This window comes from Streptomyces sp. NPDC037273, assembly GCF_055603625.1.
Genome location: NZ_JBVJVO010000007.1, coordinates 285,025 through 342,695 on the forward strand (window position 1 = coordinate 285,025; position 57,671 = coordinate 342,695).

44 protein-coding genes, 2 tRNA genes and 1 pseudogene (2 of these 47 only partly in view) are annotated in these 57,671 nt (G+C 73.1%); 32 read left to right on the plus strand and 15 right to left on the minus strand.

Going from position 1 to position 57,671, the window contains the following annotated elements; genetic code table 11:
• The 6 genes in view from ACZ7G1_RS20940 to ACZ7G1_RS20965 are tightly spaced (at most 54 nt apart) and all read left to right on the plus strand, a layout consistent with a single transcriptional unit that may run on beyond the window.
• Positions 1-677, plus strand: the 3' portion of a protein-coding gene (locus tag ACZ7G1_RS20940) for a glutamate ABC transporter substrate-binding protein (RefSeq protein ID WP_470872890.1). The gene continues 355 nt to the left of window position 1, outside the view; only the last 677 of its 1,032 coding nucleotides appear in the window; the start codon falls outside the window, past its left edge; the stop codon is at positions 675-677.
• A gap of 53 nt (positions 678-730) precedes the next feature.
• Positions 731-2,008 carry a coiled-coil domain-containing protein gene (locus ACZ7G1_RS20945; protein WP_470872889.1) on the plus strand — a complete coding sequence of 426 codons (1,278 nt, stop codon included), beginning with the start codon at positions 731-733 and terminating at the stop codon, positions 2,006-2,008.
• A complete protein-coding gene (locus tag ACZ7G1_RS20950; protein WP_470872887.1) occupies positions 2,005-4,521 on the plus strand; it encodes a tetratricopeptide repeat protein in 2,517 nt (838 codons plus the stop codon). The genes ACZ7G1_RS20945 and ACZ7G1_RS20950 overlap by 4 nt, the downstream gene beginning before the upstream one ends.
• Before the next feature lie 2 nt (positions 4,522-4,523).
• Positions 4,524-5,918, plus strand: coding sequence for a PP2C family serine/threonine-protein phosphatase (locus ACZ7G1_RS20955; RefSeq protein ID WP_470872886.1), 1,395 nt, complete (start codon positions 4,524-4,526; stop codon positions 5,916-5,918).
• 54 nt (positions 5,919-5,972) lie between these two features.
• A complete protein-coding gene (locus ACZ7G1_RS20960) occupies positions 5,973-7,307 on the plus strand; it encodes a vWA domain-containing protein (protein WP_470872885.1) in 1,335 nt (444 codons plus the stop codon).
• A 41-nt stretch (positions 7,308-7,348) separates the two neighbouring features.
• Positions 7,349-8,683: an FHA domain-containing protein gene (locus ACZ7G1_RS20965; RefSeq protein WP_470872883.1), complete on the plus strand. Its 1,335-nt coding sequence runs from the start codon at positions 7,349-7,351 to the stop codon at positions 8,681-8,683.
• Here ACZ7G1_RS20965 and ACZ7G1_RS20970 read toward each other — a convergent pair.
• Positions 8,664-9,656: pseudogene (locus ACZ7G1_RS20970) on the minus strand (methyltransferase domain-containing protein). The gene ACZ7G1_RS20965 and the pseudogene ACZ7G1_RS20970 overlap by 20 nt on opposite strands.
• Positions 9,657-9,788: 132 nt before the next feature.
• Here ACZ7G1_RS20970 and ACZ7G1_RS20975 point away from each other — a divergent pair.
• The 5 genes from ACZ7G1_RS20975 (at position 9,789) to ACZ7G1_RS20995 (ending at position 18,357) form a co-directional block, all read left to right on the plus strand.
• Positions 9,789-10,193, plus strand: coding sequence for a globin (locus ACZ7G1_RS20975; RefSeq protein WP_470872881.1), 405 nt, complete (start codon positions 9,789-9,791; stop codon positions 10,191-10,193).
• A 205-nt stretch (positions 10,194-10,398) separates the two neighbouring features.
• Positions 10,399-13,767: an FtsX-like permease family protein gene (locus ACZ7G1_RS20980; protein WP_470872879.1), complete on the plus strand. Its 3,369-nt coding sequence runs from the start codon at positions 10,399-10,401 to the stop codon at positions 13,765-13,767.
• A gap of 134 nt (positions 13,768-13,901) precedes the next feature.
• Positions 13,902-16,709 carry an FtsX-like permease family protein gene (locus tag ACZ7G1_RS20985; RefSeq protein ID WP_470873352.1) on the plus strand — a complete coding sequence of 936 codons (2,808 nt, stop codon included), beginning with the start codon at positions 13,902-13,904 and terminating at the stop codon, positions 16,707-16,709.
• Positions 16,706-17,677 (plus strand): ABC transporter ATP-binding protein, encoded by a 972-nt coding sequence (locus ACZ7G1_RS20990; protein WP_470872877.1) that lies wholly within the window; start codon positions 16,706-16,708, stop codon positions 17,675-17,677. The genes ACZ7G1_RS20985 and ACZ7G1_RS20990 overlap by 4 nt, the downstream gene beginning before the upstream one ends.
• An 80-nt stretch (positions 17,678-17,757) precedes the next feature.
• On the plus strand, positions 17,758-18,357 hold the full coding sequence (locus ACZ7G1_RS20995) for a hypothetical protein (protein WP_470872875.1): 600 nt from the start codon (positions 17,758-17,760) through the stop codon (positions 18,355-18,357).
• Positions 18,358-18,362: 5 nt separating this feature from the next.
• Here the strand turns inward: ACZ7G1_RS20995 and ACZ7G1_RS21000 are convergent, their stop codons facing one another.
• From ACZ7G1_RS21000 to ACZ7G1_RS21030, 7 genes are all read right to left on the minus strand, one after another.
• Positions 18,363-19,037: a DUF8010 domain-containing protein gene (locus ACZ7G1_RS21000; RefSeq protein ID WP_470872873.1), complete on the minus strand. Its 675-nt coding sequence runs from the start codon at positions 19,035-19,037 to the stop codon at positions 18,363-18,365.
• Positions 19,034-19,468 carry an acyl-CoA thioesterase gene (locus tag ACZ7G1_RS21005; protein WP_470872871.1) on the minus strand — a complete coding sequence of 145 codons (435 nt, stop codon included), beginning with the start codon at positions 19,466-19,468 and terminating at the stop codon, positions 19,034-19,036. Before ACZ7G1_RS21005 ends, ACZ7G1_RS21000 begins: the two co-directional genes overlap by 4 nt.
• 5 nt (positions 19,469-19,473) lie before the next feature.
• A complete protein-coding gene (gene ettA, locus ACZ7G1_RS21010; RefSeq protein ID WP_470872869.1) occupies positions 19,474-21,138 on the minus strand; it encodes an energy-dependent translational throttle protein EttA in 1,665 nt (554 codons plus the stop codon).
• Positions 21,139-21,459: 321 nt separating this feature from the next.
• The gene (locus tag ACZ7G1_RS21015; protein WP_470872867.1) at positions 21,460-22,893 is read right to left on the minus strand and encodes a Cys-Gln thioester bond-forming surface protein; all 1,434 of its coding nucleotides are present in this window, start codon (positions 22,891-22,893) and stop codon (positions 21,460-21,462) included.
• Positions 22,894-23,116: 223 nt separating this feature from the next.
• On the minus strand, positions 23,117-23,635 hold the full coding sequence (locus tag ACZ7G1_RS21020) for a single-stranded DNA-binding protein (RefSeq protein WP_470872865.1): 519 nt from the start codon (positions 23,633-23,635) through the stop codon (positions 23,117-23,119).
• Positions 23,636-23,809: 174 nt separating this feature from the next.
• Positions 23,810-25,609, minus strand: a complete 1,800-nt coding sequence (locus ACZ7G1_RS21025) for a YfjP family GTPase (protein ID WP_470872863.1) — start codon at positions 25,607-25,609, stop codon at positions 23,810-23,812.
• Between the two features lies 1 nt (position 25,610).
• Positions 25,611-27,230: a dynamin family protein gene (locus ACZ7G1_RS21030; RefSeq protein WP_470873351.1), complete on the minus strand. Its 1,620-nt coding sequence runs from the start codon at positions 27,228-27,230 to the stop codon at positions 25,611-25,613.
• A 301-nt stretch (positions 27,231-27,531) separates the two neighbouring features.
• Here ACZ7G1_RS21030 and ACZ7G1_RS21035 point away from each other — a divergent pair.
• Positions 27,532-27,604, plus strand: a tRNA-Arg gene (locus ACZ7G1_RS21035).
• A 445-nt stretch (positions 27,605-28,049) separates the two neighbouring features.
• On the opposite strand, the gene ACZ7G1_RS21040 is transcribed toward ACZ7G1_RS21035, so the two are convergent.
• The 3 genes from ACZ7G1_RS21040 to ACZ7G1_RS21050 form a co-directional block, all read right to left on the minus strand.
• On the minus strand, positions 28,050-28,463 hold the full coding sequence (locus ACZ7G1_RS21040) for a hypothetical protein (RefSeq protein WP_470872862.1): 414 nt from the start codon (positions 28,461-28,463) through the stop codon (positions 28,050-28,052).
• Between the two features lie 242 nt (positions 28,464-28,705).
• Positions 28,706-29,488 carry a ribonuclease BN gene (locus tag ACZ7G1_RS21045; protein WP_470872860.1) on the minus strand — a complete coding sequence of 261 codons (783 nt, stop codon included), beginning with the start codon at positions 29,486-29,488 and terminating at the stop codon, positions 28,706-28,708.
• 49 nt (positions 29,489-29,537) lie between these two features.
• Positions 29,538-30,500 (minus strand): DUF1206 domain-containing protein, encoded by a 963-nt coding sequence (locus ACZ7G1_RS21050; protein ID WP_470872859.1) that lies wholly within the window; start codon positions 30,498-30,500, stop codon positions 29,538-29,540.
• Positions 30,501-30,883: 383 nt separating this feature from the next.
• Between ACZ7G1_RS21050 and ACZ7G1_RS21055 the strand changes: the two genes are divergently transcribed.
• The 3 genes from ACZ7G1_RS21055 (at position 30,884) to ACZ7G1_RS21065 (ending at position 32,902) form a co-directional block, all read left to right on the plus strand.
• On the plus strand, positions 30,884-31,048 hold the full coding sequence (locus ACZ7G1_RS21055) for a hypothetical protein (protein WP_317595295.1): 165 nt from the start codon (positions 30,884-30,886) through the stop codon (positions 31,046-31,048).
• A 392-nt stretch (positions 31,049-31,440) separates the two neighbouring features.
• Positions 31,441-31,863 carry an STAS domain-containing protein gene (locus ACZ7G1_RS21060; protein WP_470872857.1) on the plus strand — a complete coding sequence of 141 codons (423 nt, stop codon included), beginning with the start codon at positions 31,441-31,443 and terminating at the stop codon, positions 31,861-31,863.
• 968 nt (positions 31,864-32,831) lie between these two features.
• A tRNA-OTHER gene (locus ACZ7G1_RS21065) sits at positions 32,832-32,902 on the plus strand.
• Positions 32,903-33,373: 471 nt separating this feature from the next.
• Here ACZ7G1_RS21065 and ACZ7G1_RS21070 read toward each other — a convergent pair.
• Positions 33,374-34,216, minus strand: a complete 843-nt coding sequence (locus tag ACZ7G1_RS21070) for a hypothetical protein (RefSeq protein ID WP_470872855.1) — start codon at positions 34,214-34,216, stop codon at positions 33,374-33,376.
• A 315-nt stretch (positions 34,217-34,531) separates the two neighbouring features.
• Between ACZ7G1_RS21070 and ACZ7G1_RS21075 the strand changes: the two genes are divergently transcribed.
• Together ACZ7G1_RS21075 and ACZ7G1_RS21080 are read left to right on the plus strand one after the other, a co-directional pair.
• Positions 34,532-35,203 carry a DUF4097 family beta strand repeat-containing protein gene (locus ACZ7G1_RS21075; RefSeq protein WP_470872854.1) on the plus strand — a complete coding sequence of 224 codons (672 nt, stop codon included), beginning with the start codon at positions 34,532-34,534 and terminating at the stop codon, positions 35,201-35,203.
• Between the two features lie 107 nt (positions 35,204-35,310).
• A complete protein-coding gene (locus ACZ7G1_RS21080) occupies positions 35,311-36,822 on the plus strand; it encodes a long-chain-fatty-acid--CoA ligase (RefSeq protein WP_470872852.1) in 1,512 nt (503 codons plus the stop codon).
• A gap of 93 nt (positions 36,823-36,915) precedes the next feature.
• On the opposite strand, the gene ACZ7G1_RS21085 is transcribed toward ACZ7G1_RS21080, so the two are convergent.
• Positions 36,916-37,800: an AfsR/SARP family transcriptional regulator gene (locus ACZ7G1_RS21085; protein WP_470872850.1), complete on the minus strand. Its 885-nt coding sequence runs from the start codon at positions 37,798-37,800 to the stop codon at positions 36,916-36,918.
• 341 nt (positions 37,801-38,141) lie between these two features.
• Here ACZ7G1_RS21085 and ACZ7G1_RS21090 point away from each other — a divergent pair, with 341 nt between their 5' ends.
• The 15 genes from ACZ7G1_RS21090 (at position 38,142) to ACZ7G1_RS21160 (ending at position 57,114) form a co-directional block, all read left to right on the plus strand.
• The gene (locus tag ACZ7G1_RS21090) at positions 38,142-40,346 is read left to right on the plus strand and encodes a TOMM precursor leader peptide-binding protein (RefSeq protein WP_470872848.1); all 2,205 of its coding nucleotides are present in this window, start codon (positions 38,142-38,144) and stop codon (positions 40,344-40,346) included.
• 213 nt (positions 40,347-40,559) lie between these two features.
• Entirely contained in the window at positions 40,560-42,533 is a 1,974-nt protein-coding gene (locus tag ACZ7G1_RS21095) for a sensor histidine kinase (RefSeq protein ID WP_470872847.1), read from the plus strand.
• A 71-nt stretch (positions 42,534-42,604) separates the two neighbouring features.
• Positions 42,605-43,213, plus strand: coding sequence for a response regulator transcription factor (locus ACZ7G1_RS21100; RefSeq protein WP_470872845.1), 609 nt, complete (start codon positions 42,605-42,607; stop codon positions 43,211-43,213).
• Between the two features lie 113 nt (positions 43,214-43,326).
• A complete protein-coding gene (locus ACZ7G1_RS21105) occupies positions 43,327-44,103 on the plus strand; it encodes an alpha/beta fold hydrolase (protein ID WP_470872843.1) in 777 nt (258 codons plus the stop codon).
• Positions 44,104-44,249: 146 nt separating this feature from the next.
• Positions 44,250-44,837 (plus strand): adenylyl-sulfate kinase, encoded by a 588-nt coding sequence (gene cysC / locus ACZ7G1_RS21110; RefSeq protein ID WP_470872841.1) that lies wholly within the window; start codon positions 44,250-44,252, stop codon positions 44,835-44,837.
• A complete protein-coding gene (gene cysD, locus ACZ7G1_RS21115; RefSeq protein ID WP_470872839.1) occupies positions 44,834-45,772 on the plus strand; it encodes a sulfate adenylyltransferase subunit CysD in 939 nt (312 codons plus the stop codon). The genes cysC and cysD overlap by 4 nt, the downstream gene beginning before the upstream one ends.
• Positions 45,773-45,774: 2 nt before the next feature.
• Positions 45,775-47,127: a sulfate adenylyltransferase subunit 1 gene (locus ACZ7G1_RS21120; RefSeq protein WP_471204216.1), complete on the plus strand. Its 1,353-nt coding sequence runs from the start codon at positions 45,775-45,777 to the stop codon at positions 47,125-47,127.
• On the plus strand, positions 47,127-48,257 hold the full coding sequence (locus ACZ7G1_RS21125) for an ABC transporter substrate-binding protein (RefSeq protein WP_470872837.1): 1,131 nt from the start codon (positions 47,127-47,129) through the stop codon (positions 48,255-48,257). The genes ACZ7G1_RS21120 and ACZ7G1_RS21125 overlap by 1 nt, the downstream gene beginning before the upstream one ends.
• A gap of 57 nt (positions 48,258-48,314) precedes the next feature.
• Complete coding sequence (locus ACZ7G1_RS21130; RefSeq protein ID WP_470872835.1) at positions 48,315-49,163, plus strand: ABC transporter ATP-binding protein; 849 nt, start codon at positions 48,315-48,317, stop codon at positions 49,161-49,163.
• Complete coding sequence (locus ACZ7G1_RS21135; protein ID WP_470872833.1) at positions 49,150-50,055, plus strand: ABC transporter permease; 906 nt, start codon at positions 49,150-49,152, stop codon at positions 50,053-50,055. The genes ACZ7G1_RS21130 and ACZ7G1_RS21135 overlap by 14 nt, the downstream gene beginning before the upstream one ends.
• Before the next feature lie 395 nt (positions 50,056-50,450).
• On the plus strand, positions 50,451-50,777 hold the full coding sequence (locus ACZ7G1_RS21140; RefSeq protein WP_470872831.1) for a TcmI family type II polyketide cyclase: 327 nt from the start codon (positions 50,451-50,453) through the stop codon (positions 50,775-50,777).
• Positions 50,774-52,048, plus strand: coding sequence for a beta-ketoacyl-[acyl-carrier-protein] synthase family protein (locus ACZ7G1_RS21145; RefSeq protein WP_470872829.1), 1,275 nt, complete (start codon positions 50,774-50,776; stop codon positions 52,046-52,048). Before ACZ7G1_RS21140 ends, ACZ7G1_RS21145 begins: the two co-directional genes overlap by 4 nt.
• Entirely contained in the window at positions 52,045-53,265 is a 1,221-nt protein-coding gene (locus ACZ7G1_RS21150) for a ketosynthase chain-length factor (RefSeq protein WP_470872827.1), read from the plus strand. Before ACZ7G1_RS21145 ends, ACZ7G1_RS21150 begins: the two co-directional genes overlap by 4 nt.
• Positions 53,266-53,289: 24 nt before the next feature.
• Entirely contained in the window at positions 53,290-55,074 is a 1,785-nt protein-coding gene (locus ACZ7G1_RS21155; protein WP_470872826.1) for an ABC transporter ATP-binding protein, read from the plus strand.
• A gap of 102 nt (positions 55,075-55,176) precedes the next feature.
• Positions 55,177-57,114 (plus strand): multicopper oxidase family protein, encoded by a 1,938-nt coding sequence (locus tag ACZ7G1_RS21160; RefSeq protein WP_470872825.1) that lies wholly within the window; start codon positions 55,177-55,179, stop codon positions 57,112-57,114.
• A 69-nt stretch (positions 57,115-57,183) separates the two neighbouring features.
• Here ACZ7G1_RS21160 and ACZ7G1_RS21165 read toward each other — a convergent pair whose 3' ends face one another.
• Positions 57,184-57,585, minus strand: a complete 402-nt coding sequence (locus tag ACZ7G1_RS21165; RefSeq protein WP_470872823.1) for a GNAT family N-acetyltransferase — start codon at positions 57,583-57,585, stop codon at positions 57,184-57,186.
• Positions 57,569-57,671, minus strand: partial view of an adenylosuccinate lyase gene (purB, locus tag ACZ7G1_RS21170; RefSeq protein ID WP_470872821.1) — the 3' end only. 1,169 nt of this gene lie beyond the right edge of the window; the window shows 103 of its 1,272 coding nt (coding positions 1,170-1,272); its start codon lies beyond the right edge, outside the window; the stop codon is at positions 57,569-57,571. The genes ACZ7G1_RS21165 and purB overlap by 17 nt, the downstream gene beginning before the upstream one ends.

Here is a 57,671-nt window from a genome sequence, read left to right on the forward strand (position 1 = left end):
TCGACATCACGCTCGCCCGGGCCATCGCCAAGGACCTCCTCGGCGACCCGGACGCGATCATCTTCCGCGCGATCCCGACCAACCAGCGGATCGCCGCGCTCGACAGCGGCAAGGTCGACCTCGTCGTGCGCACCATGACGATCAACTGCAAGCGGATCGAGCAGGTCGCCTTCTCCACCGCCTACTTCCAGGCCGGCCAGCAGGTCCTGGCGCCCAAGCTCGCCAAGGACATCACCGGCTACGACTCCTCGCTGCGCGGCAAGCGGGTCTGCACCGCCGAGGGCTCCACGGCCTACGACGCCCTGGAGGAGAAGTCCTTCGGCGCGCTCTTCAAGGACGAGGCCGACGGCACCAAGGACGACAAGGACCTGCTGACCGTCCCCAACCAGCTGGACTGTCTGGCCCGGCTCCAGATGGGCGAGGTCGACGCCGTCGTCACGGACAACGCGCTGGCGGCCGGCCAGGCCGCCCAGGACCCGGCGGTCGAGCTCAAGGGCGAGCCGTTCACCAAGGAGTACTACGGCGTGGCGGCCAAGCTGGGCAACGACGACCTGGTCCGCCGGGTCAACCAGGTCCTGGTCGGCTACCGGCAGGGCCCCTGGCAGGCCGCGTACAAGGAGTGGCTGGAGAAGGACCTGCCGGGGATAACGGGCCCGCCCCCTCCGCTGTACAAGTGACCCCGCACGCGACCCGTACGAACAGCCCGCACACGGAGACGGAGAGGTGACCGATGGGCGTCACGGGACCCGCTGAGCCGGTGATGGACCGGGACGAGGTGGACCGTGCGCTGGCGCGGCTCGGCGCCGAGCACAAGGCGGTCGAGGACTCGCTCCTCGCGCTCCAGGACCACGCGGGCCGCCGGCTGCTCGAAGGGGCCGAGCTGACCGGCACCACCCGGGACCGCTGGGCGGCGACCGAGCGGACCATCACCCTGCTCTGGACCTGCTTCGACGTGTACACGGCCGCCCTGCGGGAGGCCCGTGAGCTGCGCGCGCGGCGCCGCTGGCCGGCCCGCGAGGAGCTGGTGGAGCTGACCGAACGGCTGCGCGGCGAGAGCGTGCTCGTCGCCGGCGGCGCGGGCGAACAGGCGCTGCTCACCGAGCGTTTCACCCTGGAGGGCCTGGTCCGGCGGATGAACGAGCTGTACGCCGGCTCGCTCGACCTGATCGTCACCGCCGACGCCGTCTGGTCGGCGCTGCCGGCCCGGATAGACCTGCTCGCCGCCGAGCTGGGCCGGACGCGTTCGCTCGCGCACTCGGTGGGCGTGCGGCCCGGGGAGCACCCGGCCGGGGACGATCTTGAGGAGATCACGGCCGAGCTGGCCTCGCTGCGCTCTCAGGTGGTGACCGACCCGCTGGCCTTCTGGCGGCCGGCGGCCGGGAGTTCGGCGCCGGGCGGGGGCCGTCCGGACACGGAGCGGTACGACCGGGCGGCGCTGGCCCTGGAGGACATCCGGCGGGAGATCGAGGCCGTCCTGGCGGTGCGGCAGGACTCCGAGGACCGGCTGCTGCGGCTGCGCGACGTGCTCTCGCGGGCCGACCGGACGCTCGCCGAGGCGCGTTCGGCGCGCGGCGAGGTCCTCGCGAAGATCGCCGCGTCCGAGGTGCCGGCCGTCAGCGGACCGCCGACGGTGCTCCAGGAGCGCCTGGCGGTCGCCGCCGAGCACCGCAGGCACGCCCGGTGGCACCGGCTCTCACCGCTCCTGGACTCGCTGGAGCGGGAGGCGGAGGACGAGCTGCTGCGGGCCCGCGAGTCGCTGACGGCGGTCACGGCGCCGCTCGCGGTCCGGGCCGAACTGCGCGGCCGGCTCGACGCGTACAAGGCGAAGGTCGCCCGGCTCGGCGCGGCGGAGGACCCCCTGCTGATCGAGCGGTACGACGCGGCCCGCAGGATGCTGTGGAGCGCGCCCTGCGATCTGCGGGTCGCGGAACAGGCCGTCCTGCGCTACCAGCAGGCGGCGGCGGATGTACTGTCCGGCCCGAGAGACGCGGGAGGACGGCAGTGGTGAACGGGGAGAGCGGCGTGGGGAGCTGTCAGCGTCCTTCGTGCGAGGGTTCGTACGAGGACATGGGAGGCGGCGAGCTGTACTGCGACACCTGCGGGCTCGCGCCGGTCGTCGCGCCCGGGGGGCTGATCGGTTCGACGCCGACCGGCATGGCCGTGGCCGGGAAGGGCGCGGGCGGTGTCGGGGGGCCCGACTCGGGTTCCGCGCGGAGCGGTTCGCGCGCCTCCTCGCGCGCGTCCTCGCGTTCCTCGACGTCCCGCCGTTCGGTCTCCGGCCGTCTGTCGCGGGCGCTGTCGGGGGCCTCCGGCTCGTCGACGGCCCGTTCGGTGTCGGTGCGCAGCTCCGGTTCGTCGACCGGGCAGTCGGCGCGGAACCGTCTGGGGGCGGGTCTGGTGACCATCCCCGAGGTGCCGCGTCCCGACCCGCGGGCCGCGGTGATGGATAACGCCGAGGTTCCCGAGCGGAAGCGTTTCTGCTCCCGTTCCGACTGCGGCGCCCCGGTGGGCCGTTCGCGCGGCGACCGGCCGGGCCGCACCGAGGGCTTCTGCACCAAGTGCGGGCACCCGTACTCCTTCGTGCCGAAGCTGCGCGCCGGGGACATCGTCCACGGCCAGTACGAGGTCGCGGGCTGCCTCGCGCACGGCGGCCTCGGCTGGATCTACCTCGCCGTCGACCGGGCCGTCTCCGACCGCTGGGTCGTCCTCAAGGGCCTGCTCGACACCGGCGACCAGGACGCCATGGCCGCCGCGATCTCCGAGCGCCGCTTCCTCGCCGAGATCGAGCACTCCAACATCGTCCGCATCTACAACTTCGTCGAGCACCTCGACCAGCGCACCGGCTCCCTCGACGGCTACATCGTCATGGAGTACGTCGGCGGCAAGTCCCTCAAGGAGATCGCCAACGACCGGCGCACCCCCGACGGCCGCCGCGACCCGCTGCCGGTGGAACAGGCCTGCGCGTACGGGATCGAGGCCCTGGAGGCGCTCGGCCATCTGCACAGCCGGAACCTGCTCTACTGCGACTTCAAGGTCGACAACGCCATCCAGACCGAGGACCAGCTGAAGCTCATCGACATGGGCGCGGTCCGGCGGATGGACGACGACGAGTCCGCGATCTACGGCACGGTCGGCTACCAGGCGCCCGAGGTCGCCGAGGTCGGCCCGTCCGTGGCCAGCGACCTCTACACGGTGGCCCGCACGCTCGCCGTGATGACCTTCGACTTCCAGGGCTACACCAACGTCTTCGTCGACTCGCTGCCCGACCCGGAGCACATCGCGGTCTTCCGGACGTACGAGTCGTTCTACCGCTTCCTCGTCCGCGCCACCGACCCCGACCCGGCCCGCCGGTTCGCCTCCGCGCAGGAGATGGCCGAGCAGCTGACCGGCGTCCTGCGCGAGGTCGTGGCCCTGCAGTCCGGGCGCCCGCGCCCGGCGCTCTCGACCCTGTTCGGCACCGAGGTCCGGGTCACCGACACCGCGCTGTTCGCCGAACTCACGGAGGACGTCTCGCTGCTCGGCGCCCGCCGCGGCCGCCGCGCGCAGGCACCGCCGGCGACGGGAGCCCCCCAGGGGTACGGGCTCGGCGGGGCGCTCGCCCCGGTCGACACCCCCGCCACCGCGCTCGCGCTGCCCGTGCCGCGCGTCGACCCGGCCGACCCCCACGCCGGCTTCCTCGCCGGTCTCGCCGCCGCCGCCCCCGGCGAACTGCTCGGGGCGCTCCAGGCCGCGCCGGCGCCCTCCGTCGAACTCCGGCTGCGCACCCTGCGGGCCCACCTGGAACTGGGCGACCTGCCGGCCGCCGGCCGCACCCTCGCGGGCCTGGAGGAGCGGGACCCGGACGACTGGCGGGTGGTCTGGTACCGGGGCGTCGCCTCCCTGGTGACCGCCGACCACGAGCAGGCCGCGCTGGCCTTCGACGCGGTGTACGACGCCTTCCCCGGCGAACCGGCGCCGAAGCTGGCCCTCGGGATCTGCGCCGAGGTGCTCGGCCAGCTGGACAACGCCGCCGAGTACTACCACCTGGTGTGGGCCACCGACCCGAGCTTCGTCAGCGCGGCCTTCGGGCTCGCCCGGGTGCGGCTCGCGGCGGGCGACCGGGCCGGGGCCGTCCAGGCTCTGGAGTCCGTGCCCGAGGCGTCGATCCACTACACGGCGGCCCGGGTCGCGGCCGTACGGGCGCGGCTGCGGCGGCGCCCCGCGCACGAGCCGCTCGGCGCCGATCTGACGGCGTCCGCCGCGCAGGTCTCCGCGCTCCAGGGCTTCGGTCTCGACCCGGTGCGCCGCGAGCAGTTGTCGACGGAGGTCCTCGGAACGGCCCTCGACTGGGTACTCTCCGGGAGTCCCGGTGCGGCACCGGGCGGCGGCGCGCTGCTGCTCGGGAGCGAACTGGACGAGCGCGGACTGCGCTTCGGCCTCGAACGCTCGTACCGGGTGCTGGCCCGGCTCGCCCAGCAGGGCGACGAGAGGATCGAACTGGTGGAGCGGGCCAACCGCTTCCGTCCCCGGACGTGGGTGTGAGGATGTCCCAGAAGCCGAAGCCGTCGCACGGACTGACCGCCTGCCCGGGCTGCGCGGAGCCGCTGGAGTCGGGTGACCGGTTCTGCGGGGCCTGCGGCTACGACCTGTCGGCCGTCCTGGCCGCCGGGCCCGAGCCCGACCGCCCGACCGTGCCGATCGTCACCCCCGTCAGCTGGCCGGCCGCCCCGCCCCGCGACCCCGGTTCCCTCTCCACCGCGACCCAGCACCCGGGCGACCTCCCCGCCACCGACTCCGGCGGCCGCGACCTGCCCACGGTGGAGGTCCGCACCGACGGCCCGACGCCGCCGCCCTCGCCCTCGCCTGCGGCCGGGGCCGTGGCCGCTCCCGTGAGTGGGGACGGGGGCGGAGACGGGGGCGACTTCGAGCTGGCCGCCCCCGATCCCCGTACGGCCGTGCGAGCCGACCCGCTGCCGGCCGCCGCCCAGGCACCCGCACCCGCCGCCGAGGCACCGGCCGCCGCGCTCTGCGTGGCCTGCCGGGCCGGGCGGGTGGACACGGACGGGTACTGCGAGAACTGCGGGCACGCGCAGCCGCGCGAGCGCGACCACATGGAGCGGGAGGCCGGACCCGTCGCCGCCGTGAGCGACCGGGGCCTGCGCCACCACCGCAACGAGGACGCCTTCGCCGTCTCGACGACGACGCTGCCGGACGGCTCCCGCGCCTCCCTCGCGATCGTCTGCGACGGCGTGTCGTCGGCCACCCGCCCCGACGACGCCTCCGCCGCCGCGGCCGCGGCCGCGGACGCCTCGCTGCTCGCCGCGCTGCCCCGGGGCACCCACCCGCAGCAGGCCATGCACGAGGCGATCGTCGCCGCCGCCGAGGCCGTCAACTCCCTTGCGGACGAACCCGGTCAGGACGGCTCCGAGCACGATCCGCACCGCCACCGGAACGCCCCCGCCTGCACCATCGTCGGCTCGATCGTCACCGACGGCCTGCTCGTCGTCGGCTGGGTCGGCGACAGCCGCGCCTACTGGGTGCCCGACGACCGCGGCACCCAGTCCGTCCGGCTGACCGAGGACGACTCCTGGGCCGCCCAGATGGTCGCCGCGGGCCTGATGAACGAGGCCGAGGCGTACGCGGACGAGCGCGCCCACGCGATCACCGGCTGGCTCGGCGCCGACTCGTACGAACTGGAGCCGCACACCGCCTCGTTCAAGCCCGACCACTCCGGTGTCGTGGTGGTCTGCACGGACGGGCTGTGGAACTACGCCGAAGGCCCCGAGGACATGGCCCGGGTCGTCCCCGCCGACGCCTCGGACCGCCCGCTGCACGGCGCCCAGGTCCTGGTCGGCCACGCCCTGGACGGCGGGGGCCACGACAACATCACCGTCGCGCTCGTGCCCTTCACCGTCACGCCGGGGTCGGCCTCCGCCTGAGCGGACGCCGCTCCCCCCGCCCCTTCACCGCTGTTCCCCGAGGAGCTCCCCCAGATGGCCAACTTCGCCAAGTCGACCGTGCCGCGGTTCTCGGTGGACGTCTACCAGAACGAATTCCTGCCCGAGGGCGGCCGGGAGGTCAACGCGATCGTCACGGTCACCTCGACCGGCGGCGGCACCGGCGGCCTCGGCGGACCCGTGGGCCTCCCGGGCGGTGGCGGCGCCGGCGTCGTGATCATGGTCGACTGCTCCGGCTCGATGGACTACCCCTCCACCAAGATGCGCGGCGCCCGCGAGGCGACCGCCGCGGCCGTCGACACCCTGCGCGACGGCACCTCCTTCGCCGTCGTCGCCGGCACCCACCTGGCACAGGAGGTCTACCCGGGCAACGGCGGCCTCGCCGTCGCCGACGCCCGGACCCGCGCCGAGGCCAAGGACGCGCTGCGCCGCCTCTCCGCCGGCGGCGGCACCGCCATCGGCACCTGGCTGCGCCTCGCCGACCGGCTGCTCTCCTCCGCCGACCTGTCCATCCGCCACGGCATCCTCCTCACCGACGGCCGCAACGAACACGAGTCGCCGGAGGAGCTGCGGGCCGCGCTCGACGACTGCGCAGGCCGCTTCACCTGCGACGCGCGCGGGGTCGGCACCGACTGGGAGGTCAAGGAGGTCACCGGGATCGCCTCGGCGCTCCTCGGCACCGCCGACATCGTCGCCGACCCGGCCGGTCTCGCCGCCGACTTCACGTCGATGATGGAGACCGCCATGGGCAAGGGCGTGGCGGACGTCGCGCTCCGCGTGTGGACCCCGGTCGGCGTCGAGATCGTGTTCGTGAAGCAGGTGGCGCCCACCGTCGAGGACCTCACCGGCCGGCGCACCGAGGCCGGTCCGCGCGCCGGGGACTACCCGACGGGTTCCTGGGGCGACGAGTCCCGCGACTACCACCTCAGCGTGCGGGTCCCCCAGGCCGCCGTCGGCCAGGAGATGCTCGCCGCCCGCGTCTCGCTGCTCGCCCCCGACCCGGCGGGCGGCGATCCCCGCCCGCTGTCTCAAGGGCTGGTACGGGCGGTGTGGACGGACGACCTCGCGATGTCGACCTCGATCAACCCCCAGGTCGCGCACTACACGGGCCAGGCGGAGCTCGCGGACGTCATCCAGCAGGGTCTCGATGCCCGCAAATCGGGCGATCACGACGGCGCGACGGCCAAGCTGGGCCGCGCCGTGCAGCTCGCGGCGGCCTCCGGCAACGCGGATACGGCGAAACTGCTTTCGAAGGTGGTCGACGTCGTCGACGCGGCGACCGGTACTGTGCGTTTGAAGGCGAAGGTCGCGGAAGCGGACGAGATGACACTCGAGACCCGCTCCACCAAGACCGTTCGCGTCAAGAGGTAGCCCGGCCAGCGGGCCGGACGACGAGAGGGGGAAGCACCGACATGCCGACCTGCCCGAACGGACACCAGTCGGTCTCCGACGACTGGTGCGAGGTCTGCGGCCATCGCATGGCCGGGGCGGGTGCGCCTGCGGGTGCCGTACCGCCGCCTCCCCCGCCGCCGCCCCCCGCCTACGGCTACCCCGGCCCCCCGCCGAACCCGCCCGGCGCCTACGACGGGCCCGGTGCGCAGGGCGGGCCCGGTGCGCAGGGCGGCCCCGGTGCGCAGGGCGGCCCCGGTGCGCCGGGTGCTCACGGCGCGCCCCACAGCTTCGGCGGTCCGGGGGGCTTCGACGGCCCCGGTGCGCCCGGGGGCTTCGGGCCCGGGGGTGACCCGAACGCGACGGCGCAGGCGGAGCTCTGCCCGCAGTGCCGGACGCCGCGGGAGCACATGGCGCCGTTCTGCGAGGAGTGCCGCTGGAACTTCCTCACGAACACGGCGACCTCGTACACGCCACTGGCCCCGCACAACCCGCCGGCCGCGCAGCGGCCCGGGCCGCCGCCCGGTCTGAACCTGCCGCCGGGCTTCCAGTCGCCGCCGCCCCCGCCGCCGGCGCAGCAGCAGCCGGACCCGTTCGGCTACCAGGGTTCGCGGCCCTCGCAGGTGAACCGTCCGGCGGAGCCGCTGGGCGCCGAGCCCACGCACCACCAGGCACCGCCGCAGCGCCCGCCGATGCAGCAGCCCGGGACCCAGCAGCCGCCGGCCCCGCCGGCCTACCTCCAGGCCCCGGCCCAGGCGCCGGCACCGCCCGCACCGCCGCAGCCGCGCGCCGACGACGACTGGGTCCTGTCCCCGCCGTCGCAGCCGCCCGCCCCGCAGCACCAGCAGCCGCAGGCGCCGCAGCCCCCGCAGCACCAGGGACCGCCGCCGCACCAGGCGCATCAGGCGCCCCAGGGGCCGCCGCCGCAGCAGTTCCAGCCGCCGCGGCAGCCGCTGACGTGGACGGCGGTGATCGGTCCGGACCGCGAGTACTTCATGGCGATGATGCACCGGAGCGGGCCGGAGGCCTCGGGCCTCAACCTGCCCGCGTTCTCGCCGGACAAGCACCTGCCGCTCCAGGGCAACCAGGTCTCCATCGGGCGCCGCCGGCACTCGACCGGCGAGTCGCCCGACATCGACCTGTCGGTGCCGCCGGAGGACCCGGGCGTCTCGCACCAGCACGCCGTGCTCGTGCAGCAGCCGGACGGCTCGTGGGCGGTGGTGGACCAGAACTCCACCAACGGCACCACGATCAACGGCGGCGAGGAGCCGATCCAGCCGTACGTGCCCGTCCAGCTCCAGGACGGCGACCGGGTGCACGTCGGCGCCTGGACGACGATCACGCTCCGGCTGGGCTGACCCCGCCGGACCCGCCCCGGCCGTCGACCGGCAGGGGCCAGGCGTACGGCCCCGCCGGGTCGTCGAGCCAGGCCCACTGCCGGTCGCCGCTGACCGTCACCCCGAAGCGCTCCCGCTCAGGCCGCCGCTCGCGCAGCCAGAGCGAGAGCGCTTCGCGTCTGTCCAGGGCCTCGCCGGCCAGCCCCCAGAGGAAGCGGAAGCCCTCGTCCCCGGCCGGTCCCCGGCGCGGGAGGTGGGCGGCGACGCCCCGGAGGGCCACGAAGTACGCCGAGGTCGCCAGGAACCGGCCCTCGGCGTGGGTGCCGTCGCGCACCCGGAGCAGGACGAGCCCGGTGGACAGCGGGGCGAGGACCAGGGCGCCGGGGCGGCACTGGGCGAGCCAGGGGGACGGGAGCGACGGCACCGCGCAGGTGGCGACGATCCGGTCGTAGGGGGCGCGCTCCGGACAGCCGCGGGCGCCGTCGGCGGCGAGGACGGCCGGGCGGTGTCCGGCGGCGGCGAGGTGGGTGCGGGCGGACTCGGCGATCTCCTCGTCCAGGTCGACGGTGGTGACGTGCCGGTCGCCGAGCCGGTGGCAGAGCAGGGCGGCGTATTAGCCGGTGCCGGCGCCGATCTCCAGGACGTCGTGCCCTTCGCGTACGTCGAGGGCGCGGAGCATCAACGCCATCAGCGAGGGCTGGCTTGCGGAGGAGATCAGCTCCCCGTCCCGTACCCGGGTGGCGACGGCCGTGTCGTCGTAGGCCCCGCGCAGCCAGCGTTCCCGGCGCGCGGGGTCGGGGTCGCCGGACCAGAGCCGCTCGTAGCCGCCGGGGCCCGAGACGTAGTAGTAGGGGACGAAGAGATGGCGCGGGACCTCGTCGAAGGCGGCCCGCCAGGCCGGGTCGGCCAGCTCGCCCGCCGCCTCGAGCTCGTGGACGAGCGCCCGGCGGGCCCGCGCGCCGGGCTCGGCGAACTCGTCCCGCGGTTCACCCATGTCTCCACTCTCCCGCCGCGCGGCGGGCCCGGCGAGCGCTCCGCCGGGCGGCCGCCGCGGCCCCGGCCGGATCCGCCGGGGGCAGGTCCTAGACCTCCGGTCCTGGGCCGGGTCATCTGAGACGATGGAACGGTGAACGAGATTCCCGGGGAAACAGTGCAGGAGCAGACCTTCTACGAGCAGGTCGGCGGCGAGGAGACCTTCCGCCGCCTGGTCCGCCGCTTCTACGAGGGCGTCGCCGGGGACCCGCTGCTGCGCCCGATGTACCCCGAGGAGGACCTCGGCCCCGCCGAGGAGCGGCTCGCCCTCTTCCTGATCCAGTACTGGGGCGGCCCCCGCACCTACAGCGAGCACCGGGGCCACCCGCGCCTCCGGATGCGCCACGCTCCGTTCACCGTCGACCGGGCCGCCCACGACGCCTGGCTCCGGCACATGCGCGACGCCGTGGACACGCTCGGCCTCTCCCCCGCCCACGAGGCGGAGCTCTGGCACTACCTGACGTACGCCGCGGCGTCGATGGTGAACACGGCCGGCTGACACTTCGTCACCCCCCGCACCCGAGCCGGTCATGGACGGACACATTCCGGAGATCGGGCCCCGAATAACGGTCACAATCGCATCAAGGTCGGCCTGCAAGCGGTTTCCAGCAGGACGGGCACTCTGAAAGCATCCGAGAGAAGTTCCGGGGGCGTTCGGCGAATGTTCGGCGTGCGCGCCGTGATCAGGGTGGCCAGGGGGACGGGTGACGGGGTTCGTATTTCTGCGTGTCAGGGCGCACCGGCTGCTGCTGTCCGCGGCGCTCCTCGCGGTGCTCCTGACCACCGCCGTGCTCGCCACCCTCGCCGCGTTCTCCGGCGCGATCGGGGACGCGGCGCTCCAGGCCGGACTGCGGGGGCGTTCGGCGGCCGCCGCCTCGCTGCTCGTCACCGGACAGGTGACCGAGGCGAAGCGGGCGAGCGCCGAGGCGGCCGTGACCGACGGGATGCGACGGACCTTCGACGGACTGCCGGTCACCGTACGGCGCCTCGAACGCTCGGGGCCGTACGCGCTGCCCCGCGGCCTCCAGTCGGCCGCGGCCCGCGAGGGCGACCCGGACCTGACGCACTTCGCCGCCCTCGACCGCTCGCGGCTGACCCTCGTCAAGGGCGCCTGGCCCTCGGCGACCCGGGCGGCCGGCGTCGTCGAGTCGGCGCTGCCCGAGGAGGCGGCCCGGAGGCTGCGGGTCGCCCCCGGGACCGTACTCGACCTCGGTGACCGGCTCGCCGACGGGCGGCGGGTGAAGACCCGGATCACCGGCGTCTACCGGCCGGTCGACACCGCCGACCTGTACTGGCAGCTCGACCCGGCCGGCGGGCGCGGGGTGCGGACGGTCGCGTTCACCACGTACGGGCCGCTGCTCGTCGACCCGGCCGTGCTCGGCGCGGGCGCGCTGAGCGCCGGCACCACCTCCTGGCTCGGCTCCGCCGACTTCACCGGCTTCACCACCGACCGGATCGACGCCCTGCGGGCCTCGGCGACCTCGGGCCCCAAGGCGCTGGCCGAGGACACCGAGGCCTTCGGCACCACGATCTCCGCGTCCACCGCGCTGCCGACCGCCCTGGAGCAGACCCAGCGCGCGCTGCTCGTCTCCCGCTCCACGCTCCTGATCGTCGCCGTCCAGCTGGTGCTGCTCGCCACGTACGCGCTGCTGCTCGTCGCCCGGCTGCTCAGCACCGAGCGCTCCGGCGAGACGGCCCTGCTGCGGGCCCGCGGCGGCTCGCGGCGCCGGATCGCCGGGCTCGCCGGCATCGAGGCGCTGCTGCTCGCGCTGCCGGCCGCGATCGCCGCGCCGCTCCTGTCCGGACCGCTGACCCGGCTCTTCGCCGACCGCTCCGCGCTCTCCTCGCTCGGCGTCCGGCTCGACACGACCCCCTCGCTCCAGGTGTGGCTGGTCGCCGCCGCCGTGGCCCTGCTCTGCGCGGCGGCCGTCGTCGCGCCCGCGCTCGCCGCCGGTGACGGGGCCGGTGTCTCGCTGCGCAAGGCCCGCTCGGCGTCCCTGCCCGCTCCCGTACGGGCCGGGGCCGACCTCGCCCTGCTCGCCATCGCGGGCGTCGCCTACTGGCAGCTGCAGCGGCCCGGCGCCGCGGGCGGCACCCTCGGCACCGACGAACCCGGCGGCGGCTCCATCGACCCGGTGCTCGTCGCCGCGCCCGCGCTCGCCCTGCTCGCCGGCACCGTCCTGACCCTGCGCCTGCTGCCGCCCGCCGCCAAGCTGGCCGAGCGGCGCGCGGCCGGCGGGCGCGGTCTGTCCGCCGCCCTGGCCGGCTGGCAGTTCAGCCGCCGGCCGCTGCGCGGCGCGGGCCCCGTCCTGCTGCTCGTCCTCGCCGTGGCGATGGGGATGCTGGCCATCGCGCAGAGCGGCTCGTGGGAGCGCTCGCAGCGCGACCAGGCCGACTTCCGTACCGGCTCGGCCGTCCGCGTCCTGAGCGCCGGACCCGGGGAACCCACCCAGACCGAGCGGCTCGCCGCCGTGCCGGGCGTCACCGCCGTCGCCCCGGTCTACCGGGGCTCCACGGACGTGGCCGGGAAGTCCGCGACTGTCCTCGCCATGGACACCGGCAAGGCCGCCGCCGGCCTGCTCCTCCGCCCCGACCTCACCGGCGCCGCGGCCCCCGAGCTGCTCGCCCCGCTCACCCCGAAGGCCAGCCCCCGGCCCGGGCTCCGGCTGCCGGCGGGCACCCGCACCCTCGCCGTCGACCTGCGGGCCGTCGCCCCGGGCGGGACGCCCGAGAGCAAGGTGACGGCCATCATGGAGGACCCCAACGGCATCCCGTACCAGCAGCTCCTCGGGAGCCTGCCGTACGACGGCCGCACCCACCGGCTGACCCTCGACCTCGGCGCCCTGACCGCGGGCCCCGGCACCGACGGAAGCCGCGGCTCCGGCGGCGTGCTCACCCTCACCGGCATCGAGGCCACCGGCCAGATCCCCGACGGCTCGACGCACACCCAGACCCTCCACGTCGAGCGCTTCGCCACCGTGCGCCCGGACGGCACCGAGCGGGTGCACGCCCCCGGGCAGGTCCTGGCCTCCTGGACGTCCGCCTTCGAGCAGACCGAGTTCGGCGACCCGGGCGGCGGCGGCCCGGTGACCGGCAGGGCGGGGACCGCGGGACCCGGCGGGCGCCCGGCGCCGTACTCCGTCCCGTTCGTCGTCACCGGCGGCGGCACCGACGACAGCCACTGGGAGCCGGAGGAGTACACCCTCCGGCTGCACGCCCTGCGGCCCACGGCGCCCGAGAACCTGCCCGCCCTGGCCACCGAGGCCTTCATGAAGGCGACCGGCGCCAAGACCGGCGAGCCGATCGAGGTGTCCGTCGACGGCCGCCAGCTCGAAGTCGTCGTCCGCCGGGTCGTCGAGGAACTGCCGACCACCGGCCCCGGCGCCCGCACCGTGTCCGCCACCTCGCCCGTCGCCACCCCGGAGGACGGCGGCGCGCTCCTCGTGAACCTGGCGTCGGCCAACCGTTTCCTCGCCGCCGACTCCGAGCAGAGCTCGACCGTGCCGCCCACCGAGTGGTGGCTCACCGTCGCCCCCGGCCGCGCCGACGCCGTCGCCACGGCCCTGCGCGCCCGCCCCAACGCGGACCCCGCCCAGGTCCTGGTACGCGACGAGGCCGCCGCCGACCTCCTCGGCGACCCGCTCGGCGCCGGACCCAACGCCGCCCTCATGGCGGTCGCGGCCGCCGCCGCCGCGCTCGCCGCCGTCGGCTTCGCCGTCGGCTCGGCCGGCGCGATGCGGGAACGGTCCGCCGAGTTCGGCGTCCTCCAGGCCCTCGGCACCCCGCGCCGCAGGCTCGCCCGGCTCATCGCCGCCGAACAGGGCATCCTCATCGGCATCGGCCTGCTCGTCGGCATCGGACTCGGCACCGTCCTCGCCCGCGCCGTCGTCCCGCTCGTCGTCCTCACCGGCCAGGCCGCCCGCCCCGTCCCCGGGGTCCTGGTCGAACTGCCCCTCGGCCAGGTCGCCCTGCTCCTCGCCGGCGTCGCCGCCCTGCCGCTGGCCATCGTCGCCGCCATCGCCCTGCGCCGCACCGACCCCGTCGTGACCCTGCGCCACCAGGGGGACCACTGATGCCCGCCGCCGGCCCCTCCGGCCCCTCCGGCCCCTCCGGCCCCTCGACCGGAGCGCCGGGCGCCGCCACCGGACCCGCCGGCCCCTCCACCGGAGCGGGCGACACCCCCGCCGTACGCAGGAAGGCCCCCGACATGTCCCCGTCCCGGCCCGACAAGCCCGCCCGCGCCGTGGCGCCCTGGGTGCGGACCCGGCTGCGGACCGCGCCCTGGGCCGCCGTGTCGCTCGCCCTGCTCGTGCTCGTCACCGCGTACCTCGCGGCGGCGCTGCCCCGCGCCGAGGACGCGTACGAGACCGAGGGCCTGCGCCACGACATCCGGACCGCCGCACCCCGCAACAGCGTCATCGAACTGACCGCCGAGGCGCCCGGCCTCGAACGCAGCCAGGCCGAACGCGAGGCGGGCCTGGCACCCGACGAGCTCCGCAAGCAGCACGACGCCGTCCTCACCCTGCTCCCCGACCCGCTGCGCGTCGACGGCCGGCAGACCGTCCACGGCGTCCGCACGGTCACCCGCGTCAAGGGCCTCGACCCGTGGCTGCCCAAGCCCGACGGGGTTCCCCCCGAGCTCGTCCTCTCCTCCCCCTCCTCGCTGACCGCCCACGCGACCCTGCGCCAGGGCCGGCTGGCCGCCGGCACGGCACGCCGGCCCGAGGCCGTGGTGACGACGAAGACCGCCGAGTCCCTGCACCTGAAGCCCGGTTCCGTCGTGCACGTGCCGGGCCGGATCAGCGCCGAGCCGATCGCCGTGACCGTCACCGGGATCGTCGAACCGCGCGGCCCCGAGGACGCCTACTGGACCGTCGAGCCGCTCCTGCGCACCCCCGCGCTCGCCGCGCTCGTCGGCGACGAGGTGAAGTACTACTGGCAGGGGGCGCTGCTCGTCTCCCCCCAGTCGGCGCCCGCGCTGCTCGCCACCCTCGGCGACCCGGAGGTCTTCTTCCGGTTCACCCCGGCCCCCGACCACCTCACCACCCGCGACACCGACCGGCTCGCCGCCGCCCTCGACTCCGTCGGCAGCGGCCCCGACCTGGCCAAGCTGCGCCGCGTCGTCGGGCCCACCGGCTCCGTGCGCACCGAGCTCGACACGATCGTCGGCTCGTACCGCTCGATGCGCGACGCGATCAACCCGGTGGTGGCCGTCGCCGTCTTCGGCGTCGGCGCCGTCGCCGCGGTCGTCCTCGCCATGACCGGCGGCCTGTTCGTCACCCGCCGGGACAGCGAGCTCGCGCTGATCCGCTCCCGCGGCGCCTCGCTCACCGGCATCGGCCTGCGGCTGCTCGGCGAGACCTCGGCGGTCGCCGTACCGGCCGCCGCCCTCGCCCTCGGCCTCGCGGTGGTCACCGTACGCGGCCCGGACGGCGGCGCCGGCGGCATCCCGCTCGCCCCGTCCGTCCTCGCCGCCACCGGCGTCGCCCTGCTCGCGATGCTCGTGCTGCCCCTGCGGGCGGTCGTCGTGCACCGCACCCCGCGCCTGCACGGCGGACGGGACGACCTGCTCACCGCCCGCCCCTCCCGGCGCCGCACCGTCCTCGAACTCACCGCGCTCGTCCTCGCCGTCGGCGCCGTCGCCTCGCTGCGGCTGCGCGGCACCGCCGACACCGGCGACCACCTGGTGAGCGCCGCACCCGTGCTCGTCGGCCTGATCGCCGCCATGCTGCTCGTACGGATCTATCCGCTGCCGCTGCGCTGGGCGGCCAGGCCCGCCCGCCGGCTGCGCGGGGCCGTCGGACCGCTCGCGCTGGCCCGCGCCGGACGCTCCTCCTCGACCGGCACCCTCCCGCTGCTCGCCCTGGTCCTCGCGCTCACCACGGCGGCCTTCGGCGGCTCCGTGATCGCCGGCGTCGCCGACGCCCGCGACCGGGCCGCGCTCCTGGCCACCGGCGCCGACGCCCGCGTCGACGGCTCCGTCGAATGGACGCCGCTGCCCGAGGGCCTCACCGAGAAGGTGCGCTCCACGGCGGGCGTCCGGGACGTGGCCTCGGTCCAGGTCGAGTACGGGGTGTCGATGCCGTCCGTGCAGGGCACCTCGGCCCTGCCGATGACCGCGCAGCTCGTGGGCGTCGAGCCCGACTCGTACGCACGGCTCGCGCGGCGCACCGGCTTCGGCGCCTTCCCGGCCGGACTGCTCGCCTCCACCGGGCGCGGCGGGCCGGACGCCGTCGGGGACACCGAGCGGGTGCTGCCCGCCATCGCCTCGCCCTCGGTCGCCGAACGGCTCGGCCGCACGCCGCTGGAGATCGTGTCGGCGGCCGGCACCTTCCGCGTGAAGGCGGTCGCCGTCCGCTCCTCGACCCCGGCCGTCGACGGCGCCGACTTCCTCCTCGTCAACGGCGCCGACCTCACCCGCCGGGCCGCCACCACGCTCCTCGTCACCGGTTCCCCGGACGGCGCCGCCCTCCGGGCCGCCGTGAAGGCCTCCTCCGAGGCCACCGACTTCACCGTGACGACGCGCGCCGAGGAACGGTCCACCTATGTGGACTCCCCGCTCCAGTCGGGGGCCGAGGCCATCTACCTGGGCGCGATCGGCGCCGGCGCCGGCTTCGCGATGGTCGCCGTCCTGCTCTCCCTCATGCAGAGCGCGCCCGAACGCACCAAGCTCCTCGCCCGGCTCCGGACGATGGGGCTCACCCGCAAGCAGGGCCGGCGGCTGCTCGGCCTCGAAGCACTGCCGCAGGCCGTCCTCGCCGCCGTCGGCGGCATCCTGGTCGGCTGGGCCACGGTCCCGCTGCTCGCCCCGGGCATCGACCTCTTCCGGCTGGCGCTCGCGACGGCACCGGGGCTCGCCCCGCTGGACAGCGCCCCGCTGCGGGCCGACCCGTGGTCGCTGGTGCTGCCCGCGCTCGGCGTCATCCTCATGACGGGGCTTGCGGCGGCCGGACAGGCCTGGTGGGCGGGGCGCAGGGGCTCGATCAAGGAACTCAGGGCAGGAGACGCACGATGACGGACACCGGTACGACCCTTCCCGGTACGGGTGCTGACACCACCCTGGAGGAGCTGGAGCGCCGGGCCAACGCGCGGCGCGACCGGCCCTCGTACGGGCACGACGCGCTCATCGCCTGCGACCGGCTCGTCCGGATCTTCACCACGGACGGCGTCGAGGTGCAGGCGCTCCAGGGACTCGACCTCCTCGTGAAGGAGGGCGAGTTGATGGCGCTCGTCGGCGCCTCCGGCTCCGGCAAGTCGACCCTGATGAACATCCTCGCCGGCCTCGACGTGCCGACCGCCGGCGCCGCCCGGGTGGCCGGCTGCGACCTGCTCGCCATGGACGGCAAGGCCCGGCTGCGCTACCGCCGCGAGGTCGTCGGCTTCGTCTGGCAGCAGACCGCCCGCAACCTCCTCCCCTATCTGACGGCCGCCCAGAACGTCGCCCTGCCCATGCAGTTGCGCGGCCGGTCGAAGCAGAAGACGCAGCGCGCCGAGGAACTCCTCGCCATGCTCGGCATCTCCGAGGTCCGCGACCGCCGCCCCCACCAGCTCTCCGGCGGCCAGCAGCAGCGCGTGGCCATCGCCGTCGCCCTCGCCAACAACCCGTCCGTCCTCCTCGCCGACGAACCCACCGGCGAGCTCGACTCGGCCACCGGCGAACAGGTCTTCGCCGCCTTCCGCCGCGCCAACGAGGAACTCGGCACGACCATCGTCATCGTCACCCACGACCAGGCCGTCGCCTCCGAGGTCCGCCGCACCGTCGCCATCCGCGACGGCCGCACCTCCTCCGAGGTGCTGCGCCGCACCGAGGTCGACGAACTCGGCCAGGAATCCCTCGTCGCCCGCGAGTACGCCATGCTCGACCGCGCCGGCCGCCTCCAGCTCCCCGCCGAGTACACCCACGCCCTCGGCATGGAGCACCGCGTCGCCCTCGAACTCGAACAGGACCACATCGGGGTCTGGCCGGACGACGTGGAGCACTGAGACCGACCGCTCGGAGGTACGGGCGCCGGCGCAACCGCGTACCCGGTCGGGGGCGTCCCCGCCCACGGAGAGGGGGACCCATGGGCAAGGCCGTGTCGTACGCGGGGGCGCTCGCCGTGCCCGCCGCGGCGGGAGCGCTCCTCTGGCGGTGGACGGACTGGAACCTCCGCGGCCCGTACGGGCTCCCCACCGTGTTCGGCCTCGCGGGCGCCCTCGTGCTCACCGTCGCGGCCCTCTTCGCGCACAACGCGCTCTTCCGCGAGGGCGGCAGCATCGCCGCCGCCGTCCTGATCGTCGCGGGACTCGTCGCGGTCTGGGTGGAGGCCCGTGACTCCACGGTCCGCACCGCCGTCACCGACTGCGTCGTCGTCGGCGAGGTCCGGGTGACCCATCACCCCACCTTCGGCGAGGGCGCGCCGGAGGCCAAGACCCTCTTCCACCACACCCTCGACTGCGCCGGCGGCTACCCGGGCGACTTCTCAGCCGAGGAACGCATCGGCTCGTCGGGCACCCCGGTCCGCATCGCGTACGACCCCCGCCACCGCATGGACCCCGTCCTCGCGAGCCGCAACCAGGCCCACGGCTCCCCCGTCATCCCCGTCGGCCTGCTCGCCCTCGCCGCCGCCCTCTCGGTGATCGCCGTCGCGCGGGAGGGCCGGGTCGGCCCGTCGGGCCGGTGAGGCCGTCAGCGCGGGGCGACCGCCAGGGACATCGGGGCCGTACGCAGGGCGATGGAGCCGTACGGGGTGCGCAGGCGGAGCCAGGGGCCGGAGGCGTAGAGCGCGACGGCCCCGGGCTGTCCGGGCCGGTCCGCCGGCGGGAGGAAGCCCAGGGACTGCGCGGCGTGCACGGCGCGCAGGGGCAGGCCGGTGGCGCCGAGGGTGCGGGACCAGATGTCGTGGCCGATGCGGTCACGCTCGGCCCTGGTACGGAGCTCCTCGGGCAGCGCCTCGTCCCGCGCCCGGAACTCGGCGACGGCGGCCGCGACCGCGCCCCGCATCTCGGCGGCGCCCGGCAGCCCCTCGACGGGCCGCCAGCCGGTACGCGGGGGCAGGACGCCCGCCCAGGGCGGTCCCGTCACGGTGTCCGGGACGACCGCCTTGCCGGCCGACTCCTCGATGCCTTCGAGGAGTTCGCCGGCGGAGACGGTGACGTCGAGGTCCACGGCGTCGACGAGGCGGGCCGTGCGGATCGCGAGCACCTCGAAGGACGCCGGCCGTCCGAAGACGGCCAGCGCCCCGCCGCCGGCCTGCAGGCGGACGGCGGCGGCCCGGTCGTAGTGGACGAGCCGGGTCAGGAAGGCGGCGAGGGCCGCCGCCTCCCTCGCGTCGTCGAAGTGGAGCGGTGCGAGGACGGTCATGCGGCGGCGGACATCCCGTCGTCCACGAACTCCTCGAGGAAGCTCCGCTCCTCGGCGCTGATCCGCCGCGGACGCTGGGCCTCCAGGTCGAAGGGCACGACGACCGTGGACGCGCGGACGTAGGTCACGTCTGAGCCTACGGCGTCCTTCACCTCGTACGCGATCGTCAGCGACGCCGCGCCTATCTTCGTGACCCACGACTCGATGGTCACCGGCTCGTGCCGGTGGACCAGCGGCCGCACGTAGTCGATCTCGTGCCGGGCCACGACGGACCCGCCCGAGAACGAGGGGGAACCGTCCCCCGGCGCCAGCCGGAACATGAAGTCGATCCGCGCCTCTTCCAGGTACCGCAGGAAGACGACGTTGTTGACGTGCCCGAAGGCGTCCATGTCCGACCAGCGGAGGGGACAGCTGTAGATGTGCCTCGTCACGGACCTCAGCCTCGGGTCAGCTTCTTGTACGTGGCACGGTGCGGACGGGCGGCGTCCGCGCCGAGGCGCTCGATCTTGTTCTTCTCGTACGACTCGAAGTTGCCCTCGAACCAGAACCACTTCGACTCGCCCTCGTACGCGAGGATGTGCGTGGCGACCCGGTCCAGGAACCAGCGGTCGTGGGAGATGACCACGGCCGCACCCGGGAACTCCAGGAGCGCGTTCTCGAGCGAGGACAGGGTCTCGACGTCGAGGTCGTTGGTGGGCTCGTCGAGGAGCAGCAGGTTGCCGCCCTGCTTCAGGGTGAGCGCCAGGTTCAGACGGTTGCGCTCACCGCCGGAGAGCACGCCGGCCGGCTTCTGCTGGTCCGGGCCCTTGAAGCCGAACGCGGAGACGTAGGCGCGGGAGGGCATCTCGACGTGGCCGACGTTGATGTAGTCGAGCTCGTCGGAGACGACGGCCCACAGCGTCTTCTTCGGGTCGATGTTGGCGCGGCTCTGGTCGACGTACGAGATCTTGACGGTCTCGCCGACCTTGACGGAGCCGGAGTCCGGGGTCTCCAGACCCTGGAGCATCTTGAAGAGCGTGGTCTTGCCGGCGCCGTTCGGGCCGATGACGCCGACGATGCCGTTACGGGGCAGGGTGAAGCTCAGGTCGTCGATGAGGACCTTGTCGCCGAAGGCCTTCGAGAGGTTCTCGACCTCGACGACGATGGAGCCCAGGCGCGGGCCCGGCGGGATCTGGATCTCCTCGAAGTCCAGCTTCCGCATCTTGTCGGCCTCGGCCGCCATCTCCTCGTAGCGGGCGAGACGGGCCTTCGACTTGGCCTGACGGCCCTTGGCGTTGGACCGCACCCACTCGAGCTCTTCCCTGAGCCGCTTGGCGCGCTTGGCGTCCTTCTGGCCCTCGACCTTGAGCCGCTCGGACTTCTTGGTCAGGTAGGTGGAGTAGTTGCCCTCGTACGGGTGGGCGCGACCGCGGTCGAGCTCCAGGATCCACTCGGCCACGTTGTCGAGGAAGTACCGGTCGTGGGTGATGGCCACGACGGTGCCCTTGTACTGCGCGAGGTGCTGCTCCAGCCAGTTCACCGACTCGGCGTCGAGGTGGTTGGTGGGCTCGTCGAGGAGCAGCAGGTCGGGGGCCTCCAGGAGCAGCTTGCAGAGCGCCACGCGGCGCTTCTCGCCACCGGAGAGGTTGGTGACGGGCCAGTCGCCGGGCGGGCAGCCCAGGGCGTCCATGGCCTGCTCCAGCTGCGTGTCGAGGTCCCAGGCGTTGGCGTGGTCCAGGTCCTCCTGGAGCTTGCCCATCTCGTCCAGGAGCGCGTCGGAGTAGTCCGTCGCCATGAGCTCCGCGACCTCGTTGAAGCGCCGCAGCTTCTCCATGGTCTCGGCGGCGCCCATCTGGACGTTCTCCAGGACGGTCTTCGTCTCGTCGAGCTTCGGCTCCTGCATCAGGATGCCGACGGAGAAGCCAGGCGACAGGAACGCGTCACCGTTCGACGGCTGCTCCAGGCCCGCCATGATCTTCAGAACGGTGGACTTACCGGCACCGTTCGGGCCGACCACACCGATCTTCGCGCCCGGCAGGAAGCTCAGCGTCACGTCATCCAGGATGACCTTGTCGCCGTGCGCCTTGCGCGCCTTGCGCATCGTGTAGATGTACTCAGCCAAGAGAAACCGTCCGGCAAAGAGTGAGTGGGCAGATACACCCCATCTTGCCTGACCGCCACCCCCGGGCGGAAACCGGTGACCCGGGAGCCGGGCCGCGAACCGGGTCGCGCGGGGCGCGTACCGGGCGGTAGGGGGCGGAATCGGGGCGTGGGCGGGCGCGGGGCGGACGGCGTGGGTGCGGACGGCGTGGGCGGACGGCGTGGGCGGACGGCGTGGGGCGGACAAGGGGCGACCCCGGCGCGCGCGGGGCGGGCCGGGGTCGGGTGGGGTGCGGGGCACCCCGGGGTGCCGGGCGCAGGGCCCGGCACCGAGGGGCCGGGATTACTGGCCGGCGGCCTTCTTCTTGCGGAGGAAGAAGACGGCGCCGCCGCCGACGACGACGAGCGCGGCGGCGATGCCGGCGATCATCGGGGTGGCGTTGGAGCTACCGGTCTCGGCGAGGTCGCCGCCGCCGGTGGTGGAGCCGGTGGTGCCACCCGTGGTGCCGGGGGTGGACGGGGAGGGCTCGACCGAGGGGGAGGTGGAGGGGGTCTCGGACGGCGTCGGGCCGGGGGTGGCCGTCTTGCAGTCGAGAACGCCCTCGAAGGTCTCCGAGAACTTGTTCGGGCCGGTGATCGTGAAGTTGTAGGCCTCGTCCTCGGCGACCGGGAGCGTGATGGTCTTGGTCTCGCCCGCGGCGATCGTGTACGAGCTGCCCTTCAGGTCGAAGGTCCAGGGCTCGTCACCGGTGTTGGAGGCGATGATCTCCAGGCCGCCCTTGGCGCAGTCCTTGGCGACCGTGACGGCCGGGACGGCACCCTTCTTGGCCCAGGAGGCGCTGGCCGTCGCGGTGACGGTGGAGTCGCTGGAGCCGGCCAGGATCATGGTCTGGCTCTTCTTCTCGGCGCTGACGAACGCGCGGCCGAGCGGGACCTTCGTGGTGGCCTCGGCCTTGATGTCGGCCGTGCCGTCGGGGGTGCCGGCCGGGACGTCGACGAAGACCTCGTCGCCGTTCTTGGCCTTGGTGACGGCCTTGCCGTCCTTGTCGACCACGCCGACGCCGGCGGGGGCGCCCGGAACCATCGAGAGGACGGCCTCGGAGGCGTTGGTGCCGACCTTGAACGGGCCGACGCGGTCGCCGGCCTTGCCGCCGCCGAGGGAGGCCGGGGACAGGCTCAGGGAGGCCTTGGGCTCCTGGACCGTGGTGGCCTTCTCGAGGAGGTAGGCGGTGAGCTTCTTGCCCTGCGCGTCGTTCGGGGTGGCGTCGATCTTGTCCGAGAAGTGCCAGATCGCGGCCTGCGTGGCGGCGGCGGCGGTGTCCTCGTCCAGGCCCTCGATGCCGGTCTTCGCGGCGAGGTCGGCGACCGAGACGTTCGGGTAGGAGTTCTCCAGGATCCAGAGGATCTTGCCCGCGTCGGGGTTGTTGTGGAGGGACGACTGGTCCCAGCCGACCTCCTTGTACTTGTAGCCCTCGCGCGCGCCGGTACGGAAGTCGATGCAGTAGGTCTGCAGCTTGCCGCCGTTCTCGACCTTCATCTCGAAGAGGCCGGCACCGGTCTCGCGGACCCGGTCCTCGCCGTTGACCTTCTCGACGTACGTCACCGTGTCGGAGATCTTCAGCGAGCCGAGCGTGGCGGTCGCGCCACCGCTCGCGCCCGGCGCGTCATCGGCCGCGGCCGGTCCCGCGATGCCTATCGCGCCGGCGGCGACCAGGCCCGAGACCAGGGTGGCAGTGGCAAGGCGGCGAGCAATGCCCCGCCCACGAACAGAAAACATTGGATTCCCCTCCGGGCGGCAGCTCCGCGAACTTGGTCGATTCACGTGGGGGGAGCGCACGCCAGCAGACTCACAGACTCGATGGGCTCACGTGCCACACGAGTACCCGGGAATCCTAGGGACGCGGAACGCCCGGGTGCCCTGTCATACGTTCAGATAACCATTCCGTCTCGGAATCGTTATCCACTCGGCGAGTTGGTCGACAAATCCCCACGACGCATGGTCAGGAGGCGGTCACCAAGCGCGTCGTCGCCTCCTCCGCGGCCACGTCCCACGGGTCCTTCCCGTCCCCCGGCGGCGCTCCGGGCGATGCTCCCGGCGATGTTTCCGGCGACGCTTCCGCCCGCGCCTGGAGTGCGCCGTCGGCCCGGAGTTCGGGGTCCGGCCTGGCCGCCCGGCGGAAGGCCGCCGTGCCCCGGCTCAGGTCGTGGCCCACGGCGACCGCCGCGACGTCCACGAAGGTCTTGCGCTGCCCGTCGCGCTCGTCCTCCCGCACCTTCAACCGGCCGTGCACCACCAGCGGTTCCCCGACCGATACGGAGGCCGCGAGGTTGGCGCCGAGCGCCCGCCAGGCCGACACCGTGTAGAAGCTGGTCGGCCCGTCCGACCAGGCCCCCTGCTCCCGGTCCCAGCGGCGCGCGCTCACCGCGAACCGGAACCTGGCCACCCCGCCCGCCGCCGTGTCCCGGTACTCCACCGCCGTCGCCACGTTGCCGACCAGCGTCACCGTCGTCTCGTTCATGGCCCGTCCCCGCTTCCCCTGTCTCCTCAGCCGTCCTTCGGCTGCCGCTTTCCGCGTCGGCACCATGTTGGGGCGTTCCGGGAAAGCGCGCCGAGACCTGTGGACAAGCAGGCGATTGGGGACAACTCCCCCACCCGCCAGGGGGATACCGGCGGGCGGAGAGACCTGCTCGCGCTACCTCCCGCGCGCCCCCGCCCGGGTCGCGCCGAGCCTCGTCGTACCCATGCGGCCGCCGCCGACGACCCGGGCGGCCGGGCGGCCGCCGACCACCGTGGCGTACTGCTCGCGCACTTCGCGGTAGCGCATGAGCTCGGCGGCGACCGGGTCGAGGACGCGGGCGCGGCCGGTCGCGGCGGCGGCCTCGCGCAGCCGGCGTTCGGCTTCCTGGCCGTAGCGGTGGGCCGGGCCCTTGACGGCGCCCTCGCAGGCCCATTCGACGAGCGGCCCGCCGATGATGCCGCCGAGCATGACGAGGACCGGCGGCAGCAGGCCCGGCGGTACGACTCCGATGATCTGGCCCACGAGCCAGAGCGCGCCGAAGACCTGCAGCAGCGTCATCACCACCTGTGCGAGGACGGCGGCGGGCCACCAGGCGGGCCGGGGCGGCCGGGCCGCGGCGTCGCCGATGGTGACCGTGAGCTCGTCGAGGGCCTCCGGCAGTCCGTCCGCGCCGCGTTCCGCCGCCTCGCGCACGGCCTGCGCCCAGGGGGCGGGCAGCCCGCGCGAGGCCTCGTCGGCGACGATCCGTACGGCCTGCTCCACGCGCTGGCGTGCCGTCAGCTCCTCCTCGACGGGGGCGGCCAGGCGCGGGTCGGTGGAGCCGTGCTCGCGCATCCGCTCGTAACGGCGGTAGAGCCGCAGCCAGGGGGTGCCGCAGGCGCGGATGGCGCCCCGGCGCCAGACCCGTTCGGCGGCCTCCCCGGCGGCCTCGGCGCCGACGGCGACCGCGAGCCGGTCCGTGAAGGCCTCCCGGGCGCGTTCGTCGAGGCCGGAACGCCCGTCGGCGACGTACGCCGTGCGCAGCCGGGCCGCGGCCGCGTCGACGTCGGCGGCGAGCCGGCGCTCGGGAGCGGTGCGTTCCTGGACGAACCGGGCGACGAGTTCGCGCAGTTCGGGTACGCCCTCGCCGGTGAGCGCGGAGACGGCGAGGACGGTGGCGCCGGGTTCCCCGTGCTCGCCGAGGGCCACCCCGTCCTCGTCGAGGAGGCGGCGGAGGTCGTCCAGGACGAGGTCGGCGGCCTCGGTGCCGAGCCGGTCGATCTGGTTGAGGACGACGAAGGTGACCTCGGCGTGGCCGGCGAGCGGCCTGAGGTAGCGCTCGTGGAGGGCGGCGTCCGCGTACTTCTCCGGATCGACCACCCAGATGACGGCGTCGACGAGGCCGAGGACCCGGTCGACCTGGTCACGGTGGGCGGTGACCGCCGAGTCGTGGTCGGGCAGGTCGATGAGGACCAGCCCCTGGAGTTCGGTGTCGCCTGCGCCGCCCGCGAGGGGGCGGCGGCGCAGCCTGCCGGGCACGGCGAGCCGGTCGAGGAGCCCCGCCGCGCCTTCGGACCAGCTGAGCGCGATGGGCGCGGAGGTGGTGGGGCGGCGCAGGCCCGTCTCGGAGACGGGGACGCCCGCGAGGGCGTTGAACAGCGTGGACTTGCCGCTTCCGGTGGCCCCGGCGATGGCGATGACGGTGTGCCGTGAGGAGAGCCGCTGCCGGGCCGCGGCCTCGTCGAGGACGCGCCCGGCCTCGGCGAGCGCGTCGCTCTCCACGCGCGTGCGTGAGAGGCCGACGAGCTCGTGGAGGGCGTCGAGGCGGGTACGGAGCGGGCCGCCGTAACTCCCGCCGAGCGGCGGCAGCGTGTCCTCCTCCGGCGCCTCTCCCCCGGGCAGCTCGTCCTTGACGGGGGCCCGGTCGCTCGCCCGCCGCGCGATCAGCCCGTCGTCCCAGCTCCCCCGGCCGCGGCCGGGACGGTCATCCACCACGTCACTTCTCCTTCTGCAGTACGGAGAGCGCGGCGATCAGCTCCGCCTGCGGCTCGGGGGTCACGTCGAGCGATTCGAGGGGCGCGAGGCGCCGGTCGCGCTCGGCGTGCAGGACGCGGTCGACGTACGAGAGGACCAGTTCGCCGCCCTTGTCGCGCAGCCGCAGGGCGGCCTGGGCACCGAGGAGTTCGGCGAGGCGTTCGCCGGCGGGCCGGGTGCGCCGGCCGCCGAGGAGCGAGGCGGCGAGGAGCGCGGCGACGGTGTCGGCCTCGGGCGCCGCGGTCCGGGCCGCGCGCGACCCGGAGGGCCGCTCCACGTCCCGTACCTCCTCCTCGGCCAGCTCCTCCAGTACGCGGCGCCAGCGCCGTACCTCCACGCCGATCCGCTCCCCCGCCTCCCGGTCGCCGCCTGACCTCAGCGGACCGAGCGCCTCCGAGGCGGGTTCACGGCGCCAGGTGTCCCGTACCCGCTCCTCCGCCGCCGAGACCGCGCAGTGCAGCAGGGCCGCGAGGGACTCGGCGAGCGCGTCCAGGAGCTCCTCGGCGGTGCTGTCCCGGGGATAGCCGCGCCAGCGGGTGCGGGCGTCGCCGGCGAGGACGGCGCCCCGGCCCAGCTCCTTGCGCACCCGCTTGCCCTGCTCCCCGTACGCGCTCTCGACGACGGCGCCCAGGCGGACGGCGGCGGCGTACTGCGCGGCCACCGCGCCGGCCAGTTCGGGCAGCCGGGTGTCCAGCGAGTCGATCACTCCGGTCGCCGTCCGGTCCGCGGCCTGCTGCCGGGCCGCCGGATCCTCGGCCCGGTGGGCCAGCCACCCGCGCAGCGCCGCGACGGCACTGTCGGGCAGCAGCCCGCTGCCGCCGCCCGCCGACTCCGGCAGCTCCGGAATGGTGAAACGCGGCACGTCGCCGAGCCCCGCCTTGTCCAGCAGCGCCTCGTACTGCCGCGAGACCTCGCCGATGACCTGGTGCGGGACCCGGTCGAGGACGGTGACGAGCGTGGCGTCGTACTCCTTGGCGGTACGCAGCAGATGCCAGGGCACGGCATCCGCGTACCGCGAAGCCGTCGTGACCATCACCCAGATGTCGGCGGCGCAGATCAACTCGGCGGCGAGCAGCCTGTTCTCGACGACCAGCGAGTCGATGTCGGGCGCGTCCAGCAGCGCGAGCCCCCGGGGCAGCGCGGCGGCCGTCTCGACCCGCAGCGCGTTCTCCTCCGGCGCGTTCTCCTCCGCCGGGTGGTCCTCGTCGCTCTGCGGCAGCCATACGCGGGTGAGCTGCGGCAGCACCCTCATCCCCGCGAACCAGTGGTGGTCCTCGGGGTGACACACGAGCACCGGCGTCCTCGTCGTCGGCCTCAGCACCCCCGCCTCACTGACCCGCCGCCCGACAAGGGAGTTGACCAACGTCGACTTCCCCGCCCCCGTCGAACCCCCCACCACCGCCAGCAGCGGCGCGTCGGGATCCTTCAGTCTCGGCACCAGATAGTCGTCGAGCTGGGCGAGCAGCTCCGCCCTCGTCTGCCGGGCGCGCGGTGTGTCCGGAAGCGGGAGGGGAAGACGCACGGCGGCGACACGGTCGCGCAGGGCGGAGAGTGCGTCGATCAGCTGAGGCCGTTCGTCCAAGGTCACCACATGCGAAGAATGCCCAATTTATGAGTGTTTTTGAAGCCTATTACGGCCCTGCGCGCCGAACAGAGGGCTGACGACCGGAACCCCAGGCATAACGAGTGCACAACACCCGCCCCGCACGGCGTCAAAAGCGCTGCGCGAATCGCACCTGCCTGCGATTATCGTTCCGCTTCACCGAACCTCCACATCGTGCCACGCAGGTGAAGCAACCGGGCCAAGGCCACCAGAGCCCTATCCTTGTCCCGGCAAGCCCCACCCCACCCACCGGGACCCCTGGCCCCCCAGCCACCCCCCGGCCCCCGTAGCTCAGTGGATAGAGCAGGTGCCTTCTAAGCACTTGGCCGCAGGTTCGAGTCCTGCCGGGGGCGCTCCGCGATCGACCCTCCTTCGGGAGGGTCTTTTTGCTGGTCAGGGGCGGCCTCCGGTCGGAGATGAGGCTGCCGGAGAGAGGCCCCCATGTGGCCGGATCCGTCCGGCTGAAACCGGTCAGGGACGGCCTCCGGCGGCTGGTTTTCCCGAAGACTTCCCGAAGTTTTGGTGCCGCCCGCAACCACGCCCAACGCGCTGGTGGGCGACCGGGCTGAGATCTGCCCGGCCGCCGAGAGGTCACTCAGCTCCAACGGACAGGCGGCGCGCATCCGCTCGACGCCGCAGAGCTCGTTTGGGGCTCACGGAGAGAAGGGTGTCGCGGGCGATCATCCACATCCGCCCTCGCAGAGCGGCGGCAGGAATCCCCGCGGCGGCTGCGAGTTCGCCCGCGAGGGCCAGAACGGGCAGGCCTCCCGACGCGGTGTTCACGGCGCCGGAGAACCGTCAGGACGCGAACCGGCTGACGTCCATGATCCGGCATGTGATCTTCGCTGTGATCTGGTCCAGACCCTGGGCCGTCACCCTCGACTGCCGGCCAGGCGCGAGGCCGTCCGTCGTCGCATAGCCCTCGCTCAGCCGCCTGTTGGACGCGTCGACGAACTCGACCTGCACGATGTAGTTGCTGGCCTTACTGGAGCGGTTGGTGATCAGCAACTCCGCGCTGGGCCACTTCGTAACCGAATCCACCTCACACGCCGTGATCTTCGCATCCCCCCTCGGACCGCTCTCCTCCTGCGGCTGCTCCGAGGCCGACGTCTCCCTCGCCGTGGACTGCGTGACCGGGCTCGTCGGAGACTTACGTTCCGGATCGCCATCCTCGTCTCTGCCGACGAGCGCGACAGCGACGATCAGCACCACAACCAGAACGATCACACCCAGACACGAGAGACCGATGATCTTTCCCGGGTCGCCCTAGCGGGGAGGAGGCCCACCCTCCGCACTCGGCGGCGGCCGGCCCCGGCCGGGCGGCGGCACCTGATTCGACATGAGGACAGCGTCCGTCCGAATGGCGTCGAGTGCATCCGGGCGGGCCCCGCCGAGGATCGGCCGCGAGCGCCGACGCGCACGGCAGCGGTGTCCGTTCGCCTGCGGCTCCACACTCATCTTCGCCGTTTCAGGGCGTGCGCCACGCGGGGGAGCTCCTCGTGGAGAAGCCGGCCTGCCAGGGCACCCCCGAAGACGACGACGCCGACCCCGACCAGCCAGGACTGGATGACCAGGACGGTTCCGATCGGGCCGTAGGTGACGGCGCTGGATGCGATCAGCGGTGAGAAGACGAGCCGGGAGAAGACTCGGAGGCCGAGGAGCCCGGCCATAGTGGTCACCGCCCCAGGCAGCAGGGCAGCCCAGCGGACTCGGCCGCCGAGCAGCATCCGCTGGGACCACCAGAAGAACAGGCCGCCGGCCAACACCGTCACCAGGCCGCGGGCCGGGGCCGCGCGCCACAGCGGTGTGCTCGCGGACAGGAAGAGGACTCCGATGAGGACGGCGAGCCACACCACCTGGCGCCACCTGGCCCACCAGCGGGCCGGGGGCAGATCCCACACCTTCTCGTAGCCGCTCTGCACCACCGCGCCGAACGACACGCCGAACACGGCGAGCACCGCGAGGCCGAACGCCGTCGTGGTTCGCAACGTCTGGCCCGGCAGAGCGAACAGCCGCTCGATGTCCTCCCTGGCGGCGGCTGATACGCCGAGCCCGTCCCCCAGCCACTGCGCGAACCCTCGCCCGCTCGCCGGATCCGCCGCGGAAACGACGATCAGCAGGGGCACCAATGTCAGGAAGCCGAGCGCCGCGAACCCCAGCGAACGCTGCCACGGCTCGAACTCGCCGACCTGAACCCACAGGCGCCCGGCCCGCGCACGGCGGATCGCGCGCCCCAACCGCCCGAACGGAGACGAGCGGCCCGCGGCGGCGGACGGGTTCGTCTTTTTAGGGCTCACTGGGGCGTGGCCCCGAGGTTGAAGCCCCGGTCGGCTGTTCCGCCGGATCCCCGTGTTCAGCGGCTTTGCGCCAGCGGGCCTCGCAGAACGAGTAGAGGCCGAACAGTACGAGGCCCACCGCGGCGGCGATCAGGAGTACGGGCCCGGCGGGGGTTTCGGCGAACGAACGCAGCGTCTCGTCCAGGCCCTTTGCCTCGCTGGGGTCGAACCGCACCGCGGCCAGCAGGACGAACAGGCCGGCGACCGCCGCGAGCACACCGCACGCCACTCCGCCGACGGTGCCCAGCACCGCGACGACCCGCCGCGTCGTCGGGCTCATCTCGTCCGTCCGGAGATTCTTCTCGAACTTCCGCATCAGGCCGCGCACCAGGATCACCACGCCCACGATCACCAGAACGGCTCCGAACGCGCCGACGATCACTCGCCCACCGGGCCAGTTCAGCACCCTCGCGGTGTACTCCTTCGACGTCTCGTCGCCAGGGCGGCCCCCGGAAGAACCGCCGGCCAGCGCCGTCTGCACCACACCGATACAGATCACGGCGTAGAACACCGCCAACCCCAAGGAACCCAGGCGACGGGTCCACTTGTCCCCGCCTTCCCCCGTCTGCCCGAACACGGCCTCCGACAGCCGCCAGAGCGCCATCGCCGCCAGCCCCACCACCAGCGCCCACAGCAGCACCCGGCCGAACGGCTGCTCACCGAGGGTCCCCACCGCGCCGGACCGGTCCGCCTCCTGGCCACTGTCGCTGCCCAAGCCGATCCGCACGGCCAGAACCCCCACCAGAACGTAGATCACTCCCCGAGCACAGAGCCCAACCCTGGACGCGACCTCCACGGCACGGCTGTCAGCCAGGCGCAGACCCTGGGACTTGGGCTGGGCGGCACTGTCGCCCTTCCTGATGGCCATATCTGGCACCTCCACGTGCCGGATCAAACCGAACAGCACACCCATGGGGCGGGGCGGACGCGGTGGTCAGTGTTCGACGGTGTCCTGGCCTACGCCCACACCTGCCTAGTACCGCCCCTGGCCTGGTCACCGTGGTCCTTCGGCCCCAGGGCGCGATTTTTCCGTCTGTTCTCTCCACGGTAGGGCTGTCCTGTCCCGGAAGTCATCACCCGAGGGCCGGGCCTACCCTGGAAACAGGGATCTGGAATCCTGGGATCCGTCGGACACCAGGTCGGCGGACGCCGGCACTACTGGTAGCCGCCCCTGACCCAGCGCGGGAACCAGCCCGCCTTCACACCCCTCCGACGATGGCAGCGCGTGCACCGCAGCCGTCGCATCCGTCGTGCCGCACCTCCGACACGCACATCCGCGAACCGAGGCATCACGCCATGACCCTCTTCTACCTCCTGCTGATCGCCGCGATCGCACTGATCGTCGTCGGCGCGACCGTCGACGGCACCATGTACCTGCTCTCCGCCGGCGTGCTGCTCCTCATCGCCGACGTGCTCTACCTCGGCGTGCGCTCCGTGGCCCGACGCCGCCCGGCCCACTGACCCACTCGTCACCACCCCACATACACCACGCGCCGCACACGCCGGAGAGGGACAGGCCGAACGCCTTACAGTCGCCAGCGTCACCGTGCTGGAGGAGCCAGGAGGGTGCCGAATCGAGTGCCGGGTCTTGGGTCCTCTCCAGGCACCGGGGATGACGGGGTACCCAGAAGCGCGGCGGGGATCAGGCCGATCAGCGCGATCAGCGCGATCAGCGCGATCAGCGCGATCAGCGCGAAGAGAATCGCGGCCTGGGGCCGCGGTCGCCCGCAGGTACCTGACTGCCTCGTCCGGGTGGAATCTTTCCCTCTTGCCGGGGATCGGCGCTGGTCACATGGGGTGAAAGGGCCGCATGGCTCGTTTCCCGGCAGCGGGCGGGAGGCGTTGATGAGGATGTGAGTACCTCAAGCACCGCCCCGATACTGGCCGCCGCCCTCGCCCCCTCCGCCCCTCCTGTCGTGCATGACTCGGGCGCGGACACCGCGCCCGGGGTCATAGTCATCGACTCCTGCACCACCCTCGGCACCACCCTGGTCGTCCATCTCGCCGGGGAGATCGACCGCTTCAGCGCGGCCCCCCTGCGAGCGCTCCTGGCGTCGGCAGCCGACGACGGCTACACCGGCCTCGTCCTGGACACCTCTCGGGTCACCTTCTGCGACTCCGGCTTCCTCGCCGCCGTCGGCTGGTGGCCCCGGCACGGACGACGCCTCAGGCTCGCGAACCGCTCCCGGGCCGTTCAGCGCCTCCTGATCGCGGCGGCCACGGCAGGCCGGCAGCCGACCCTGGCCGGCTCGCTGTCGGTGGCGGGCACGTCATGACGTTCATACTCCTGACCTGTGCCCCGATGTTCGCAGCGGTCCTCCTCGCACACTGGGAACCGCGCGCACCGCGCCACCGCCGTGGTGACCGACTTCCCCGGCCCACACCTCGTAGGACCGTGATCCGCTGCCGCCTGGCTCCCCCGCTCCTGTGGTCCACGGCATAGCCAAGGGAAGGAAGATGCTGGGGCCCTCGTCAGCCCGCGGGCCCCAGCACCTGCCCCTCCGCCTGAGCCCTACTCGTAGCGCTGATCGGGGTCGTGTCGTCGCACACCTGCCGGACCCAGCACCGTCCAGCCCCCTCCCCCGCTGCGGCGCGTCCCCATGAGAGCGCCTCGCGCTCTCCCAAGAACGAACCGGACGTGCGGCTGCGCCCGTCCCCGGTCGGCGAGAGCCTCACGGCGTGGTGATCGGCGCGTTTGGACGCAGTGGGCGGCGTCTGTGACGCGCTCAGCGCGGCCGGTGTCGAGGCGAGCCGCCCAGCCGTGCTACGAACCCCGGCCGGGCCACCGCAGCGTCAACGGCACGGCCGAGGGACCACGATCACGCGGAGGCGCGATCGGCCTCGAACGGGATCGGGCCCACATTCAGCCAGTGCGCCCCTGCACCCTGGGAGTCCGAGGGGGATTCACTGGAGAGCAGGACGGGGACGCTGTTGCCGGCCCATTCGGCGACCTGGGCGGGCGGGATGCCGTGGTTGAGCCAGGTCGTCAGTCAGGTGTGCCGGAGGTCGTAGACGCGTGAGGCCGTCCGGCGGGTACGTCGCTTCTCCCAGGACCTCACCCTCCGTCGGCTCCGCGCGACAGCGCGGGAAGACCCGGGCGATCAGCGCCGCCGTGTCCTCGGCTGTCGGCTCGCCGGCCGCCGCCGCCTTCAGGATCGAGGCGGTGTCTCCGTCCGTGTACGCCAGTAGCGCCGCCTTGGCTCCCATGTGCCGCACGCTATCCGGAGCCGCCGACAGTCCAGCCGCCCCTGGGGACGCCCGAAGTCTTCGGCGGCGCCCGGCTGTCGGCCGCAGGTTCGAGTCCTGCCGGGGGCGCACAGTGAGGGGTCCTTTGCTGGGCGCGAGGAGGGGGGCCGCGCGGAGTGGCCCCCCTCGTCGGTGTTCGGTCAGCGGGTGAGGGCGCTCGGGTCGTCGAGCTCGTACGGGGACACCCACCAGCCGTTGCGGCAGATGCGGCCCTCGGGGTCGTGGTCGCCTTCGGCGTACTAGCCGCTGCCCTTCTTCTCGCCGTTGGGGCCGGTGAAGTAGCTGGTGTAGTAGTAGCGGCAGTCGGCGGCCGCCTTCGCGGTGGGTGCGGCCTGCGCCGTGGGGACGACCACTCCCCGCGCTTCACCCTTCCATGCCGGACGAACCGATTCGCCGCTCCGCCAGACAGTGCAACGGTCCTGTCGGTTCCGGCCGGAGGCCTACCGCCGGTGCCCCCCGGCCGGAGGACTCCCGCCGGCCCCCGGGCGGCGCCCTCCGGCCCGCGGGCCCCCGCCGGCGGCCCCGCCCCTCAAGTCGTCCCTAAGACGGATGCGGCAAGTAGAGGCGGGAGGGGAGGCGGGGGTGGGTGGTGGGGGGGTGGTGGAGGGTGAAGCCGTGGTTGGCGGCTAGGGAGCGGGTGTGGTCGGCGGAGAGGGAGCCGTGGCGTTCGAGGGTGAGGGCGGGCATGCCGGGGCGGAGGGCGCCGGGGGTGTGGTGGAAGGAGAGGAGGGTGGTGGAGGTGGTGGCGTGGTGGGGGTGGCGGCGGCGGGCGGCGGGTTCGTCGGCGTGGGCGAGGACGCGGACGTCGGGTTCGTGGCCGAAGTCGGCGATGACGCCTTCGGCGCGCCAGTGGGCGGGTTCGTGGGGGGTGCCGGTGAGGTGGTGGGAGCGGTTGGCGGAGGTGATGGCGAGGAAGCCGGTGCCGGTGCGGGCGAGCGCTTCGGCGAGGAAGGCGTTGGAGGGGCAGGAGTGGCCGGGGACGATGAGCTGGACGGTGTCGACGCCCTGGTGGGTGGCTTTGAGGTGGGGCGGGATGTGGGCGGCGGCGGGGCCGCGGAGGCCGAAGGGGCCGAGGTGGAGCAGTTCGTCGACGAGGTCCTCGATCTGGCGGCGCGGGAGTTCGGGTGGGAGGCGGGTCCAGTCGAAGACGGAGCCGACGCGCTCGGGGATGGTGGTGACGCTGGAGACCTGGCCGGGCGGGCGGCCCTTCATCCGGTTCACGCGCTCGACGACCTCACGGTCGGGGCGTGAGGTCAGGGCGTAGAAGTTGCCGAAGCCGTGGGCCACGGCGGCTCCTTCGGCCAGCGCCTCGGCTGCCCTTCGTACGTCCTCGGGCTCGCTCAGGACCAGGTCCTTCGTCGCGCTCGTCGGTTGTGCGCCCACCTCGTGCCTCCACTGTCCTCGTTCCGCGTTCCGCGTTCGTTCCGCGTTCGTTCTGTGTTCGTTGACGACCGGGCAACGAGCCGGGCGGCCGCCGGTCACCTGCGCCGGAGCGTTCACCTTCAGTTCATTGCAATGGGGGGAGGGGCTGACGTTGCGTTACCCGTGAGGCCGTTGCAATGAAATCTCTTATCTGACCTGGGATTATTGCTACTTGAGGGGAGAATGGCGTTGCCAGGGGGGCGAACGCAACGTAGCTTTTCTCTTGTTGGAAAGAGCGGGTCGACGAGGGCCCGCCGCTGAAGAAGGAGAAGGACGATGCAGAAGTTCGCCACCGCAGCCGAGGTCACCGCCGTCGTGGACATCGCCGCGGGGAATGTGCGGTTCGTCGCCGGGGAGAAGGCGGAGGCCACCGTCGAGGTGGTGCCGGCCGACGCGTCGAAGGGGCGGGACGTGAAGGCGGCGGAGGAGGTCGAGGTCGGGTACGCGGACGGGGTGCTGCGGATCGCGACGCCGGCGGCGAGGAGCCGGGTGCTGGGGAACTCCGGGATCGTCGAGGTCACCGTCCAGCTGCCGGCCGGCTCGCGGGTCGAGGCGAGGACGGCCGCAGGGGAGCTGCGCGGCACGGGGCGGCTGGGGGACGTCGTGTTCGAGGGCGCGCTGGGCGCGGTGAGGCTGGACGAGATCGCGGGCGGGCGGATCGTCCTGCAGTCCGGTGACATCACGGTCGGCCGGCTGGGCGGCGGCGCGGAGCTGCGCACGCAGAAGGGCGATGTGAACGTCGTCGAGGCCACCCGGGGCACCGTCACCCTGCGGACCGAGGCCGGCTCGGTGCACGTCGGCGCGGCGCGCGGGACCTCCGCCACGCTGGACGCCGGGACCGCCTTCGGCCGTATCACCAACACGCTGAGCAACACCGAGGGCCCGGACGCCGGTCTGCACATCCACGCCGGGACGTCGTACGGCGACATCACCGCCCGCAGCCTCTGAGCTCCACGCGGGGCCGCGGGGCGGGGCGGTGGGCCGGGGGCCGGGCGGCGGGGGCGGTGGATAGCCTGGCCGGGAGTAAAGCCCGAACCATCGGAAAGAGGTCGACGGTGACCAATCTGGCCCTGAATCTGGCTCGTACCGCGGCGGAGCGACCGGACGGAACGGCGATCCGGCTGGACGAGCTGACGCTGGACTACCGGGCGCTCGACCGGCGCAGCGCGCTGGTCGCCGGGTGGCTGGCGGGGCAGGGGGTGGGGCCGGGTGACCGGGTGGCGATCCTGCTGCCGAACATCCCGCACTTCGCGGTGGCCTACTACGGGGTGCTGCGGGCGGGCGCGGTGGCGGTGCCGATGAACCCGCTGCTGAAGTCCGGGGAGATCGGCTACGGCGCGGGCGACTGCGGGGCGAAGCTGATCCTGGCCTGGGGCGCCGCGATGGCCGAGGCGGGGGTCGCCGCCGCGGAGCTGGGGATCGGCTGCGTGGATGTGACGGACCCGGGGTTCGGGGCCGTACTGGCGGAGGCCGAGCCGCTCGCCCGGGTGGTGGAGCGGGGCGAGGACGATCTCGCGGTGCTGCTGTACACGTCCGGCACGACGGGCCGGCCCAAGGGGGCGAGGCTCACTCACGGCAATCTGGGCTCCAACACGGCGACGGTGGCGCGGGTGCTCGGGATGACGGATGCGGACACGGTCTTCGGCGGTCTGCCGTTCTTCCACGTGTTCGGGCAGACCTGCGGGCTGAACGCGGCGGTGCTGACCGGCGCGGCGATCACGCTGCTGCCGCGCTTCGACGCCGCGAAGGCGCTGGAGATCCTCTCCCGGGACCGGGTCACGGTGATGGAGGGGGTCCCCACGATGTTCCTGGGGCTGCTCGCCGCCGCCGAGGCGGCCGGGTCGACCGGGATCGGGGACGACGAGGACGGGCTGCGGCTCTGCGTGACCGGGGGTTCCGCGATGCCGGTGGAGGTGCTGTACCGCTTCGAGACGGCGTTCGGCTGTCCCGTGGTCGAGGGGTACGGCCTGTCGGAGACCTCTCCCGTGGTGACCTTCGGCTCGCTCGACGGACCCCGCCGGCCGGGTTCGATCGGCACCCCGATCGAGGGGGTGTCGGTCCGGCTCGTCGACGAGGAGGGCAAGGAGGTCGCGGAGGGCGAGGTCGGCGAGATCGCCGTGAAGGGGCCGAACGTGATGGCCGGTTACTGGAACCGTCCGGAGGCGGACGCGGCCGCGTTCACCGACGGGTGGTTCCGCACCGGGGATCTCGCCCGGCGCGACGAGGACGGTTTCTACTTCATCGTGGACCGCAAGAAGGACCTGGTGATCCGCGGCGGCTACAACGTCTACCCGCGTGAGATCGAGGAGGTCTTCTACGAGCACCCGGCCGTGGCCGAGGCCGCCGTGGTGGGCGTCCCGCACGAGGTGCACGGCGAGGAGGTCGCCGCGGTCGTCACCCTGAAGCCGGGGGCCGAGGTCACGGCGGAGGAGCTGCGCTCCTTCGTGAAGGCCCGGGTGGCTCCGTACAAGTACCCGCGGATCGTCCGGCTGGTGCCGGGGCTGCCCAAGGGGCCGACGGGCAAGATCCTGAAGCGCGAGATCACGATCGAGGAAGCCGCGGAGTAGCCGGCCCGGGCCGCCGCCCGCCCGCCAGGAGCCGTGTGTCCTCGGCACGGCTCCCCGGCGGCGGGTGGTGCGGGCGTCGCGCGGGCCGTCGGGTCACGAGGCGCGGGCGAGCCGGTTGGCGGCGAACTCCTCGGGGGACCAGGAGATGGACCAGACGTCCAGGCTGGGGTCGCCGGAGAGGATGGCCGTCTGGAGGCCCTGGAGGCGGGGGCAGGGCTCGACGCCGAGCTCGTGGTTGAGCACGGAGCGCAGGCGGTGGAAGGCCTCAAGGGAGCGCCCGACGCGGCCCGCGCGGTAGAGGGCGATCATCAGGTAGGCGCAGAGGTTCTCGTTCATCGGGTTCCGGGCGACGACCCGGGTCAGCTCGCCGAGCAGGTCGGCGTGGCGGCCGAGGGCGAGGTCGGACTCGATGCGGCGTTCCAGGGCGCCGAGCCGGCTCTCCTCCAGGGACACCGCCTCGATCTCCAGGACGCTGCCCTTGCGGACGTCGACGAGGGCGGGGCCGCGCCACAATTGCAGGGCCTGGCGCAGTTCTTCGGAGGCGCGGCGGTGGTCGCCGGCCTCTGAGGCGTGGCGGCCGGCGCGGACGTGCCGCTCGAAGACCTCGACGTCGGTCGTACAGGCGCCTTCCTCCAGGAGGTACCCGCTGTGGCAGGTGCCGAGTATCTGGCGCACGCCGGGGCGGTCGGAGTCGGCGGCCGCCAGCGCGTTGCGCAGCTGGAGCACGTACGTCTGCAGGGTGGTGGCGTGGCTGCGCGGGGGGCGGTCGCCCCAGAGTTCCTCGATGAGCGCCGGTACGGTCACGACCCGGCCGGCGTTCAGGGCGAGGAGTGCCAGTACCTGCCGCTGCTTGGGAGCGCTCGCCGTCACCGGGGTGCGGTCGAGATGCAGGGACAGCGAGCCGAGCAGTCCGATGCTCAGCGGCCCGGGCTGCTGACCGGCGTTGACGGGGTCGAACCTTGTAGGACCTTCGGACATTGCGTTCCTCCAGGCATCGCACCTATCGATCTGCTCTCCAGCATGCCCAGAGCGCCTTGAGTTGCCCACTGAGCTGCACATCTCTCCCATGTGAAGAATTCACATGGGGAACATGAATCGGTGCATGGCGACGCTCGCCGGGTCGCTGTTGACTTCGGGGCACCGCAGCGACGAACCGGCTGCGGCAGGCGGAAGAGAGAGGCGACGTCATGCAGACCACTCCCGGCTTCGACGACCTGATCATCGAGAACCTCGACGGTTCCCCCTCGGACGGGGAGAACCCGACCCCCTGGTGTTACTCCACGCCTGTCGCCGACGCGGCGCGATAGAGCGGTACGCCGGTGCAGGCGGACGAACGGATAGGTTTCCGGCGCCACTTCAGGGCCGAGATCGTCCCGGGCGAGGCGGTCTACCTCGTCTCCCCGCGGGGCACGACGGCGCTCTCGGGCGCCGCGATCCAGAAGATGGCCCCGCTGCTCGACGGCTCGCTGACGCTTCCGGAGCTGCGGGCGGCCGTGGACATCCCGGCCGAGCAGCTGGACGGCATGCTCGGGCGGCTCGCCTCCGCGGGTCTCGTCGGTTTCCACGCCGACCGGCCGCAGGACGAGGCGGCCGGGGCGTTCTGGGACCTGGCCGGAGTGGGCGAGCCGGTGCAGGCCGAGGTGACGGTGGTCGCGATCGGCGGCGCCGACGCCGAGGCGGCCGAGCGGGCCTGCCGGGCCGCGGGCCTGACGTGCGGGCCTGACGCGCCCTTCGCGCTGGTGGTGTGCGATGACTACCTCGACCCGGAGCTGGCCGTTTTCAACGCCGCCCGGATCGCGGACGGCCGGCCGTGGCTGCCGGCCAAGCCCTACGGGGCGCAGCTCTGCATCGGTCCGGTGTTCCGGCCGGGTGACGGGCCCTGCTGGTCCTGTCTCGCGGTACGGCTCCGCTCCCACCGGCGCGGCGAGTCGCAGGTGCGGCGGGCGCTGGGGCTCGACGGCCCGGTGCGGGTGCCGGAGGCCTCGCTGGCGGCGACGCGTGAGCTGGGGCTGCAGACGGCGGCCCTGCAGGCGGCGAAGTGGCTGGCGGGGATGCGGGACGAGAGCCAGGACGCGGTGTGGTCGCTGGACACGCTGACGCTGAGTGCCGGTCATCATCCGGTGGACCGGAGGCCGCAGTGCGCGGACTGTGGTGATCCGGGTCTGGTGGCGGATCTGGCGCGGCGGCCGGTGCGGCCGGTGTCGCGGCCGAAGGGCGTGGCCGGGGGCAACGGTCACCGGGCGCTGTCGGCGGAGCAGATGTGGGAGCGGTTCGGGCGGCTGGCGGATCCGCTGACGGGGATCGTGGACCGGGTGGTGCGGGATCCGCGGAGTCCTTCGTTCCTGCACTGCTATCAGGCGGGGCCGAACCTGGCGTTCGCGGGGCGGGATCTGCCGTCGTTCCGTGCGGGGCTGCGGATGCAGAGCGGTGGCAAGGGGCGTACGGATCTGGACGCGCGGGTGAGCGGTCTGTGCGAGGCGGTGGAGCGGTACAGCGCGTCGCGGTTCCGTGACGAGGCGACGGTGCTGGGGAGTTACCGGGAGCTGGCGCCGGACGCGGTGCATCCGGGTGCGTGCATGCTGTTCGACGAGCGGCAGTACCGGGAGCGGGAGCGGTGGAACGCGCCGGGGATCCCGTTCCAGTACGTGCCGGAGCGGTTCGACGAGGACGCCGAGATCGAGTGGACGCCGGTGTGGTCGCTCACCGAGGGGCGGCACCGGCTGCTGCCGACGAGCCAGTTGTACTTCGATGCCGACGGGGTCGGTTCGATCGTGTCGGACTCGAACGGGAACGCGGCGGGCGGGACGCTGGAGGACGCGATTCTCCAGGGTTTTCTGGAGCTGGTGGAGCGGGACGCGGTGGCGCTGTGGTGGTACAACCGGACGCGGCACGCGGGGGTGGATCTGGAGTCGTTCGGGGACGCGTGGATCTCGGCGTTGCCGGAACGATTCAGCGAGTTGGGGCGGACGCTCTGGGTGCTCGACCTCACCGCTGACCTGGGCATTCCGGTGATGGCCGCGGTGTCGCGGCGGGTCGACGGTCCCGCCGAGGAGATCATGCTGGGCTTCGGCGCGCACCTCGATCCGGCGGTCGCGCTGTGCCGGGCCGTGACGGAGCTGGGCCAGCTGCTGCCCGCGGTGGCGAACGGCCCCTCGAAGGGGATGCCGCCGCATCTGCTCGACTGGCTGCGCGGGGCGACCGTGGCCGATCAGCCCTATCTCGTACCGGATCCGGAGCTTCCGGCGCGGACGCCGGCGGACTACGCGCATGTGCCGCGCGCGGACCTGCGGGACGACCTGGAGCACCTCTGCTCGCTGGCGCGCGAGCACGGTCTGGAGGTGCTCGTGCTCGACCAGACGCGGCCCGACCTGGGGCTGCCGGTGGTGAAGGTGGTGGTGCCGGGCTTGCGGCACTTCTGGGCGAGGTTCGCGCCGGGCCGGCTGTTCGACGTGCCGGTGCGGCTCGGAAGGCTCAACTCCCCTACGGCGTACGAGGATCTGAACCCGGTCCCGCTGTTCCTCTGAAACACCCTCAGACATCCGGAGAACCCGCGAAAGGAGGCCGGGGGCATCGCCGCTGGTGGCGGTCGGGCCCCGTCGAAGAAGTCGGAAAAGTGCATATTGTGATCATGACAAGCCGTTCCTTCCCAGGTATGATCACCGGCGGTATTCAGGGGGGTACTCGGGCGGTCGCCTGTGCTCTCGTCCACCGCTGGTCGGACTAGGAGGCGCGCGCTGATGCTCGACGCACCCCAGGGCGAGGACGATCCGCACGACGCGTGTGGGGTGCAGGCATCACGCATGGCGCTCCAGGTCACGCTCGGCACGCTCGCCGGCCACACGGTCGTCACCGTGCTCGCGGTCCGCGACGAGAACCCCGGACCCGCCCGGCTCGCGTTACTCACCGTCAGCATGGCGGCCGTCCTCGCCCTGCAGTACGCGCACTCCACCCGCCGGCCGCGCGACTGGCCGGCCGGCCGCCGGGCGCTGACCCTCTCCGCGCAGGCCCTGGTCACCTTCCTCCCGCTCGTCTGGCTCGGGATGCCCTGGGGCGCGATGGGCGGACTGCTCGCCGGCTCGGTCCTGCTCGCCGTCCCCGGCCGGATCCGCTGGCCGCTGTACGGCTCCGTCATCGCCGCCATCGTCGCCGCGGTCGTCCTGATCGCGGGACCCGGCATGGCCGCCTACGGACTCGGCGCCACGCTGCTCGCCAGCCTGATCATCTACGGGGTCAGCTCCCTCTCCGACCTGGTCGCGGAACTCCGCGACACCCGCCGCGAGTTGGCCGGCATGGCCGTCATCCAGGAACGGCTCAGGGTCGCCCACGACCTGCACGACCTGCTCGGCTACAGCCTCTCGGCGATCGCCCTGAAGAGCGAGCTCGGCTACCGGCTGCTGCCCTCGGCGCCCGACCGGGCCAGGTCCGAGGTCGCCGAGGTGCTCGGCATCGCCGGCGAGGCCCTCGCCGACGTGCGGGTCGTCGCCACCGGCTACCGGGACATGTCGCTGGCCGACGAGACCGAGTCCGCGCTGTCGGTGCTCGCCGCCGCGCAGATCGAGGCCGAGGCCGACCTCGCCTGCGGCCCGCTGGCCCGCGAGGTGGACACCGTGCTGGCCATCGTGCTGCGCGAGGCCGTCACCAACGCCCTGCGCCACAGCAAGGCGCAGCACTGCGCGATCACCGCGACCCGCGAGGGCGACACGATCTCCCTGCGCATCCGCAACGACGGGGTCGGCGAGACCAGTTGCGACACGCTCCCCGAGGGCGGCAGCGGGCTCGGCAACCTGACGACGCGGCTGCGGGGCATCGGCGGCGACCTCAGCGGCGGCCCGGCGGAGGACGGCTGCTTCGAGGTCGTCGCCCGGACACCGGCCGTCCCGTCCGCCGAGGAGCGGCGCGCGGAACCCGAGCCCGAGGAGCAGCGGAAGGCCGCCCGGCCGTGGGCGCCGCGGATGGCGCGGGCGATGCTGCTCGCCGTACTGGCCGGGTACACGCTGATCACCGTGATCAACGTGGCGGCGACCACCACGTCGGGCGCCGCCGTCCTCGCCTTCCTCGGCTGCCTGGCCGTGGTGGTGACCGTGCAGGTGCTGATGTCGCTGCGGCCCGCGCACGCCGGTCCCGGATACGCGCGGGCGATCGGTCTCGGCCTGCTGGCCGCGGGCACGTACGCCCCGCTGCTCTGGCTCGACGGGCCGTGGGGATCGATGGCCGGGTTCCTTGCCGGATCGTTCCTCTTCACCCTGAGCGGCCGGCTGCGCTGGGTGCTCTTCGGGGCCTCGGTCGCGGTCGTCGTGCCGGTGGCCGTCGCGGTCGGTGACTCGCTCTACGACATCGTCTACGAGACCGACTCCTCGCTCATGGCCGGCCTGGCCGTCTACGCCTTCACCGCGCTCTACCGTCTGGTCACCGAACTCCACGAGGCCAGGGGGGCGCTGGTGCGGATGGCCGTGGGGCGCGAGCGGCTGATCGTGGAGCGCGAGCTGCACCAGGTGCTCGGGTCGAGCCTCTCCGAGGTGACGATGAAGTGCGCGCTCATCCACCGGATGCTGCCGCGCTCGCCGGGGCCCGCGCAGGACGAACTGACGGCGGTGCTCGACATCTCGCGCCAGGCGCTCGCGGACGTACGCCTCGTGGCGCGCGGCTACCGCGGGGAGCCGACGCCGGACGACCCGTCGTCCGCGCTCATGCGCTCAGGAGCCGCTGTCTGACGGATCGCGGGTATTTTAAGGGGCATTACATACCTTCAAGGAAGGTAAAAGGGGGATAAGTGGAGAATCGGGTGATCAGAATTCTCCTTGCCGAGGACATGCACATGGTGCGAGGAGCGCTGGTCGCGCTGCTCGAACTGGAGCCCGACCTGGAGGTCGTCGGCGTGGTGGACCGGGGCGACCTGATCGTCCCCACCGCGCTGGAGTGCCGGCCGGACGTGGCCGTCATGGACGTCGACCTGCCGAACATGGACGGTCTCACGGCTGCGGAGAAGCTGCACGAACTGCTGCCGGAGTGCCGGACGCTGATCATGACCGGCCTCGGGCGGCCGGGTCTGCTGCGCCGGGCGATGGCCGCGCGCGTCTCGGGGTTCCTGCTCAAGGACTCCCCGGCCGAAGGGCTCGCGCAGGCGGTCCGTGAGGTCTTCGCGGGCCGCCGGGTGATCAACCCGCAGATCGCCATGAGCGCATGGGACATCGGCGAGAACCCACTGTCCGAGCGCGAGACCGAGGTCCTGGGCATGGCGGCCCAGGGCGACGAGCCCAGTGAGATCGCCGCGAAGCTCCATCTGTCGATCGGCACGGTGCGCAACTATCTGACGACGACGGTGATGAAGCTGAACGCACGCAACCGGCTCGACGCCGTCCGCATCGCCACCGAGGCCGGCTGGCTGTCCTGAGGGAGGCGGGCCGCCACCCGCGACCGGTCCTCGACCGGTGATCCAGCGACGCGCTCGAAGATGCCGACATACGGCGAGGTGAGAGCACCTCCGGTCGGCATGAGGAGTGCGAGATGCGCAAGGTCGTTTCCCGGGACGGCACGACGATCGCCTACGAGAAGGCGGGCGAAGGCCCGCCCATCGTGCTTCTCAACGGGTCGTTCCGCGACCACACGATCTTCGACGCCCTGGTGCCCGAACTGGCGCCGCACTGCACGACGTACGTCTACGACCGCCGCGGGCGCGGCCAGAGCGGCGACGCGCCCGAGTACGCCGTCGAGCGGGAGATAGAGGACCTGGAGGCGGTGATCCAGGAGGCCGGCGGCGAGGCCGTGGTCTTCGCCGGGTCCTCCGGCGCGAACCTCGCGATCGAGGCGGCGCTCGCCGGCGCCCCCATCACCAAGCTCGCCCTCCACGAGCCGTTCTTCCGGACCGAGGGCTTCCCCAAGCCCGTCTGGAACTTCGCGAAGACGCTCCGGGTCCTGCTCACCGAGGACCGGCGCCACGAGGCGGTCGAGCACTTCCTCGGCGGCTTCCTCGGCTTCACCCCCGACACCATCGCCGAGTGGCGCAAGGGCCCGATCTGGGCGATGAACGAGGCGAACGCCCACACCCTCGCGTACGACACGCTGATCTGCGGCGACTGCGAGGTCCCGGCCGACCGGCTCGCCACGTACGGGACCGAGACCCTCGTCCTCAACAGCGACAGCACCAGCGCCTGGCTGAAGGCGGCGGCGCAGGCGACGGCGGCCGCCCTGCCCAACGGCCGTGGCCTCGAACTGCCCGGCTCCTGGCACCGGATCGACATGGACGTGCTCGGCCGGACCCTCGCCGAGTTCGCCACCGCCTAAGGCCTCCGGCGGATCAGGGTCGGGCAGGGCGCGGCGCCCGCCGCCGTGATCCGCCGGACAGGACGCACGCCCTGCTCCGGGGGCTCCCGCCGCCGCACGCGCCCGCGGGGCCCCGCCGCCACCTCACTCTCGGGGAGAACATCGCCGTGACCACAGCTCACGCCCAGGAGGCCACCGGGGACACCGCGGCCGCGGCACGCGCCCGCGGTGCCACCGTGTGGCTGACCGGGCTGCCCAGCTCGGGCAAGACCACCCTCTCCCTCGCCCTCGCCGCCCGGCTGCGCGCCGAGGGCCACGAGGTCGAGGTGCTCGACGGTGACGAGATCCGCGCGTTCCTGTCCAGGGGCCTCGGGTTCACCCGGGAGGACCGGCACACCAACGTCACCCGGATCGGCTTCGTGGCCGGGCTGCTCGCCGCGCACGGCGTGAAGGTCCTGGTGCCGGTCATCGCCCCGTACGCCGACAGCCGCGCGGCGGTCCGCGCGCGCCACGAGGCCGCGGGCACCGCCTTCGTCGAGGTGCACGTGGCCACCCCGGTGGACGTGTGCTCGGCGCGGGACGTGAAAGGGCTGTACGCCCAGCAGGCCGCCGGTGAGATCTCCGGACTCACCGGCGTGGACGACCCGTACGAGGCACCGGAGAACCCGGAGCTGCGCATCAGGACCCAGGGCCGCTCGCCGGCCGAGTCCGCCGCCGAGCTGCACGACTTCCTGACCGAGAGGGGCCTGGCATGACGACCGCGACCCGGCGTCCGACCGAGGCGTCGGAGAATCCGTACGCGCTGTCGCACCTGGACGCCCTGGAGGCGGAGTCGGTGCACATCTTCCGCGAGGTGGCGGGCGAGTTCGAGCGGCCGGTGATCCTCTTCTCCGGCGGCAAGGACTCGATCGTCATGCTGCACCTGGCGCTGAAGGCCTTCGCGCCCGCGCCGGTGCCGTTCGCGCTGCTGCACGTCGACACCGGGCACAACTTCCCCGAGGTGCTCGCCTACCGCGACCGGGCGGTGGCCCGGCACGGGCTGCGCCTGCACGTGGCCTCCGTCCAGGAGTTCATCGACGCGGGCCGGCTGCGGGAGCGCCCGGACGGGACCCGCAACCCGCTGCAGACGGTGCCGCTGCTCGACGCGATCGAGACGCACCGCTTCGACGCGGTCTTCGGCGGCGGCCGCCGGGACGAGGAGAAGGCGCGCGCGAAGGAGCGGGTGTTCTCGCTGCGCGACGAGTTCGGCGCCTGGGACCCGCGCCGCCAGCGCCCCGAGCTGTGGGCGCTCTACAACGGCCGGCACTCGCCCGGCGAGCACGTGCGCGTCTTCCCGCTGTCCAACTGGACCGAGCTGGACGTCTGGCAGTACGTGGAGCGCGAGGGCATCGAACTGCCGGAGATCTACTACGCGCACGAGCGGGAGGTCTTCGCCCGCGACGGGATGTGGCTGACCGCCGGCGACTGGGGCGGCCCCAAGGAGACCGAGCGGGTCGAGACGCGGCTGATCCGCTACCGCACGGTCGGCGACATGTCCTGCACCGGGGCCGTCGACTCGGCCGCCGCCACCAACGCGGAGATCATCGCCGAGATCGCCGCCTCCCGCCTCACCGAGCGGGGCGCCACCCGGGCCGACGACAAGCTCTCCGAGGCCGCCATGGAAGACCGCAAGCGCGAGGGGTACTTCTAGCCGTGACCACCACCGTCGTGACCACCACTCAGGAAGCCTCCACCGCCTCGCTGTTGCGTTTCGCCACCGCCGGTTCCGTCGACGACGGCAAGTCCACGCTGGTGGGCCGGCTGCTGCACGACTCCAAGTCGGTCCTCGCCGACCAGCTGGAGGCCGTCGAGCACGCCTCCCGCAAGCGGGGCCAGGAGGCGCCGGACCTGGCGCTGCTGACCGACGGCCTGCGGGCCGAGCGCGAGCAGGGCATCACCATCGACGTGGCCTACCGCTACTTCGCGACCGCCCGCCGCCGGTTCATCCTCGCCGACACCCCCGGGCACGTGCAGTACACCCGGAACATGGTCACCGGCGCCTCCACCGCCGAGCTGGCCGTGGTCCTCGTCGACGCCCGGAACGGCGTCGTCGAGCAGACCCGCCGGCACGCCGCCGTCGCCGCCCTGCTGCGCGTCCCGCATGTCGTCCTCGCCGTGAACAAGATGGACCTCGTCGACTACGCCGAGCCCGTCTTCGCCGCCATCGCCGAGGAGTTCACCACCTACGCGGCCTCCCTCGGGGTCCGGGACGTGGTGGCGATCCCGCTCTCCGCGCTCGCCGGCGACAACGTGGTCGAGCCGTCCGCGCACATGGACTGGTACGGCGGCCGGACGCTCCTGGAGTACCTGGAGACCGTCCCGGTCGGCAGCGACCCCAGCCGGGAGCCCGCGCGCTTCCCCGTGCAGTACGTGATCCGCCCGCAGACCGCCGAGCACCCCGACTACCGGGGGTACGCGGGACAGCTGGCCTCCGGGGTGCTGCGGGTCGGCGACCCGGTCACCGTGCTGCCCTCCGGGCACACCACCACCGTCGCGGGCCTCGACGCGCTCGGCAAGGAGGCCGACGCCGCCTGGGCGCCCCAGTCGGTGACCGTGCGGCTCGCCGACGACATCGACATATCGCGCGGCGACCTGATAGCCGCCGGCGGCCGGGCCCCGGTGCCCACCCAGGACATCGAGGCCAGCGTCTGCCACCTCGACGCCCGCCCGCTGCGGGTCGGCGCCAAGGTCCTGGTCAAGCACACCACCCGTACCGTGCGGGCGCTGGTCAAGGACATCTCGTACCGGATCGACATCACCACCCCCCCCCCCCCCCCCCCCCCCGACGGGCTGCAGGGCAATGACATCGGCCATGTGGTGCTGCGCACCTCCGAGCCGCTGGCGCTTGACGACTACACCGACAACCGGCGCACCGGATCGTTTCTGCTGATCGACCCGGCGGACGGCACCACGCTCACCGCCGGCATGGCGGGCGAGGCCTTCACGACCGGACGAGCGGCCGGACGAGCGGCCGGACGAGCGGCCGGCGACGGGGGCCGGTCCTGATGCGGCACGCCTTCCGCCGGGCGGCCGTCGCCGTCCTCGCCGCCGTCGCCGTCCTGTCGTCCTGCGGTTACGGCTCCCGGGCCGGCGGCCACGAGGCGGCGGTGGAACCCATGGCGGGCACAGCGGGCACAGCGGGCACGGCGGGCACGGTGGGCCCGCGGCTCTCCGCCGACACGGTACGGATCGGCTACTTCGCGAACCTGACCCACGGCACCGCCCTGGTGGGTCTGGAGAAGGGCCTGTTCCGCAAGGAGCTGGGCGCCACCCGGATCAGGACGCAGGTCTTCAACGCGGGCCCGTCCGCGATCGAGGCGCTCAACGCGGGCGCCCTCGACCTCGCCTGGATGGGCCCCTCCCCCGCGATCAACGGCTACACCCGCTCCGACGGCAAGGCCCTGCGGATCGTGGCCGGCGCGGCCTCCGGCGGCGTCAAGCTCGTCGTGAACCCGGCACGGATCGGCTCCGCCGACGACCTGCGGGGGAAGCGGATCGCCACCCCGCAGCTGGGCAACACCCAGGACGTCGCGCTCCTCCACTACCTGGCGGGCCGCGGCCTGCGGGTGGACCCGGCCTCCGGCGCGGGGGACGTCTCCGTCGTCCGCACGGACAACAAGGTCACCCCCAACGCCTACACCTCCGGCGCCGTCGACGGCGCCTGGGTGCCCGAGCCGACCGCGTCGCGTCTCGTCGCGCTCGGCGCGAAGGTGCTGCTCGACGAGCGCACGCTCTGGCCCGACGGCCGGTTCGTCATCACCAACCTCGTCGTGTCACAGGCCTTCCTGGCCGCGCACCCGGACGTCGTCGAGGCCGTGCTGCGCGGCTCGGTGGCGGCCAACGCGTACATCAGGGAGCGGCCGGAGCGGGCGAAGGCCGACGCGAACGAGCGGATCAGGCGCGACACCGGCAAGGCGCTCCCGGCCGCCGTCCTCGACCCGGCCTGGCGTGGCATCGAGTTCCTCGACGACCCGCTCGCGGGCACCCTGCGGGCCGAGGCCGAGCACGCGGTGTCGGCGGGCCTGATCGAGCGGCCCGACCTCGCCGGGATCTACGACCTGGGCCCGCTGAACAAGGTGCTGGGGGCGGCGGGGCGGCCCGCCGTGCCGGACGCCGGACTCGGCACCGCCCGCTAGCGCCCCGTACCTCCGTACCGCCCCCGTTCCCCGTCCCTTCCGCAGGAGGTGTCCGGCATGACCACGGCACTGACCACCCCGCAGAACGCCCCGGAGGACGCCCCGAAGGGGGCCCCGAAGGGGGCCCCGGCGGGCAGCGCGCCGCCGTCCGCGGCCGAGCGGCCGGCCATCCGGCTCGCGCGCGTCTCCAAGTCCTTCGGCCGGCCCGGAGAGGCCGTGCCGGTCCTCGACGACATCAGTCTGGACGTGGCCCCGGGCGAGTTCGTCACCCTGGTCGGCGCCTCGGGCTGCGGCAAGTCGACGCTGCTGAACCTGGTGGCGGGCCTGGACGAGCCGAGCTCGGGGACGATCGAGGTGCCCGGGCCGCGGCCGGCGCTGATGTTCCAGGAGCACGCGCTGTTCCCGTGGCTGACCGCGGGCGGGAACGTCGAACTGGCCATGCGGCTCGCGGGCGTCCCGCGCCCGGAGCGGCGGGCCGAGGCGGAGCGGCTGCTCGACCTCGTGCGGCTCGGCGGGGCGCACGGCAAGCGGGTGCACGAGCTGTCCGGCGGGATGCGGCAGCGGGTGGCGCTGGCCCGGGCGCTCGCCCAGGGCGGCGGGGTGCTGCTGATGGACGAGCCGTTCGCCGCGCTCGACGCCATCACCCGGGACGTGCTGCACGACGAGCTCACCCGGATCTGGCGGGAGCGCGCGCTCACCGTCCTGTTCGTCACGCACAACGTCCGCGAGGCCGTCCGGCTCGGGCAGCGCGTCGTGCTGCTCTCCTCACGGCCGGGACGGATCGCGCGGGAGTGGCGGGTCGACCTGCCGTGGTCGCTGCGCGACGGGTCGGCCCGGGCCGCGGAGCTGACCACCGACATCACCGAGCACCTGCGTGGGGAGATCCGCCGTCATGTCCCGCGGTGACACCCTCCGCACGCCGGCCCCGGTTCCCCTGGCGGGCGACACCGCCGGGGTCGGGGCCGGGCTCGACGCCCTGGAGACCGTACGGGTGCGGCGCACCCCGCCGGGCCGGGTGCTGCGCGAGAAGGCGCTGCCGCCGGTGCTCGGCGCGGTGCTCGTGCTCGCCGCCTGGCAGCTGGCGTACAGCCTGCGGCTGACCACGCCCGACAAGCTGCCGAGCCCGGCGGCCGTGTGGGCCTCGCTGACCGGTCTCTGGTACCAGGGCACGCTGTTCTCGATCATCTGGACCAGTGTGTGGCGGGGCCTCTCGGGCTTCCTCGCGGCGGTGGCGATCGGGACGCCGATCGGGCTGGTGGTGGCCCGGGTGCGGGTGGTACGGGCCGCCTTCGGGCCGGTGCTGTCGGGGCTGCAGTCGCTGCCTTCGGTGGCGTGGGTGCCGGCCGCGGTGATCTGGCTGGGCATCGACGACTCGGCGATGTACGCGGTGATCCTGCTCGGCGCGGTGCCGTCGATCGCGAACGGGCTGATCGCCGGGGTCGACCAGGTGCCGCCGCTGTTCCTGCGGGCCGGCCGCACGCTCGGCGCGACGGGGCTGCGGGGTACCCGGCACGTGCTGCTGCCGGCCGCGCTGCCCGGCTATCTGGCGGGCCTCAAGCAGGGCTGGGCGTTCTCCTGGCGTTCGCTGATGGCGGCCGAACTGATCGCGTCCTCGCCGGATCTGGGGCTCGGCCTCGGCCGGTACCTGGAGAACCAGCGGGAGTTCTCCGACATGGCGGGGGTGCTCCTCGGCATCCTGCTGATCTTCGCCGTCGGGGTGGCGGTGGACCTGCTGGTGTTCGCCCCGGTGGAGCGGCGGGTGCTGCGCGCCCGCGGACTGCTCGGCACGGCGCCGTAATTCCCGCGTTCACACGTGAAAGGGGCGGTTCCTTCGGGGAACCGCCCCTTTCACGTTGCCTCTTCAACTTCTCCAGCGGAATGCGATGCGCCTCCGACCCCTCCTTGAGGGACATCGCACAAGGTGGCGGTGGGTGGTTCCCGGCGAATGGAGATTGACATGGCCGCAAGGCTGAGATCCGCCATGCGATCCCTGTCGAAGAGCTTCGGTGAGGGCCTGATGTGGATGGGTTTTGCGTGGAGCGGAATGTATCCCCCCTACGACGGGAGGGACTTCGGAATCCCGCTTGCCGACCAGCCCTGCCTGCCACCGCTGTCGGAAGAGGAGCTCGCCACATGGGCGGCACTGGTCAAGCATCTGCGATAGGCGCAGCAAATCATCGAGGAGGCGGTCGAATGCACAGCAATCTGATAGTGGCCAGAATGGATTCTCGTTCGAGTGCCGAAGTCGCGCGGCTCTTCGCGGCTTTCGACGAGACCGACATGCCGCATCGCATGGGGACTCGGCGGCGTCAGCTGTTCATGTACAACGGTCTTTACTTCCACCTTCAGGACTTCGACGACGACAACGGCGGCGAGCTCATCGAACAGGCGAAGAGCGATCCGCGCTTCGTCGGGATCAGCCAGGACCTGAAGCCGTTCATCGAGGCGTACGACCCGGCGACCTGGCGTTCGCCTGCGGACGCGATGGCGAAGCGGTTCTACACCTGGGAGTCGGCGTGACCGGCCGGCGCGTGGTCATCACCGGTGTCGGGGTGACGGCTCCCGGCGGCATCGGCACCAAGAACTTCTGGAGCCTGCTCAGCGAGGGCCGTACGGCGACCCGGGGGATCACCTTCTTCGACCCGACGCCGTTCCGTTCCCGGATCGCGGCCGAGATCGACTTCGACCCGTACGAGCACGGGCTCACCCCCCAGGAGATCCGGCGGACCGACAGGGCCGCGCAGTTCGCCCTGGTCACGGCCCGCGAGGCGCTGGCGGACAGCGGTCTCGAACTCGGCTCGGTCGCACCGCACCGGGTGGGCGTGGCGGTCGGCAGCGCCGTCGGCGCCACGATGGGGCTCGACGAGGAGTACCGGGTCGTCAGCGACGGCGGCCGGCTCTCGCTGGTGGACCACGAGTACGCGGTCCCCCACCTCTACAACTACTTCGTGCCGAGCTCCTTCGCCGCCGAGGTCGCCTGGGCGGTCGGCGCCGAGGGTCCCTCGACGGTGGTGTCCACCGGCTGTACCTCGGGCATCGACTCGGTCGGCTACGCCGCCGAGCTGATCCGCGACGGCTCGGCCGACGTGGTCGTGACCGGGGCGACGGACGCGCCGATCTCGCCGATCTCCGTGGCGTGCTTCGACGCGATCAAGGCGACGACCCCGCGCAACGACGACCCGGAGCACGCCTCCCGGCCCTTCGACCTCACCCGCAACGGCTTCGTGCTCGGTGAGGGCGCGGCGATGTTCGTCCTGGAGGAGCTGGAGTCGGCGCGCAGGCGCGGGGCACACATCTACGCCGAGATCGCCGGCTACGCCAGCCGCTGCAACGCCTTCCACATGACCGGGCTGCGTCCCGACGGCCGGGAGATGGCCGAGGCGATCCGCTCGGCGCTCGACGAGGCGAAGCTCGCCCCGCAGGCCATCGACTACATCAACGCGCACGGCTCGGGAACCAAGCAGAACGACCGCCACGAGACGAGCGCCTTCAAGCGCAGCCTCGGCGAGCACGCCTACCAGACCCCGGTGAGCTCGATCAAGTCGATGGTCGGGCACTCGCTCGGCGCGATCGGTTCGATCGAGATCGCCGCCTCCGTCCTGGCCATGGAGAACAACGTGGTGCCACCGACCGCCAATCTGCACAAGCCCGACCCCGACTGCGACCTCGACTACGTGCCGCTGACCGCGCGCGACTGGCGCACCGACGCGGTGCTGACCGTCGGCAGCGGCTTCGGCGGTTTCCAGAGCGCGATGGTCCTCGCCCGACCGGACAGGAACACGACGGCATGAGCACCCAGGTCGTGGTGACCGGCATCGGCATCGTCTCCCCGAACGGCTTCGGCACGGAGGAGTACTGGGACGCCACCCGCGCGTCCAGGAGCGGCATCCGCCGCATCACCCGCTTCGACCCGGAGAGCTATCCGTCGAAGCTCGCCGGCGAGGTGGACGGGTTCGAGGTCAAGGAGCACCTGCCGAGCAGGCTGGTGCCGCAAACCGACCGGATGACCCAGCTGGCCCTGGTGGGCGCCGAGCACGCGCTCGGCGACGCCGGGGTGAGCACGGAGGACGCGGACGAGTTCGGCATGGGCGTGATGACCGCCAGCACCTCCGGCGGCTTCGAGTTCGGCCAGGACCAGCTGCAGAACCTGTGGAGCCAGGGCAGCCAGTACGTCTCCGCTTACCAGTCCTTCGCCTGGTTCTACGCGGTGAACACCGGCCAGATCTCGATCCGGCACGGTCTGCGCGGCCCGAGCGGCGTGGTCGTCAGCGACCAGGCGGGCGGGCTCGACGCGCTCGCGCACGCGCGCCGGCTGGTCCGCAAGGGCAGCGATCTGATCCTGTCAGGCGGTGTCGACGCGGCCATCTGCCCGTGGGGCTGGGTGGCGCAGCTGACCACCGGGGACATGAGCACGGAGGAGCGGCCCGACCGGGCGTATCTGCCCTTCGACGCCGAGGCCTCCGGGTACGTGCCCGGCGAGGGCGGCGCCCTGCTGATCCTGGAGGACGCCGAGGCCGCCCGCCGGCGCGGCGCGACCCGGGTCTACGGGGAGATCTGCGGCTACGGGTCCACCTTCGACCCGGCGCCGGACAGCGGCCGTGAGCCGACGCTGCGGAAGGCCATCGAGATCGCGCTGGCCGACGCGGGCGTGTCGGCGGCCGACGTCGACGTGGTCTTCGCGGACGCGGCCGGCACCCCGGAGCAGGACCGTGTCGAGGCGGAGGCGATCACCTCGGTGTTCGGCGCGCGGGCGGTGCCCGTGACGGCGCCGAAGACCATGACGGGCCGGCTGGGTTCGGGGGCGGCGCCGCTGGACGTCGCCACCGCCTTCCTGGCGATGCGCGACGGGGTGATCCCGCCGACGGCGAACGTCACCCTCTCCCCCGACTACCACCTGGACCTGGTCACCGAGGAGCGGGCCGCCCCGGTGGCCACGGCACTCGTCCTCGCACGGGGCCGCGGCGGCTTCAACTCCGCCGTCGTCGTGCGGTCCGTCGACTGGAACTGACCTCGAGAAGAGAAGGAGACCAGGGTGGGCACCACCGGGTCGGCCAACGCTCATCCCCCCGTCCAGAAACGCCGCGTCCTGAGGCTGTTCCGTCCCTACCGGAAGAGCCTGCTGTTCGTCGCCTCGCTGGTCGTGGGCTCGTCCCTGGTCTCCCTCGTCAACCCGTTCCTGATCCGCGAGATCATGGACGTGGCGCTGCCGCAGGGCCGGACCGGGCTGCTGTCGGCACTCGCTCTCGGCATGATCGTGGTGTCGGTGGCGACGAGCACGTTCAACGTGTGGCAGACCCATGTGTCCGCCAAGATCGGCCAGTTGGTGATGCACGATCTGCGCACCGCCGTGTACGGGCATCTGCAGCGCATGTCGCTGGCGTTCTTCACCCGGACCAGGACCGGCGAGGTGCAGTCGCGCATCGCGCACGACATCGGCGGGATGCAGGTCACCGTGACGACCACCGCCACGGCGCTGGTGTCGGACGTGACCATCGTGATCGCCACGACGACCGCCATGGCGGTGCTCGACTGGCGGCTCACGATCGCCTCGCTGCTGATCCTGCCCGCGTTCGTGTGGGTGAGCCGGCACGTCGGCGACGAGCGGCGGGTGATCACCCGTGACCGGCAGAAGCAGTTCGCCGACCTCTCGTCGATCGTGCAGGAATCGCTGTCGGTCAGCGGGATCATGCTCGGTCACACGATGGGGCGTTCGCGCTCGCTGACCGACAACTTCGCCCGGCAGTCGCGGAAGCTGACCGAGATCGAGGTGCGGGCGAGCACCTCGGGCCTCTGGTACCAGTCGACGATCTGGGTCGTCATGGCGTCCATGCCCGCGATCATCTACTGGGTGGCGGGGCTGACCGGGACCGGCGGCCACATGGCCATCACGATCGGTGCCCTGGTGGCCTTCACCACGCTCCAGCAGGCGCTGTTCCGGCCCGCGCAGCGGCTGCTGACCATCGGGATCGACATCCAGAGCTCGCTCGAACTGTTCGGCCGGATCTTCGAGTACCTCGACCTGCCGGTCGACGTCGCCGAGCCGGAGCGTCCGGTGGAGCCGAAGGAGCTGCGGGGCGAGGTGCGGATGCGGGGCATCGGCTTCTCGTACGCCTCCGCGGAGCGGCCGACGCTCGACGGGGTGGACGTGACGGTGCCGGCCGGGCGCAGTCTGGCGATCGTCGGGGAGACCGGTTCGGGCAAGACGACGCTGAGCTATCTCATCCCGCGGCTGTACGACCCGACGGCGGGGACGGTCACGATCGACGGGATCGACGTGCGCGACCTGTCGTTCGCGACGCTCGCCGCGACGGTCGGGGTGGTCTCCCAGGAGACGTACCTCTTCCACGCGTCGGTGGCCGACAACCTTCGGTTCGCGAAGCCGGAGGCGACCGACGAGGAGCTGGTCGCGGCGGCGAGGATCGCGCAGATCCACGACTATCTGATGTCGCTGCCGGACGGCTACGACACGGTGGTCGGCGAGCGCGGCTACCGGTTCTCGGGCGGTGAGAAGCAGCGGCTCGCGATCGCCCGGGCGATCCTGCGCGACCCGCCGGTCCTGGTGCTCGACGAGGCGACCAGCGCGCTGGACACCCAGACGGAGCAGGCCGTTCAGGGGGCGATCGACGCGGCGAGCGCCGGGCGCACGACGATCACGGTGGCCCACCGGCTCTCGACGATCCGCGACGCGGACGAGATCATCGTGCTCGACCGGGGCCGGGTCGCCGAGCGCGGCACCCATGACGAACTCCTCGCCCTGGGCGGCCAGTACGCGACGCTGGTCAACCGGGACACCGAGATGGCGGTGGCGCTGCGGTAGGCCCTGGCCGGTCCTGGCCCAAACACAAGCGGAACAGGATTGGCCGGAAAGCTGCAGTCGAATTCGAGTACGACGTGAGCGCGGGTTCCTAGCTTCCCCCGCATGGAACCGACACAGCCCGAAGAAACCGACCTTCCAGGACCGAACCGGCGTACGGTGCTCCGCTACGGCTCCGCCGCCGGCCTGGCCGCCATGGTCGCCGCGGTCCCCGGCTTCACCCGCCCGGGGGCCGCGGCCGTAGCGGCCCCCGGCGCGCCCGAGCCCTCGGCGGCCGGCCTGATGCTGACCAAGTTCAAGGACCCGCTGCGCATACCGCCGGTCCTCAGGCCCCGCGAGCGCGGCGACCACGACGAACTGACCGTCCGCATGGTCACCGCCGACGTCACCCTGCACTCGGAGCTCCCGCCGGTGCCGATGTGGACGTACGAGGGCTCCTACCCCGGCCCGACGATCGAGACGGTCAGCGGCCGGCCGCTGCGGGTCGCCTGGGAGAACCACCTCACCGGCGACATCCCCCTGACGGCCGTCGAGTTCGGCCAGGCCAAGGGCCCGATGACCGACCCGCTCTCCAACTACCCGGGCGCGGAGAACTGCCAGGAGGTCCCCGGGGTGGCCGCGCTGCCGCCGTGGGGCGCCGCGCATCTGCACGGCATGCTGACCGGCGGCGGCAACGACGGCTGGATGGAGAACCTGATCGGCCCCGGTGACGTCCAGCTGTCGGCGTACCCGAACGACCAGGCGGCCACGACGCTCTGGTACCACGACCACACCCACCACCTCAGCCGCTTCAGCTGCTACGCGGGCCTCGCCGGCCTGTTCCTCTCGCGCAACGAGGAGGAGCGGGCGCTCGGCCTGCCCAAGGGCGCCCACGACGTGCCGCTGGTCCTCGCCGACCGCAACTTCGCCACCGACGCGTCGGGCGCGCTCACCGGCCGGCTGCTCCACAAGGTGGAGATGGTCGGCGCGCAGCGTCTGATGCGCCCCCACGCGGCCCCGTACACGCTGGTGAACGGGGTCGTGTGGCCGTATCTGGAGGTGGATCCGCGGTGGTACCGGTTCCGGATCGTGAACACGGCGAACTCGCGGATCTACCGGCTGATGCTCCTCGCGGACGGGGTGCCCGTGCCGGGCGCGCTCCAGGTGATCGGCACCGACCACGGTCTGATCGACCGGCCGATACCGGTCGACGGGGCGGTCAACCTCTCCCCCGGCGAACGCGTCGACGTCCTCGTCGACTTCAGCGCCTTCCGCGGGGGCTCGCTGAAGCTGGTCAACACCTTCCAGGGCGTCGCGCCCGGCGCGCCCGACCGGCGCAACGACCTCCTCGAACCGGACGTCATGCAGTTCCGGGTCGCCGACCGGAAGCCCTCGAAGCGGTTCACGCTGCCCGAGACCCTGTCGCCCACCTTCAAGCGGCTCACCCACGACGACCTGCCGCACGACCACGGCCACCGGTGGATCGTCACGGTCGGCCCCGGCACGGGGAACATGCCGGAGCTCTGGGAGATGGAGGAGATCGACCCGGCCGGCCTCACCTTCCCGGCCGCCGGCGTCGTCCAGGTCAAGAACGCCGAGGGCGCGGTCACGACCCTGCGCAGGACGTCGATGGCGTACGACGACGGCAACACGATCGTCACCGCGCACGGCGCCACCGAGATCTGGAAGTACCTCAACCTCACGGCGGCCCCGCACCCCATGCACATCCATCTGGCGCACTTCCAGGTGATGTCCAGGGAGAGCTACGACATCACCGGCTTCGACCGGGTCGCCCGCGGCTCGGCCCGGCCCATCGCCTTCCGCGCGGCCTCCGCCCTGGAGCCGCACGAGCAGGGCGAGAAGGACGTCATACGGGTGGGGACGGCCGGCCAGATCGTGCCGGGCCCGAACGGCACCCCGGGCGAACTGGTCACCGTGGTCGTCCGGTTCCCGGTGGTCGGCAGGGGCGTCCACCACTGCCACATGCTGGAGCACGAGCAGCACATGACCCGGCCCCTGGTGGTCTCGCCGGCCGCGCACCTGGGCGGCGGCGGGCACCACTGACGGCACCACCGACGACATGCCGGTGCCCGCGCCGGGGGACGGACGCGGGCACGGGCGGACGGGGACGGCTCAGGGGTTCAGGACCCAGGCCGACTGGTGGGCGGTGAAGCCGATGTGCGGGTAGTACTCGGTCGCCGCGGGGGCCGAGAGCAGGACGATCTTGGCCTGCGGGGCCTCCTTGCGGGTCGCGTCGATCAGCTCCCGGCCGATGCCCGAGCGCTGGTGCTCGCGGACGACGGCGATGTCGGACAGGTACGTCACATAGGAGAAGTCCGAGATGCTGCGGGCGATGCCCACCAGCTCGCCGTCGACGCGGCAGGTGACGACCAGGTTGGCGCCCCGCACCATGGCCGCCATGCGCTCGGTCTCCTCGATCGGGCGGCGCTCGCCGAGGCCCGACTCGCGGTAGACCCGCAGAACGTCCCCGAGGTCCAGATCGGGGCCGTTCTCCCGCTCAATGCTCCAGCTCACGAAGGTTCTCCAACCGCTTGTAGATGACGTCGTGGTGTACCAGGTAGCGCTCGGGCCCGACGGGATCGGCCTCGATCCCCTCGGTC

What these genes read in the sequence shown, in the direction of transcription:
- ACZ7G1_RS20945 (WP_470872889.1), top strand. Translation starts at nt 731, where the DNA reads ATGGGCGTCACGGGACCCGCTGAGCCGGTGATGGACCGGGACGAGGTG.
- ACZ7G1_RS20955 (WP_470872886.1), top strand. Translation starts at nt 4,524, where the DNA reads ATGTCCCAGAAGCCGAAGCCGTCGCACGGACTGACCGCCTGCCCGGGC.
- ACZ7G1_RS20960 (WP_470872885.1), top strand. Translation starts at nt 5,973, where the DNA reads ATGGCCAACTTCGCCAAGTCGACCGTGCCGCGGTTCTCGGTGGACGTC.
- ACZ7G1_RS20965 (WP_470872883.1), top strand. Translation starts at nt 7,349, where the DNA reads ATGCCGACCTGCCCGAACGGACACCAGTCGGTCTCCGACGACTGGTGC.
- ACZ7G1_RS20985 (WP_470873352.1), top strand. Translation starts at nt 13,902, where the DNA reads ATGTCCCCGTCCCGGCCCGACAAGCCCGCCCGCGCCGTGGCGCCCTGG.
- ACZ7G1_RS20990 (WP_470872877.1), top strand. Translation starts at nt 16,706, where the DNA reads ATGACGGACACCGGTACGACCCTTCCCGGTACGGGTGCTGACACCACC.
- ACZ7G1_RS20995 (WP_470872875.1), top strand. Translation starts at nt 17,758, where the DNA reads ATGGGCAAGGCCGTGTCGTACGCGGGGGCGCTCGCCGTGCCCGCCGCG.
- ACZ7G1_RS21000 (WP_470872873.1), bottom strand. Translation starts at nt 19,037, where the DNA reads ATGACCGTCCTCGCACCGCTCCACTTCGACGACGCGAGGGAGGCGGCG.
- ACZ7G1_RS21015 (WP_470872867.1), bottom strand. Translation starts at nt 22,893, where the DNA reads ATGTTTTCTGTTCGTGGGCGGGGCATTGCTCGCCGCCTTGCCACTGCC.
- ACZ7G1_RS21020 (WP_470872865.1), bottom strand. Translation starts at nt 23,635, where the DNA reads ATGAACGAGACGACGGTGACGCTGGTCGGCAACGTGGCGACGGCGGTG.
- ACZ7G1_RS21050 (WP_470872859.1), bottom strand. Translation starts at nt 30,500, where the DNA reads ATGGGTGTGCTGTTCGGTTTGATCCGGCACGTGGAGGTGCCAGATATG.
- ACZ7G1_RS21055 (WP_317595295.1), top strand. Translation starts at nt 30,884, where the DNA reads ATGACCCTCTTCTACCTCCTGCTGATCGCCGCGATCGCACTGATCGTC.
- ACZ7G1_RS21075 (WP_470872854.1), top strand. Translation starts at nt 34,532, where the DNA reads ATGCAGAAGTTCGCCACCGCAGCCGAGGTCACCGCCGTCGTGGACATC.
- ACZ7G1_RS21085 (WP_470872850.1), bottom strand. Translation starts at nt 37,800, where the DNA reads ATGTCCGAAGGTCCTACAAGGTTCGACCCCGTCAACGCCGGTCAGCAG.
- ACZ7G1_RS21095 (WP_470872847.1), top strand. Translation starts at nt 40,560, where the DNA reads ATGCTCGACGCACCCCAGGGCGAGGACGATCCGCACGACGCGTGTGGG.
- ACZ7G1_RS21105 (WP_470872843.1), top strand. Translation starts at nt 43,327, where the DNA reads ATGCGCAAGGTCGTTTCCCGGGACGGCACGACGATCGCCTACGAGAAG.
- cysD (WP_470872839.1), top strand. Translation starts at nt 44,834, where the DNA reads ATGACGACCGCGACCCGGCGTCCGACCGAGGCGTCGGAGAATCCGTAC.
- ACZ7G1_RS21125 (WP_470872837.1), top strand. Translation starts at nt 47,127, where the DNA reads ATGCGGCACGCCTTCCGCCGGGCGGCCGTCGCCGTCCTCGCCGCCGTC.
- ACZ7G1_RS21130 (WP_470872835.1), top strand. Translation starts at nt 48,315, where the DNA reads ATGACCACGGCACTGACCACCCCGCAGAACGCCCCGGAGGACGCCCCG.
- ACZ7G1_RS21135 (WP_470872833.1), top strand. Translation starts at nt 49,150, where the DNA reads ATGTCCCGCGGTGACACCCTCCGCACGCCGGCCCCGGTTCCCCTGGCG.
- ACZ7G1_RS21140 (WP_470872831.1), top strand. Translation starts at nt 50,451, where the DNA reads ATGCACAGCAATCTGATAGTGGCCAGAATGGATTCTCGTTCGAGTGCC.
- ACZ7G1_RS21150 (WP_470872827.1), top strand. Translation starts at nt 52,045, where the DNA reads ATGAGCACCCAGGTCGTGGTGACCGGCATCGGCATCGTCTCCCCGAAC.
- ACZ7G1_RS21160 (WP_470872825.1), top strand. Translation starts at nt 55,177, where the DNA reads ATGGAACCGACACAGCCCGAAGAAACCGACCTTCCAGGACCGAACCGG.